The sequence below is a fragment of the Sphingobacterium spiritivorum genome, from assembly GCF_016725325.1.
Taxonomy (GTDB): domain Bacteria; phylum Bacteroidota; class Bacteroidia; order Sphingobacteriales; family Sphingobacteriaceae; genus Sphingobacterium.
In genome coordinates this window covers 288,357-346,027 of record NZ_CP068083.1, presented here as the reverse complement: position 1 = coordinate 346,027, position 57,671 = coordinate 288,357, and the positions used below count along the sequence as shown (strand labels likewise).

Genomic DNA, 57,671 nt, shown 5'->3' with positions numbered 1-57,671 from the left:
GTAAAGATACAACGGTATCCTTTTACGACAGCCGCCATAGCCAAGCCCATTCCGGTATTTCCGGATGTTCCTTCGATGATGGTGCCGCCCGGTTTTAGTAATCCTGCTTTTTCGGCATCCTCTATCATTTTGATTGCCATGCGATCTTTGATAGAGTTGCCTGGATTTGTTGTCTCTATTTTAGCCAGGATTGTACCCTTGAGGTGCTTAGTGACTTTATTCAGTTTAACAAGAGGTGTATTTCCTATTGTTTCCAAAATATTGTTATACCACATACTGTTTTATTTGTTTATGCAAAGGTAGTCTTTTCCGTTGAGGGGATTAGAACTGCAGGTGTTTCACTGTTAAACCATTATTGATCAGCTGTTTCAGAGAATCAATCCCGATCAGAAGATGCGTTTGTACATAATTAGCAGTTACAGATACGTCGCTTTCTTCCGTTTTTACCCCTTCAGGGATCATCGGTTGATCAGATACCAACAATAATGCTCCTGTAGGGATTTTATTGGCAAAGCCTACGCTAAATATAGTTGCAGTCTCCATATCTACACACATTGCGCGTATAGATTTGAGGTATTTCTTAAACGATTTTTCATGTTCCCATACACGTCTGTTGGTGGTATATACTGTCCCAGTCCAGTAGTCACGTGAATGATCCCGTATCGTGGTGGATATTGCCTTCTGTAAAGCAAATGCCGGCAGAGCGGGTACTTCAGGCGGAAAGTAATCGTTTGATGTTCCTTCGCCCCGTATTGCGGCAATAGGGAGTACAAGGTCACCGATCTTATTCTTCTTTTTCAAGCCTCCTGCTTTTCCAAGGAATAATACGGCCTTTGGTGCAATGGCTGACAACAGATCCATTATTGTTGCTGCCATGGGGCTGCCCATTCCGAAATTGATGATCGTTATACCGGCTGCAGTCACCGATTGCATCGGTTTATCTGTGCCGTAGATTGGTGCATTATCATGCATTTCGGAAAAAATATGCAGATATTTTGAAAAATTGGTTAACAAAATATACTCTCCAAATTCATCAAGAGGTCTTCCTGTATAACGAGGAAGCCAGTTGTGTACGATATCTTCTTTTGATTTAAGTCCGGCTTTTACCGGGCTGTTTTCTTCTTTGTTTTTGCTCATAACAATTTTATTAATAGGTGTTATTTTATATATCTGAAAACCGGATACACGCTATCCTGCCGATTGGAGAAGAACGATCAGCAAGTATAAGCATATCCGTTTAACTTTCTGTTAAAGTGCTGTAAAAGAACTTTTGTGTGCGACTGCATCTGCCCGGAATACATCTGTGTCGGATTGTATTCATGAGCAATAGTTATAGCAGATAAGAAACTGTTGGGCTATGACCAATGTAGGCCGGCATTGCGCTGATCTACTGTTGTCAGTATTGTGTAATAAGCGGATTGGAACCGAATATAAACAAGGCTCTCCTCAATGGAGAGCCTTATATCTTTTAGTTACGCGACATGCAGTTTTTTGATGTCTGACTTTTCAAATTTTTGTTTGGCGTAGTCTAGCGTAATGTGCAATGTATTGTCGGTAATGTCTTCTCTTGAAGTCGGAATTTCGAACATCGCATCCAGCATAATTGCTTCGCATATGGCCCTTAATCCTCTGGCTCCTAATTTGAATTCATCTGCTTTGTCCACGATAAACTGATAGACATTTTTATCGAACTCTAACTCGATACCTTCATAGTTAAACAGTTTTTTATACTGTTTGATCAATGCATTTTTTGGTTCCGTCAGGATGCTTAACAACGTTTCCTTGTCCAACGGATTTAAATAGGTCAATACAGGAAGACGGCCGATCAGTTCAGGAATCAAACCAAAGTTTTTCAGATCCTGAGGAGTGATGTACTTATACAGATTGTTTAAGTCAATCTCCTGTTCGTCTTCTCTCATTTTGTAACCTACTGTCTGTGTTCTCAGGCGGTTTGCGATCTTTTTCTGAATACCGTCAAAAGCTCCCCCGCAAATAAACAGGATATTACTGGTATTGACAGCAATCATTTTCTGATCCGGGTGTTTACGTCCTCCCTGAGGCGGTACATTGACCACTGTTCCTTCTAATATTTTTAACAGCGCCTGCTGTACACCTTCACCGGATACATCCCTTGTGATGGACGGATTATCGCTTTTACGTGCTATCTTATCGATTTCATCGATATAAATAATACCACGTTCGGCGGCAGCTACGTCATAGTCTGCTGCCTGTAATAAACGCGTCAGTATACTTTCCACATCTTCACCCACATAGCCAGCTTCTGTCAGTACTGTAGCATCTACGATGCTGAACGGTACATTCAAAATTTTAGCTACTGTCTTTGCCAATAGTGTTTTTCCGGTTCCTGTTTCCCCTACGATGATCAGGTTTGACTTTTCAATCTCAATATCGTCTTTATCTATTTTTTGATTCAGACGTTTATAATGATTGTATACCGCAACCGAAATCACTTTTTTAGCATCATCCTGACCAATAACGTATTGATCAAGATGCTGTTTGATTTCCAGCGGGCGGATTAGTTTTAAAGCAGTCTGTAAAGATTTGCTCTTGCGTTGCTTCAGCTCTTCAGCCAATATTTCATTGGCCTGCATGACACAGCGGTCACAGATGTGAGCGCCGTCTCCGGCAATCAGCATTTGGGCATCATTTTTACTGATGCCACAAAACGAACAGCGAATATCTTTTGTGTTATTTTTGCTCATTTATCTATTTGATTTCTTTTTTGGAAGACAATACTTCGTCTACCATTCCAAATTCTTTTGCTTCTGCAGCTCTCATCCAGTAGTCACGGTCAGAAGATTTTTCTACCCATTCGTACGACTGACCTGAATGCTCTGCAATGATAGTATAAAGCTCTTCTTTCAGCTTAAGCATCTCACGAAGATTGATTTCCATATCTGCAGCAACGCCCTGAGCACCGCCTGATGGCTGGTGGATCATGACACGTGAATGTTTCAACGCTGCGCGCTTACCTTTGGCTCCGGCTACTAATAATACAGCTCCCATTGAAGCGGCCATACCAGTACATATTGTAGCTACGTCCGGAGAGATATATTGCATTGTATCATATATTCCTAATCCGGCATATACACTACCTCCCGGTGAATTGATATAGATCTGTATATCACGTTGCGCATCCGTAGACTGAAGAAATAATAATTGTGCCTGAATAATATTAGCAACCTGATCGGTAACAGCATCTCCCAAAAAGATGATGCGGTCCATCATTAATCTGGAGAATACGTCCATTTGTGCCACATTTAGCTGACGTTCTTCTACAATGTAGGGAGTCAGGTTAGTGGGCATATTTTGTTGAACACGTGAAATGAAGCTGTCCACATGTTGGCTTCCGATACGGTGATGCTTGATAGCATATTTTCTGAATTCGTTTTTATCTATGTTCATAATATTAATTTTCCTTTTATTAAGACGAATATAAAACTATATTTTAAAAGTTGTATATGTTGCACCTTATGTTTTACATCCAGCCAACAATTAAGTCAGATGACGAAATAGTCCGGCAAATCCTTTAAAAATTCGTAAGATTTTGTCTCAAAACTAATTTTACAATAGAAATGATCCAATCCATTACTTACTAACAATAACGGGATTTGATGTACGGTATTGTAATTTGCAATCTGCTCGAACACAGATTGTGTAATCTTTACATGAGGAGCTTTGAATTCAGCCAGTAATATCTTTTCTCCTTTATTGTTGTAAATAAGCAAATCACTTCTCTTCTGGAGGGTATTCAATTTAAGTCCTCCTTCCGTTTTCATCAAGGATTTTGGATATTTCTTTTCCTGATGTAAATAATTGATCCAATGTTGTCTTACCCATTCTTCCGGTGTCAGTACCAGCTTTTTTTTACGTAACTCGTCATAAATGAATATGATGTCGTTTTCCCTCGATAGTTTAGCAGAAAAAGGTGGTAAATTTAAGGGAATGGGTGTAAACATGTGCAAAGATACGAAATCTGTTGTAAATCGTAAATCCTTCAAATTCTTAAAAGTTATAACAAAGGGAAGGGGAATTAATTTGTATTTTTGTTGGGTATGAATGTTAGTCCTATTCTTTCGGATATCAAAAATAAAAAACTCAAACCCGTTTATCTTTTACACGGGGAGGAACCTTACTTTATTGATCTGATCAGCGATACTATTGAAAGTTCGGTGCTGGATGATGCACAGAAAGGATTTGATCAGACGATCCTGTACGGCAAAGACACGGACTTTATCACTATAGTGAATGCGGCAAAGCGTTATCCGATGTTGAGTGATCATCAGGTTATCCTGATCAAAGAAGCTCAGGATCTGAAGTGGAAGCAGGGGGAGGAGCTCTTGCTAAACTATGTGGAGCATCTTACGCCTAGTACCGTGCTGGTATTCAACTATAAATACGGCAAATTTGATAAGCGTAAAAAACTTTATAAGGCTATTGAAAAGACCGGTGAAGTTGTAGAGTCTAACAAGCTTTATGAAGATAAAGTGGCTGGCTGGATTACTTCTTATGTGAAGGATCATGGCTGGTCCATTCATCCGCAGGCTGCAGCAATGATGGCTGAATATTTAGGAACAGATCTTTCCAAGGTATCTAATGAGCTCGATAAACTGATGCTGAATGTGCCAAAGTCTACGGAAATAGGAGCAGGAGATATCGAACGAAATATCGGGATATCCAAAGATTTTAATGTGTTTGAACTGAATACGGCTCTGGCGAAGCGCAATGCGCTGAAAGCGTACCAGATTGTCGATTATTTTGCTGCTAACCCCAAGAATAATCCGTTAGTAGTCGTATTGGGGGCAATGGGCGGTTACTTTACAAAAGTATTAAAGTATCATTATCTTCCGGATAAATCTGCTGCTGCCAAGGAACTGGGGGTTCATCCCTTTTTTATAAAAGAATATGAGATTGCAGCGCGGAATTACAACCGTCGTAAGGCATTCGATATTATAAACCATTTGAAAGAAGCAGATCTCAAATCAAAAGGAATGAATGTAGGCAGTAATACGGGTACGGATGATATTCTGAGAGAGATGATCTTTAATATATTAAATTAATAATGGACTGTGGTGTCAACTGATGCCGGCATAGCTTATTATTAAATGCTTTAATTATACTTTTCAACCTTTATTCAGGGTTTGTTGCTGCCCTCAACGGCAACATAAGTTATTCCTGTGGTCAGGATAGCTCTACTTTACCCGCTTTACCTTTAATATAGTGCTGGTTTCCTACCTGCAAAATTGTAGCTGACAAGCTATCTGATTTTCCATAGCAAACTATTTATGTGATCATAATTAAATGGCAGAAAGATGTTTACGAAATCCTGTGATGTCTTATTTTTCATTTCAATGTCATCTATGCAAAAAATATAATTTAAACATTTGTTTAAATTAAACGTTTGTTTAATTTTGGCCCGTCAAAAATAAATGTCTTATCATGGAGATAAACGAAAAGCAACTGGAAATACTGAATGTCGCCGAGAATCTTTTTTCGATAAAGGGTTTTGACGGGACTTCCGTTCGGGATATTGCCAGCGAAGCCAACGTAAATGTGGCTATGATCAATTATTACTTCGGATCAAAAGAGGGGCTGCTGGATACACTGATCAATGTACGCGTGGAGAATTTTAAAATGAATGGCGAAAGTTTGAAGGATATTTCATCTCCGATGGAAAAAGTAGACAAGATGATTGAGCTGTACGTCAAATCTATGAACTGTAACCGTGGTTTATATCAGGTAATAGCAGTGGAGTCGACGATCAAACGTAAGCTGCTGCTTTCGGAATCATTTCAGGAGCTTAAATACCACAATCTGCGTGTAATTGAAGAAGTTGTTCAGGATGGAGTGGATAAAGGGGTTTTCCAGCCCGGAAATAGTTATATCCATATTCATGCAACACTGATGGGTACATTTATGAATTTTCAAATGAACTATTTATTTCTCAAATCAGCACTGAATATGGATTCGGAAGAAGAGTATTCCAATTACATTGAGACAGAACTGATTCATTATTTACAAAAGAATATTAAAGCACTACTCACATATGAAAATTAAATTATTGGGTTTGGGTGCACTTTTAGTGTTTGCTCATCTGGATGGGTTTTCTCAGGAAAAACGTAAGATGACACTGGCTGAAATTATACAATTGGCCAGTACGCAAAGCACAGAAGCCCACTTATCGGATACCAAAATCGAAAGCCGCAGGTTAGAAGTACAATCTGCAAAAAACAGTCAGTTGCCGGAAGCACAATTAAGTGGTCAGTACATGTTGATGACAACTCCGGATATCAATTTCCATATCCCACTCGGGGGAGAGGGAGGTGCACCTGATATTAAAGCTAATCAGCTTATGCTGGGGAGAGCAACGATCAATATGCCGATCTACACCGGAGGTAAGATTACGGAAAGTATTCACGCTTCAGAAAATGCATTGAAGGCTGAACAATGGTCAGCACAGGCAACAAAGGATCAGCTTTCCAAGCGGGCATTGTCCTTGTATCTGAACTTGTATAAGGCACAGCAGACTAATCTGCTGATTGAAGAAAATATCAAACGTGCCAGACAGCGTGTAGAGGATTTTAAAGCTATGGAAACGAATGGAGTGATTGCCCGTAATGATCTGTTGAAGGCTGAATTACAATTGTCTAATTATCTGGTAGCACAACAGGAAGCTCAGAAAAATGTGAAAGTGATGAACTATCAACTGGCAAATTTTCTGAAACTGGATGAACAGACTGAATTTGCACAGATAGAGCTGGAAACAGGCAATGTTTCAAATCTTCACGCTTCTATGGAAACTGCTGTGGCTCATCGTTCGGATCTTAAAGCTGCAGAAGCACAGCATGATGTAGCCCTGAATCAGGTGAAAATCGCTAAAGCTGCTAACTATCCGACTTTGTTTGCAACAGGTGGCTACACAGCTATGGATGTGAAAAATGTAATTACAGTGAAGAATGCTATGAATGTAGGTGTAGGAGTGTCTTACGATATCAGTTCACTGTATAAAAATAAAAAGAATGTAAATGTTGCCCGCAATAAGGTTCGTGAGGTAGAAGATAATATGAGCTTGCTGAATGATCAGATCAAAGTACAGGTACAGCAGGCTAATGAAAATTATGAGCTGGCAAAAGCGCAGGACAGGGTATACGTACAGGCGGTAGATCAGGCCAATGAAAACTTCAGAATCGTAAAAGATAAATATGATAACGGTGTGGCAGATACGGATGATCTGCTGGAGGCTGACGTACAACAACTGCAAAGCAGAATCAATCTGGCTATCGGAAAAGCAAATACAGTAGAGAAGTATTATGATCTACTATTGACTAATGGAGAAATCAATCAGAAATAATCGTTATGGAAACTAATAATAAAGAAGGTAAAAAATCAAATAAAAAATTTGTCATCATCCTGGTGGTTCTTGTACTGCTGGGAGGTGGATACGGTACATATAAATATTTACACGGCCAGGCTCATGAGACGACAGATGATGCGCAGGTAGACAAAAATATGAGTCCTATTATCCCTCGTGTAGGCGGATATGTGTCAAAAGTGTTTGTTAAAGACAATGACATCGTGAAAAAAGGAGATACATTGTTTACAATTGAACCTCAGGATTACCTGGTGAAAGTACAGGAAGCTCAGGCGGCTTTACTGGCTGCAGAGAGTTCTCTGGAAGTATCCAAAGCAGATGTTTTTGCTTCTTCTGCTAATGTAGCCATCTCTGATGCGAGTATAAAATCTAATGTAGGGAGTGTAGATGCGGCCAAAATACGTGCTGAACAAGCTAATAACGATTACGTACGGTATTCAAATCTGTATAACAATCATTCTATTACCAAACAACAATACGAGCAGGCTTTGACAGCCAAGCTGGAAGCAGAGAAACAGGTTGAGATTCTGCAACAACAACGTAATGCAAGTACATCTCAGCGTAACGCGGTTGTGAGTAAGACCACGGTTGCTTCTAAGCAAACTTCCGTTGCACAGGCGAATATTGAACGTGCAAAAGCGGTTCTTGATGCCGCCAATTTAAGTCTTTCCTATACTACTGTAGTTGCGTCTGTAGATGGTCAGGTATCGAATATCAAAATTCAACCCGGACAGATGATTAATCCGGGACAATCGTTGTTTTATATTGTTGACAACAGTGAAACCTGGGTGGTGGCCAATTTTAAGGAAACGCAGCTGAATAAAATGCGTCCCGGTCAGAAAGTAACTATTAAAATTGATGCTTTTCCGGATACAGAATTTGAAGGTGAAATCAACTCTTTCTCTCCGGCTACAGGATCCCGTTTCTCTTTATTGCCTCCGGATAATGCGACCGGTAACTTTGTGAAGACGGTACAACGTCTTCCTGTCAAGATCAGATTAACCGATAAAAATACAAGTGATAAAATCGCATTATTGCGTCCGGGAATGAATGCGGACGTTGACGTTCATGTAAAATAGATATGGAAACATTACAACAGGATAGTCTGGTTGAATATGGTTTCCGTCGCGTAGTCATTACGATTACAGCTGTATTATGTGCCTTGCTGGAAATTGTGGATACGACTATTGTCAATGTAGCCTTGAATGACATGAAGGGCTCCCTGGGCGCTACGTTGACAGATGTTGCATGGGTGATTACAGCTTATGCTATCGCCAATGTAATTGTAATCCCGATGACCAGCTGGCTTTCGCAACAGTTCGGCCGACGAAACTATTTCGCAGCATCCATTATTATTTTTACGGTTGCTTCCTTTTTATGTGGTAATGCAACCAATATCTGGGAACTTGTTTTCTTCAGGTTTATTCAGGGTATGGGTGGAGGTGCGCTTCTGGTAACTGCACAGACGATTATCACAGAGAGTTATCCTCCGGAGAAAAGAAGTATGGCACAGGCCATCTACGGTATGGGTGTCATTGTGGGACCGACCTTAGGTCCTCCGTTGGGTGGATATATCGTAGATGAATATTCGTGGCCGTATATATTTTATATCAATGTGCCTTTGGGTATTATCGCGACACTTTTAACCTTATCTTTCGTCAGAAGTCCCAAATATGGTAAGAAACAGTCTGCAAGTGAAGTGGATTGGTGGGGTGTGGTCTTTCTGATTATGTTTATTGGATCGCTGCAGTATGTGCTTGAACATGGACAGCAGGACGACTGGTTTGAGAATCGTACGATTGTCACTTTGTCGATCTTATCTTTCTTTGGGTTGTTTTTCTTTATCTGGCGCGAATTGACATACAAGAATCCGATTGTCAATCTTCGGGTACTGAAAGATAAAAATCTACAGGTGGGAACTATTATGAGTTTCATTCTGGGATTTGGTTTGTTCGGGTCCACCTTTATTATCCCTATCTACACGCAGTCTATTCTGGGCTGGTCTGCCACGGATGCTGGATTGTTACTGATCCCGAGTTCGATTATGACCGGTTTGATGATGCCGTTTATAGGAAAAATGATTCAGGCTGGCTTACCACAAAAATATATGGTTGCAGTTGGTTTGTGTATATTTTTCGGGTTCTCATTTTTCATGTATGGTATACTGACGAATGACACAGGATCAGAGCATATGTTCTGGCCGCTGATTATACGGGGAGTAGGTCTGGGATTATTATTTGTACCGGTGATGACTTTATCTCTATCTACTTTACAGGGAAAAGCGATTGGAGAGGGGGCTGCATTTACAGGGATGATGCGTCAGTTGGGCGGATCCTTCGGTATAGCCTTGATCACAACTTTTATATCCAGAGATTCACAAAAACACCGGGTAGATCTGATTTCGCATCTGGACTCCAGCAGTTTTGAAGTGCAGCAGCGTATACAGCAGATGCAGGCTAATTTTATGTCTAAGGGATTCAGTTCCAATGAAGCGTTAGCTAAAGCGCATCAGCTTCTCGATCTTTCAGTCACCAAGCAAGCTGCAGTACTCTCTTATATGGATGTATTTCTGTATCTGGGAATTGTTTTTCTGATTTGTGTACCTTTTGTACTGACAATTAAACAAGGTAAAAATAAAGTGGATATGTCCAATGTTCACTAATAACATAAAGGTCTTTCCCCGGGGAGGGGAAAGCCTTTCTTTGAATAAACCAATTATGAGGAGATCATTAAGTGCTATAAAATATTGTCAAAAGTAATAGCCGTATAATACAAGGCTCCAAGTGTAGGACCTCCGGCATACTGAATGTAGTGCTTGTTAAAGATGTTACTTCCACCTGCTTTTATGGTTGCTTTTCCAACTCTGTAGCTTACCTGTGCATCGATGTTGCTGTAAGCATTTACTCTTGCATTGACGAGCGGACTCTCCCAGTCAAATGCATCCTGCCATTTCCATACAATATTGAATCCGAAATTTGGGAGTATCTCTCTGTTACCAAAAGAAAGATTGGTTGCCCATTTGGGCGTATTAAAGCCGGTGACGAATATGTCTTTCTCTTTATTTTCAGTGATGGCACTGTAATTAATATTTCCGGAAAGGGTATACTTTTCGTAAAAATTGTATGTCAATCCTAATGAACTTCCATAGTTGTTATAGCTGTTTTTTGCATTGGTATATACTCTGTAACGGGTTTGTTTAGCACGATTGGCGGCCAGCATATCGATTACAGAAGCATCTGTAGTGATGCGATCTGTTGACGGTACGGCTACCTCTACCTGTCCTAAGAAACCGTTATATACATTGCTGTAGATATCCCAGTCAATAGCCAGTTTATTATCCAGGATAACGCTTTTGTAGCCGATTTCGAAAGAAGTAATGCGCTCGGGATCAGTGGCTTTCAAGTCGGTGGCGGTCAGAAGTTCTTTATTCTTTAATGCAGCATCATTTGCTGTTAATCCTCCTGCGACATCCTTATTCACTGCTGCATTGAAATTGTTAACGGAGGCCAGAGTATACGAATTGTCCAGGTAGCCCAAGCCCTCATTTATATAAGAAAGACCGCCCACACGACGTACATTTCCGTTGTTGACAAAAGAAAGAGCCTCAAAGAGTGCAGGGAAACGGAAGCCGTTCTGGAAAGAAGCTCTGAAATTGTGTTTTTCTGCAAGTGTGTATACTGCTGCAAAGCGTGGGTTAAATTTAGCTTTGAATTCGGGGTTATAATCTACACGAAGGGAAGCAAAAAGCTTTAACTTTTCTTCCAGCAGAGATTTGGTTACCTGAGTGAATCCGCCGAATTTTTTATAGTATACATTTTCTCCGAAAGAACCATTTTCCAAAGGGATATTACGCTCGGCAACAGGTCTTTTGAAGTCTACGAAGTTATTTCCGTCCGGGATAACTTCATAAATAGTCGCATCTGCACCTAAGAGTATGTCTACCACTTCTACGTGACGGGAAAGATCCCATTGCCCGTTTGCATGATAGGTGCGGCTCATTTGTTTGAGTTTTGCACCTCCGGTACTTGTTCCGGTTGATACTCCTGCATTGGTATGATCCCAGTTGTTGATCCCAATAATTGTGTTTTTGAGTTCATCAAAAGCTTTTGTTCCGGCTTCTACACGTCCCAGATCTGCATCTGCACGTGCTTGACGGGCTGCATCAGCCAAAGCAATTCCGTTGTTAAGCTGTGTTTGGAGAGAGGCTTTGAATTTATCTCTCCAGGCATTGTTGGATAAGTGGGTAAGATCCAGATTATCCGCCAGAGGTTTGATATTGTATGAATCGCCGGTATTCTCCGAAGATATATATGTCCGGATGCTATAATCACTTCCTTTTAACTCCAGTTTATGATTCTGAACTCTTACATTATCAAGCTGAATTTTGTTTCCTCTTTGAAATACACCATCCATACGCCCAAAACGGTAGCTGTAGGATAATTCTGCATTTTCGCTTAGCCGGTAGTGTAATGCAGCATCAAATTTGAGATTCTCTACAGTAGGTTTGGATAAATCCTGTTCTTTGTAGCCGGTTCTTCTGACGATCAGAGACTGATTGGATTTTCCGTTGTATGTTAATCCTGATACCGTCACTGCATTATTATTTTCATCACCATAGATGTTCCATCCATCATATGCTGTATTATTAATGCCATCTAATTCCGGATAGGAAGGATTGGCGGTTACAAGGCTATTCGGATTTTGATCCTGATATGAATTAGATAACCAATCTGTTCCTCTCAAATAACTGAGATTGACTTTGAATGCAAATTTGTTGTTAAATGCTTTAGCGTATCGGATTGCATTTTCAGTTAGATTGCTCAGCTCCCGTCCGGTGCCTCCGGTATGATTAAGTCCGTTTTTGCTGTATACACTGAGTCCCTGATATAAAAAGGGATTTTTTGTGAGCAGATTGGCCATACCGTTAATGGCATTCATGCCATATAGTGCAGATGAAGCTCCGGGAGTGATCTCTATACTGGCAATGTCCAGTTCTGTAGGGCCGATAGCGTTTCCAAGTGGAACACCAAGAGTCGCTGCCTGCATGTCTACTCCATCAGCCAGTTGTACAAAACGAAAATTGTTCGGGATATTAAACCCTCTGGTATTCGGAATTTTAAAAGTGATACTGGAGGTTGTCATCTGAACCCCTTTTACATTTTCCAGAGCATCGTAAAAACTGGGAGCAGGAGACTGACGGATAGCCCGTATATCTAATTTTTCGATAGCTACCGGAGATTTAAGAATATTTTCTTCTACCCGGGATGCAGTGACTACGACTTCTTTTCCCAATATAGTCTGTGTGAGCAGTTCGAGGTTTAAATTGGATTCAGGTCCGGTGATTTCATAGGTCCGCGCTGCGAATCCTACTGCTGAGACTTTAAGTTTGAACGGATATTTTGCTCTTGTAGTCAGTTTGAAATCTCCTTTATCATTGGTCGATGTTCCGTTGACTGTTCCTTCGACGAGTACAGTTACTCCCGAGATAGGTTGTTTTGATTCCTGATCAATAATGTGACCGGATAATTCAATAAGATTATTGCCCTGACTGTATGCGGATTGCACTGTAAAGAGGAATAAAATAAAAAGGATAGGTCGAAGTTTTGTCATTTAATTTTATAAAGTCTATAGAATAAGTAGACAAATATATTTTGATGAATGTTATTTTACAAATTAATTTGTGTTTGTGTATGTAATTGGTTGTTTTTCAGTATTTTATTTTTTTTATAAGATGTGTGGGTTCTCTCTCCTAAATAGAACTTGTTCTGACTCGTCGGAAGAATTAAGGAGTTGTTCTTTGCTCTGTTGGTGAGTGGAGCAGCAAACGTATCTGGTTTTTAACCTCTCTCCCGATACATCGGGATCTCTCCTTGGAAAGGAGAGAGAAGGGGTCGCTAAGGAGCTTCAGTTTGCTTCTAAGGAAGGAGGAGAGATAAGCTCCGTTAAAAAGTTCCCTCTCCTTAAAAAGGAGAGGGTTAGGGAGAGGTTTTTTATACTGCTAATGAAGGTATAAGCAAACGGATTTAGTTTTTAACCTCTCTCCCGATACATCGGGATCTCTCCTTGAAAAGGAGAGAGGAGGGGTTCGCTAAGAGTGTATACAAAAACACCTTACTTAATTAACTTAAGTAAGGTGTCTCGAATAATAAGTATAATATGTATTAACTGTACATCTCTGCTCTTTGTGCCTGAACGGCTTCGCTATTGATGTATTCGTCATAAGTCATCAGCTTATCGATGATTCCTTTAGGAGTCAGCTCTATGATACGATTTGCTACTGTTTCTGTCAATTCGTGGTCACGTGAGGTAAACAGCATAGATCCTTTGAAATCTTTCAAACCGTTGTTTAAAGCGGTAATAGATTCCAGATCCAGGTGATTGGTTGGTTCGTCGAAAATCAAAAAGTTAGCTCCCTGAAGCATCATTCTGGAGAACATACAACGCATTTTTTCACCTCCGGACAAGACTGATGCCTTTTTAAGAACTTCTTCTCCTGAGAATAGCATTTTGCCTAAAAATCCACGAAGGAACTGTTCATCTGCTTCGGGATTAGTCGTGTATTCTCTCAACCAATCGATCAGGTTGTCATTCTTACCATCAAAGAATTCAGCATTCTCTATTGGCATATCTGCCGGGGTAATCGTAATTCCCCATTTGAATTCGCCCTGAAAATCTTTATCACGGCCGGTGATGATATCGTAAAATGCAGAAGTAACAAGTGAATTGCGTCCTAAGACTGCAATCTTATCACCTTTGTTGATCATGAAATTAATGTCTTTGAAGAATACTTCTCCACTGACTGTTTTGCCAAGACCCTCTACTGATAAAGTCTGATCTCCCGGTTCCCGGTTCATCTGATTAAACATGATAGCCGGATATTTACGGTTAGATGGTTTAATCTCTTCTATATTGATTTTATCAAGAGCTTTCTTACGGGAAGTTGCCTGTTTGGATTTAGATGCATTGGCCGAGAAACGACGGATAAATTCCTGTAATTCCTTGACTTTATCTTCCATCTTTTTATTTTGATCCGTACGTTGTTTCAGGACCAGTTGAGAAGACTCATACCAGAATGAATAGTTACCGGTATAGATGGTCATTTTGCTGAAATCAATATCTACGATATGCGTACATACGGCATCCAGAAAGTGACGGTCGTGAGAAACGACTAGTACGATTGCTTCATAAGTTGCCAGAAAATCTTCTAACCATGCAATGGTGTTGATGTCCAGGTCGTTGGTAGGCTCATCCAGAATCAGGATGTCTGGTTTTCCGAATAAAGCCTGTGCCAAAAGCACACGTACTTTCTGATTACCATCCAGTTCTTCTAACAATTTATAATGCAGGTCTTCTGAAATCCCCAGGTTACTCAATAAGGTTGCTGCATTACTTTCGGCATTCCATCCGTCCATTTCCGCAAAAAGACTTTCCAGTTCGCCGGCACGCTCGCCATCTGCATCTGTGAAATCTTCTTTTAAGTAAATGGCATCTTTTTCCTTCATGATTTTGTAGAGCTCCTGATTACCGATCAGGATAGTCTCAATGACGGAAAATTTATCAAACTCATAGTGATTCTGTTTCAATACAGACATTCTTTCACCGGGAGTGAACGCTACAGATCCTGTTGAAGGATCGATCTCTCCGGAGACAATCTTTAAGAAAGTGGATTTTCCGGCACCATTTGCACCGATTATACCGTAGCAGTTTCCAGCAGTAAATTTAAGGTTGACATCTTCGAACAGCACACGTTTGCCGAAACGAAGAGAAAGATTGGACACATTAATCATGGCGCAAAGATACGGTTTATTTCCAGAAAAACGGGTAATAAAAAAGAGGATAAACCGGTGTGGAATATCCTCTTAAACATATGGGGTGTGGCGTTATTTATTCCACCATATTTTATTGGTAATGACGTCGTCTCCCTGAGATTTTAAAGCATCCTGATAGTTTGCTTTATTGGTATTCTGTTCAATGATCGGGTATACCAATCTGTTTGGAATAGCCGTACCTACTTCAGGTGTAAAGTAGTAGGTTTTTGTGACACCTCCTACAAGACCGGTCCATAACAGATCTCCGCTTTTGATCAGGAATAAGGGATATCCTGTCCGGCGTATTTCTGACCAGGATTCTATACCTTGATTGTAAAGGGCCAGATATTTTTGAGTCAGTACATTTTGTTTGTTAGCTGCCGGTAATGCAGAAAGATATGTGGCTGCATCTGTATCATTTACACCCCATTTTGTTAATGAAGCTTTTACTCCGTTAGCATAAGCTGTCTGATCCCAGTTTTTATATTCAGAAATCAGGAACTCAACTTCGGAGTATTCCTGTAATACTTCCGCATAGTTTGCTGCATTAATGATTGTTCCCGGTAATGAGATCGTGTTTTCCGGAAATAGTTGTCCTGCTTCGAGCGGTAGTCCGTAGATTTGTCCGTTATATACACCACTTGCATTTGGATTGGCATATTTAGCCAGTCTCGGATCCGGAGTTGTAAAAGGTCCGCGAATTCCTTTTAGGGCATCGATAATAACATTAGAAACGGCAAAATCCTTTCTGTTTGCAATTACTGTAGCACGGTATAATGGAGCTTCATTTGGGGATGCTGATGAATATTTGAAGGCTGCATTGTCATCATTCGATGTGAATACTCCTTGTGCCAGCGCACTTTCAATATGGGTACGGGATAATGCGGCATCTTTGAGTGCTATACGTGTTGCCAGACGCAGGCGTAAAGAGTTTGCAAATTTATACCATTTTTGATTGCTTCCTTTGTAGATATTATCTGATGTGCCGAATGTGTTGGCAGAGCTGTATTTGAATAAGGTGTCTGCGGCCTGCTTCAGTTCATTGAGAATATCTTTATAGATCTTTTCCTGTGTAGCATATTTGGGAGTCAGATTGTCCGGACTTTGTTGTAAGGCCTGGAAATCAGCATCCTTGTTACCGTAAGATTCGTAGGGAATATCACCGAATACATCCGTCAGCGAATGAAAAAGATAGGACTTCAATACGCGTGCTATAGCGATCTGGTTTGTATTGGTTCCCGCATTATTCGCCGTCACTCCGATACGCGTAGCTTCATCTGTGTTGAGTTTGATAATCTCATTCAGATTATTGAGCGCTTTATACGATTTGATCCAGAAATTATCCGAATAACTTGTCGGTATCTGATAGCGGGAAGGATCGGTATAAATATTCTGACTAAAATACTGTGCAAACAATTGTGCCCCTCTGTAGTTGATCTCTTCACTGCGGATAGCATCCATCGTTTGTTTCTGGGCGGATATCAGCAGACTTGTCGTCGATACTTTAGCCGGAAGATTCGGATTTGTATTTATCTCTGTAAATTTCTCATCTGAGCATGAAGCCAGTATCAATAATGATAGACCTAGTAAACCTGTATATGTGAATTTGAGTAATTTCATGGAAAATTAGAATTTAAGATTAACATTAAAACCATAAGTTACCGGGGTAGGAATGTTTCCTCCTTCTATACCTTGTACATTGCCTCCGCTATTGGTAAATTCAGGATCGATATACTTGCTTTTAGTATAGATATTCCAAAGGTTACGGCCATAGAGAGATACGCCAAGATTTTTCACAAATGTGGTATTCTTAAGCTTGAATGAATAACCAACAGTTACTTCGCGCAACTTGATAAAGGTTCCGTCAAAGATGGAGAACGTAGTCGGTCCGTTGTACTCGTTACGAGCCCACTGCTGAGCTGTAATACGGGTGTCGTTTTCTGAAATATTGGATACCGTGTAAGAACCATCCGGATTAAAAACTACATTGCCTTTGACACCATCTAATATGACGCCTGTTTCACGGATATTATTTTCTGCGGTACGATCTAATATACCTGCATACATACCGACTTTATACGTTTGCGAGAAGAAGCTTCCACCTACACGGCCATCGATTAAAAATCCTAAACTTAGGTTTTTGTAGCGGAACTGGTTTTGAAAGCCAAATATGTAGTCAGGAAGTACAGATCCCAATGGTACGAGTTGTGATGTTCTCATATACGTACCATCTGCCTGCACAACTCTTCTGCCATCATCTGTTTTTACAAAATCATACCCTAACAATTGTCCGTATTGCTCACCTTCTCTGGCAACAAGGCTTACCAGTGAATTGCTCAGTGTATACGTATTGGCATCATCAGATAGCTTGATTACTTTATTTCTGTTGCGGGACCAGTTTAATGTACTGTTCCATTCCAGGTTTTGAGATTTAACAGGCGTACCGTTCAGCGTTATTTCCAAACCTTTGTTATTGATCTTACCGGCATTGATAATTTTGTATTCATATCCGAATGCAGGAGAGACAGGTAATGGAATGATCTGGTTTCTGGAACTGTTATTATAGTAAGTCACATCAATTCCGACTCTGTTTTTAAGAAATTGAAGGTTCAGCCCCGTCTCCCAGGAAGTCGTAATTTCCGGTTTCAGTAACGGGTTGTTCAGTTGATTCTGTAAACTTGTGGAAGGAAGTCCGTCAAACGAGAGATCTACACCATACACTTTGTATAATTGATAAGGATCTGTGTCATTTCCCACTTGCGCCCATCCCAGGCGTAATTTACCGAATGAAAGCCAATCCAGATTTTTAACACCTTCTAACTGACTGAAGATAAAACTTCCTGTGAATGATGGGTAGATAAATGAATTGTCATCGACTGGTAGAGTTGAGGACCAGTCGTTACGTACCGTACCATCAATATATAGTAAATCATTGTATCCTAAAGAGAAGCTACCGTACAGGGAAGATACTCTTTTGTGAAAGCGGTTATTATCAACTTTAACACTGGAAGCATTTTTTAAATTATAGTATTCAGGTACTATCAGCCCGCCCTGTGTAATGGCATAATCTACTTTCCGTTGCTGATCGCGTAAGTTTGCACCTATGTTAGCTACTAAAGAAAATTTATCCCAGTTCTTTTTGGCTGTAGCGAGGAATTCATAGTTGTATTCATTCAGCTTATTACTGGATTCTTCGTATTGCGAAGCAGAGCGGGAGTATACCGCTATGCGATCCTGATAATTAAAGCTGTAAATGTCTCCATGTACTTTTGCTCCTACGGTCAACCAGTTATTGACATCATATTGTAATCCGAAATTACCGTAAAAGCGATCCCGGCTCTCTTCCATATAACTTTCATATGCAGACCAGTACGGGTTGTCAATAAATCTGGTTGCTTCTGCAGCCGGAGTATTTTGCCAGCCTGTACGGTTCCACGCCAGCGGAGTACCATCTGCACGTTTATAGTTTTCTAATATTTTGTAGTCCACCTGTACTGCTCCCCACTGGAAGGCTTCCAGCATAATATTACGGTTAGAAGCTCCGCTCCAGGGTTTACCGAGAGAAGAATTTTTGATATAGTTGAGTGTAGAGGTAATCTTCAGATTGCCTAACTGCGTTCCTCCCGAAAAATTCAGGGTGTTACGGTCAAGACTGGAATTAGGGATTGTCCCGGATACATTCTTGTTGGTATACGAAAATCTGTAGTTTGTACTTCCACTTGTTCCTGCTATAGACAGGTTGTTCGTATTGGAAATACCCGTTTTGAAGAAATAATTTACATCATTCTTAGGGTAGGACCATGGAGTCGGTTTGAGGTAATTTGCTTCATCTTCCGGATTCAGGCTATACCACTGTAATACCGGTGTGCCATCCAGACGAGGTCCCCAGCTTTCATCAGATGCATAATCTACAATTTTGTAATCTGTACCATTGATATTCGCTGTCGGGAAGGTAGTAGCATATCCCTGACCGTATAATTTTTGTCTTTTGGGAAGGCGTACGATATTTTCAAAATCTACACCTGTATTAAGGCTGATATCTACACGTTCACCTTTAGCAGCTCTTTTTGTAGTGATCAGGATGACCCCGTTTGCTGCTCTGGATCCGTAAAGTGCTGCTGCGGAAGGTCCTTTTAATACTGAAATATTCTCAATATCATCCGGATTAAGATCCTGGATCATGTTTCCGACATCTTTTCCCGCACTACCATTTATCGTTGCGCTGCTGTTAAGATCGCTGTTGTCCATAGGTGTACCGTCTACGACATAAAGAGGCTGATTATTTCCGGCAATAGAGTTGATACCTCGCAGCAATACGCGTGTAGATCCACCGATGTTACCGCCTGATGAGACAACCTGTAAGCCTGCTACTTTTCCTGAAATAGCACTGAGTGCATTTGTAGGACGGGTTTGCAGTTCAGTAGATTTGACTTCCTGTACCGCATAACCCAATGCTTTTTTCTCACGGGATATACCGAGTGCAGTTACCACTACTTCTGTAAGTTGTGTATTTTCACTTTTCAGACTAATTGCCAACTGCTGTCCGCTTTTGACTGTAAGTGTCTGCGATTCATATCCGATGAAAGTGATGCGGATTTTTGTTTCTGCAGAGGAAATTTGAAGCGTAAAAGCTCCGTTCTGATCTGTTTGTGTTGTATGTGTACCACCTATTTCAGTGACGGTTACTCCGGATAGCGGAAGATTTTGCTCATCTGTTACTTTTCCGGAAACATTATTATTCTGCGCATGCAGGTAAGACGGAAGTAGTATGCCGACGATAAGAATAAGAAAATGATGAATTTTTAAATTCATGAATGTAAAAGTTTAGTTCATAAAATATTAATATAAAAAAAGGATAGGGGTAGGAAAACAATGATTTGCATTATTTTCCTGAGAGCATTCGAAAGCAGTAGAGTTTGTGTGTTTTGGTATTCATTGCAATTTATTATTTTGCAAATATATAAAATCTATATGAATGGTAGATTATATAGTTTAAAAAAGTTGTTTTATGACAGTAAATCAGTAATAAAGGTTTCGAAGGGTACCCTTATTTCAGGACTTATCTGTAATTATTGGTTTTTGGAAAATTGAATGTAAACGACGAAAGGATACGTAATCAGGCAGATTGTATCAAAGGAAGCTATCTGGTAAGAGAACGCTTATATAGGGGAATATGTTTGAAAGCAGTCATTGCAGGGTTATTACATAACGCTCGAACATGTCGTCGCAAATACCAGTATGAGAGCTACGACCAATAGAATTGCAAAAGTTGTAAATGGAGTTCTTTTCATTTTAGTTCAGTATTGAATAGTTAAATCAGGTACTTGCAAATATCGTACCTAAGATAAATTTACCTTCCTGAACTGTTGCTGGTTTCTTAAAGTTTATCCAATAAAAAGAAGTAAGATTTAAAACCATGATGCATAAATGGATGATTTATGTCATTCGGAAATGAGCTTGTATAGCTGCTATCTGGTTTTAAAACAATGTGTTGGCCTGCACGCATATAATTTGATGAGGGAAAATATTTCGGCTCTACTAAACTAGGATATTTTTTTTTGAGAAAAGTGAAAACTTTATGGCCCAGTAATTTTTCTATATTTTTTTGACTTTTTTCTGTAGGTTTTTTTATCCTATTAAGATAATGTTTTATCACAATCTTTTTGCCGAGGGATTGTTTTTGTATTGCTTTCTGTAATTGCGGAAAAGGATTAATCTCATTAAAATCATCTAATTTCTGTACAGAAAACGGTGTTTCAGGAACCCAATCCATTGTATTGACGACATTGAACGCCCATCCTATCTGCGTATCCGCTTCATATTGATAGGCATAATACAGGTTTCCAACTTTTGGTGCAGCAGAACTGTATGTTTTAAACTGTATATCTTTTGGTAATTGTCCCTGTTGTTGCAGATGGCGAAGATGGGAAGTTAAAAGGTAACTGATGGCTCCGCCCTGACTATGTCCTGTAATATAGATATCTTTTATACCAGCTTTATAACATGAGTCCAGATGAGGTAAAATATCAGCAGAGAGAAAACCTGTGCTGAATGTCCAGCCTACGTGAACTGCTGCTTTAGGGTCGTCCGAAAAGTTATATTCAAAAATCCGGGATTCGTCTAATTGTAACTGCCCTTTAGCAGGTATCATAGCTGCATAGAAATTAGCCATCCAGCTTTCCGAGCTTGATACTGTTCCTCTGATTCCTATTATAGCCTGTTTATGTTGATCGTTTGTCCACAGCCACCAGCGGTTTTCGAGTCCCATAACGGGGGATGTGTATTTCAACGTAAAATCCTGATATACGGGATGATCTTTTACCTGACTCATTAAGGTGAGCATGGTTCTGTATTCCTCTTTCTCAAAGCCTGGTTTGAGGGATTGTGCGAATGTAAGGGATGTATAGAGACTTAAGAAGACTATCAGAAACGGGTATTTCATACAGAAGAGTTAATGTTTTATTGTACTGTTTACAATAATAAGGTCTTTTGATCTGAAATACAATCTGCAGGTTTAAGATTAACATTAAATTAACCCCATTCTGTTTGTTTTCTGTGTTTGTCAGGAACTCATTTTAACAATACTTCCTTTTTCCAAATCCTTGATAACTGTTACGGACATAGGAATACGTTCTTTCAACTCTTCCACATGTGAAATGATACCTACTATTCTGTTTTCCTTATTGAGATATTGTAATGTTTCGAATACGGTATTCATACTTTCTGCATCCTGTGTGCCGAAACCTTCATCAATAAAGAAGAAATTTTTATCGGCCTTATTGAGCGATTGTATATTTTCGGCTAATGCTAATGCCAGACAAAGGGATGCCTGAAAGCCCTGTCCTCCGGAAAGTGTTTTTACAGAACGATGATAGCCGTTGTTGAGATAGTCGATGACCTCGAATTCGTTGGCTTCATTGATAATGAGGCTGAGCTGATTTTTGGTGAGCCGGTGGAAACGCTGATTTGCAATATCGCATAAGCGTTGTAAATGGATGCTCGATACATAATTTACAAATCCCGAACCCTTAAACATATTATCAAGTGTGCGCAGATTATCTTTACGGTGGCTCAACTTTTCAAACTCTGTCAGAAGTTTTCCTTTTTTATCGAATTCCTGTTCCAAACGTTGTAATTCACGTTCTAATGCTCCTGTGTGTGCAATCTGCAATTCCTGTGCAGATTTCTTTTCTTCTAATTCGATTTTTGTACGTTCGAAAAGCTCTTCGTCAAAATCCTGAACCGAACTGTTCTGCATAAGCTCGGTGATTTGATTTTGAAGCGTTTCGTAAGCTACTTTATAGTCTTGTATACGTTTCCGGTTTTCAATGACAGGCAGATTTTTTTGTAATACAAGCTGAATGGCTCTCATACCCGGCAGATGTTGTTGCTCGATGTGAGCGAGTATTTCCTGATTCAGCTTGTCGATCTTTTGTACCGTAGTTTGGTAATTCTCCAGTGCCTCTGTATGTTTTCCTTGTATAGAAGCAATTATTGTGTGGAGTTGATTGATCGCTGTCTGCAGCGTTTTATGCTGTTCTTCAGTAGTTATTATCAGTTCTTCAGCGCTTTGTATTTCTGTTAAGAGATCGTGATCGCTATCATTGTTATAATCTTCAATCTGAATAGCTTGTATCTGAATCTTATGCTGGGTGATCAAGCCTTCTATAACGGCAATTTGTTGAGTGAACTCATTTAACGACCGTTCGAATTTTGCTGCTTTACTCTGTGTCTCTGTCAGCTGTACACGCAGTGATTTTAACAGCAGCTCTGCTTCTTTTATCTGTATTTCACTTTGTCTTAAAGCTGCTTTCTTTTCGTCAAACAGCGTACGGTCGTCCCAGCGGAAATTTTCCCAGCTGAATCGGGAACGGAGTGCTGTGAGTTGCTCATCTGCCTGTTGCAACTCTTTTCCGGCAGCTTCCAGTTGTACTTTTTTATCCTGATAGGTTGTACTCCATCGGGTCGTCTGACTGAGAAGGGATTGCAATTGCTGTTGTCTTTCTGTAATCTCCGTTTGTTTTGCTTTTAAATCCTCTAACTGTATGCTGACATCATGTATCTGCATCGGGTGCGGATGGTCCAAAGATCCGCAAAGGGGGCAGGCTTCTTCATGATGGAGGTTGTCTGCAAAGCGACCGAGTTCTTTTTGTACATGTAAATCAGTTTCCTGTTTAGTTAGCGCTCTGATATCAACGGTAATCTGTTGGAGTTGATTAGTGATTTCAGATTCCCAATTATCTACTGTATAGCCGTTATCTGTAAATAAACCTGTTATTTCTTCCTGCTGTGCCTTTAAAAGATCAATCTTTTCGATTAGGGCAGATTTGTTTTTCAGGAGAAGATCATGACGTTGGTACCAGTTGTCTATTTCTATCAATTCGGAAGTGTCGATCTTGACAGATTTTAGCTGTTCGAGAGTTGTTTCCTGAAGATTTATATCTTCTGTAAAAAGCTGTTCTTCCTTTCGTGTCTGTTCCAGTATAGGTGTTCCTTTAGCTAAACGGCTTTGCAGATTATTTTTTTCAGCCTGTTGTGTTCTTATCTGAATCAGATTTTTAAGATCACTGATTTTTATTCTGAACTCTTCCGTTTTCAGGAAATCTTTTTCAACTTTCTGAAAAGAATGCTCTTTCTCTTTCAGTGTCAGGGATGTTTGCTGTTTCTCCTGTAACAGATTCTGGATTTTTAGTTCCAGCTGATCCTGATCCCGTTGTAAAGAATCGATTCTATCCAGAGGTTCCCGAAACAGGGACACCAGTTTTTCATATTCATCCAATTCTTTTTCCAGATGAATGATTTCAGCTTGTTTTAACTTTAATTGTGCAAACTGTTCTTCTTTTTCCTTCAGATTCTCACGATTGGTTTTCGCTTCAGACAGTATTTTGTAACTGTTTTCTGTTTGTTGATATGCTGATCTTAATGTGTCTAATAATGCTTTAGCTTCGCTTAAAGCAACTTTTTTCAGATCAATTGTTCCTGAGTTTATTTCTTCAAATCCGGATAAGGCACCCTGAAGGTGCTCCATCTTTCTGTTGTTATCAATCTGAAGCACGGATACTTTTGGTCCCAGGTCATATTTATCAAGGTTGAAGATTTCTTTCATCATATCCGAGCGGTCTTTACCTTTTAGGTCAAGAAACTCTTTAAACTGTCCCTGAGGAATGATGATAGTTCTTTTAAAATTCTGATAAGTCAGATTGGTGATATGGGTAGCATCTGCAGATTCCATAGGGACCCAGTTCTGCTGCAGCCATTCATAAGCAACTCGTTCTATCGTGGAGGTCTGATCAAATTTCTTTTTTCTTTTCCAGTGTACGGCAAATCTGAACTTGCGGTTTTCAAAATTGATGAAATCAAAGATGATAGTAGCAGCTGCAGATTTAAGATTGAGCATATTGTAGCTGCGGTTCTCTTTGGAATTGAGACGTTCGGTGTTACCGTACAAGGCAAAACTAATCGCTTCGAGAATGGAGGATTTTCCGGAACCGACATTCCCGAATATACCAAATAATCCCGCTTCAGTAAGCCTGGTGAAATCTATTTCCTGTTTTTCCTGATAAGAATATAAGCCTTCTATACTTAAATATATGGGTAGCATCTGTTAGTCTTCTGTATCGTTGGTACTGTTCAAAACTTCGTTAAATAAAGAGATCAGTTCATCATTAACCTCTTGTCCGTATCTGGATTTAAAATAATCTTTGAAGAGATCCTGTATATCCTGCTCAAGATTGATATGCGCTGCAGCAGACAGTTGTTGTTCCTGTTGTCTTACGATCGGTATAATATGGATGATTCCGTCATGTGCTGCATGAATACGTTTCAGATCCTGTGAGGTTGCAAATGTTTCACTTACCAGTGTGAGTTCTACCAATGCATTTGGATGTGTCTGCAGCCACGATACAGCTTCGTCCGTATTATCGAAGCGTTTGCGATAAAGCCTGCGTCCGGATTGCAGATTGCGTGTCTTTATCTGTACCTGTCTGTTTGCTTCGGCTTCAATAATGACTACTTTCTTTTCCTGTCCGGCTTCGGAAAATGAATAGGCAAGCGGACTACCGCTGTAGACTACAGGTGCAAGATGTCCACCTATATTCTGATAGCGATGGAGATGCCCCAAAGCGGTATATTGTATTTGTAAAGGTATTCCGTCTGAATACACGATATCTGCATTTCCTATTTTGATGGGTTTTTCTCCATCCGGTTCCTCGAGTATTTCGCCTCCTCGCTTTAGCATATAGAGGTGAGTGACCAGAATGTTTACACCATATTTATCTGCATAGCTATCTGCAAGTGTGCGCCAAGTATTTTTGAGCACCTCATTGAGATTTTCTCCTTTGTCAGTAATCCCCAGATACTGTTTGAGACGAATTTCGTTTGCAAAGGGAGTGGACAGTATGCGTAACGGAGAAGAATGCTTTGGCAGCTGCAGTTCTATAAAGCCAAGATCGGATCGTGTAATCGTAAATCCGTTTTCTATCTGAATAGGCTTGATGGCTGTGTCAGGGTATCCCATAAATATAATTCCGCATTCACGGGCCAGAGCGTCAGGCGCATTTATACGGTCGGGACTATCGTGATTTCCAGCAATTGCAAGTACTGGGCGTGCTCCATTGTTAGCAAGCCTCTTGAGGGTCTTATATAATAAATCTACGGCTTCAACCGGAGGATTGAACGTGTCAAAGAGATCTCCTGCTACAATAACTGCATCTACCTGTTCTTCTTCTGCAATATTACATATTTCTTCAAGTACGACACGTTGTTCTTCTATTCTTGTGAAGAAGTCCAGTTTTTTTCCCAGATGCCAATCGCCCGTATGCAGTATCTTCATGCTTTTTAATTGTTATGCTAATATACCTTTAATCTGTAAAAGGTCGAAATACCTTTTAGGTTATCATGTGCTTACAGCATCAATGTACCATTGCTGACAGGAGTTGTTGTTGTACCTATGCGTCTGATTTTCTGTCAGAATGCCCCAGATCTTTATCTCTGGCAACGATATCACGAACTAATTGTTTTAATTCTTTTATTTCAGGAAAGCGTCCCATGCGTTTGCGGTCAAAAATTTCCGTTTCATCAACAGTAATCAGGTAGCGTCCGCTTATTTCGCTGGGTTTCAGGGTTACAGCATGGAGTTCTTCTGTAAAGGTAGTCAGGAGCTCCTGTGCCATATATGCTGCACGTAACATCCAGCCGCATTTGGGGCAGTATTCTATTGTAATGGTTGGCTTCATCGCAAAAACTATGTCATTATTCTTGACTAATTTATGGATTTGTACACGCAATCCGGGTATATTTTGCTATTTTAGATATCTCATTTCTTTATAAAACTCCATTTACTATGAAACACTCTACACTTCTTGCTGTTTTTCTTTTGCTCTTTCAGGGTATACTTTTAGCACAATATGATCTAAAGAAAGATGTTGCTTATTATCCGGAGGCAAAGGGTAAAACGGTTGAATATGAAAGATGTAAACTTGATTTTTATTACCCCGTCGATAAGAAAGATTTTGCTACCATACTGTGGTTTCACGGAGGAGGATTGACCGGTGGTCAGAAGGAAATTCCGGAATATCTGAAAAACCGCGGAATGGCAGTAGTAGGAGTAGGGTATCGTCTTTCACCTCAGGCCAATGTCGAAGGTATTATTGAAGATGCTGCTGCGGCTATTGCATGGGTATTTAATCATATTGAAGAGTATGGTGGTTCCAGACGACTTGTTTTTGTATCGGGACATTCGGCAGGCGGATATCTGGGAATGATGACGATATTAGATAAACATTATCTGCAAAAGTATACCATAGATGCAGATCAGATAGCCGGACTAATCCCCTTCAGCGGACAGGCGATAACACATTTTACGAGTCGTCAGGAGCACGGTATAGCAGAGAAGCAACCGACTATAGATCGTTTTGCGCCCTTGTTTCATGTTCGTCAGGATGCTCCTCCGATCTTGTTAATAACAGGTGACAGAGAGCTTGAGATGTTGGGCCGGTATGAAGAGAATGCTTATCTGGCGCGTATGTTAAAAATAACAGGTCATCAAGATGTCCGTTTACTGGAACTTCAGGGATTCGGACATAATATGCAGTATCCTGCCTATCCGTTATTAATAAAGGAAGTGGAGGAAAGGACAAAAAAGATTTTACAGAAATAAGCGGAAAGATTCAGGAGTCTGAGTCACAGCCAAAGAAAAGCGGTTTTAAAACAAAAAAGGAGCACCAGCTCCTTTTTTTTATCTTTTTTTATAAGGATACTACTTCCGGATGTTTTTTACCGTTATGACAAGTCATGCAACTTATCTGAGCTATTGTTCCGGATTTTTCGTCTTTATGTGTGAAATATTTTTTATTGATTTTCTGAGTCATCTTCATCATACTTCTTGCAATTTCTTTATGTGGGTTTTCATCGCTTGCAAAGTCCATTTTCTGAGGGTCAGTGGTACTTTTGGCATGGCAGAAATTACATTTTACGCCTAATGCAACTTTAAAGTCGTCCATAACTTTGTCCAGCTCTTCATTACTTATATTTTTAGGAAGTACTTTCAGATTTTTTGCTTTTTTTTCCTGCGCAGGCTGGGGAGCCGGAATAAACGCACTCAAAGCGATAATGGCAGAGAAAATAACAGTTACAATGGCGATTTTTTGAAGTCTCATAATGTAATGTGTTTATATGGATTGTCGTGTTAATGTAAAATTAAGATATAAAGATCACATATGGTTATACAATAATCTATTTAGAATTTGTATCAATAATCCGTCAAGAGTTTGTATTTTAGTGACCCGAATATTAAATTTTTGACCCTATGTATATGTATATCAAGTCTGTAGTAAGTTTTTTAATATTTTTAACTTTCTTTATTCAGGCAACAGTTGCACAACCAAGTCCGGTGAAGGGAGAGACTGCATACCCTTTTATGATCCAGTTACCTAAAGCTGAAATTCTTGAGAATAAGCCTCCTATATTAGTGTTTCTTCATGGCAGAAGTTTATCAGGCACTAATCTGAATCGGGTAACCCGTTATGGAGTACTCTATGCGATGGCCAAGGGTCAGGAAGTACCAGCCATTGTTATAGCTCCGCAATCCAGAGGAGGATGGGATCCAGATAAAGTAATGGAAGTAGTTGATTACACAATTAAGAAATATAATGCGGACAGTTCCAGAATATATGTTGCCGGCATGAGTATGGGTGGATATGGCACTATGGATGTAGCCGGAAAATATCCTGACAGAATAGCTGCAGCAGTAGCTATTTGCGGAGGAGGCACATTGAGTTATGCACAAAATCTGGCTAAAGTACCTCTTTGGGTACAACATGGAAATAAAGATTATATCGTACCGATGTCCGAATCTAAAAAGATTGTCAATGCTATAAAAAAAGCAGATGCAGATGCAGATGTTACGCTAACTATTATTCCGGGAGGGAATCACGGTAGTGTAGAGCGTCTTTTTCATCAGGATGATATTTATGACTGGATGTTCAAGCATGTAAAAAATTAAATGATCCATAATCAAAAATGCTAATATTTTTAGTATTTTTGATTATGGAAGAGACGAATTACTTTAAGGGAAGAGGCGCACAGGTCAATCCAAATAATAAATTTTTTACCTCTCAATATGTACAGGAGCATATTGAAGGTTTAGATGAACCCTTTCTGGAGCATGTGCCTACGCAATTGATTCCCACTCATCCTAAGAAAATTATTTCCGTTTCGGATAGTCCGGATCTCCATTTTACACAATCTATTAATCCTTACCAGGGATGTGAGCATGGTTGTATTTATTGCTATGCCCGCAATGCTCATGAATATTGGGGATTCAGTGCGGGATTGGATTTCGAACGCAAGATACTGGTGAAGTATGATGCTGCCCGTCTCCTGGAAAAGCAATTTAATAATATAAACTATCAGCCTTCTACAATTATGCTTTCCGGTAATACAGATTGCTATCAACCTATTGAACGCAAACTAAAGATTACAAGGTCTATTCTGGAGGTCATGTTGAAGTACAGACATCCGGTATCTATCATTAGTAAGAATACATTGATGTTGCGAGATCTCGATATAATTGAGGAGCTTGCTTCATTGCAGTTGATCTCTGTAGCTGTTACTATCAATTCTCTGAGTGAAGAGGTAAGGCAGAAGATGGAACCCCGTACAGTAACTGCTTCAGCAAGATTGAAGCTGATTGAAAAGCTGGCGGGTAAAGGAGTGCCGGTAATGCTTATGGTGGCGCCGATAGTACCCGGAATCAACAGCGATGAGATGCCGTTACTGATCAAAAGAGCAGCAGAGGCAGGAGCGCGGTCGGCCAGCTATACTGTTGTCAGGCTAAATGGTGCTATAGCTGGCATCTTTAAGGATTGGTTATATAAAAATTATCCGGACCGTGCGGACAAAGTGTTGCACGGCATAGAGGATTGCCACAACGGAAAACTGAATGACAGTGAATTTGGAAGAAGGATAAGAGGAGAAGGAATTCTGGCGGAAAGTATACGAGATCTGTTTCGCTTATCTGTAAAACAACACATGGGTAAAAATGATCTTCCAACACAAAGAACTGATCTTTTTCAGGTTCCTAACCGAGGGCGACAACTGGGACTTTTTTGATAATTGCTTTAGATATAATTGAAAAGCTCAGAAATAATTGTTTCTGAGCTTTGTTATTATGGAGCGAGTAGCGTTGTTGTTTGTTTTAAGTTGTTTTATATGCATAAGGCTTTGTTTTTTATTTTTTAGGGTACGAAGTAACGACCTGACTTACTTTCCATATTTCTCCATCGCTGCACACAGTTACATATTCTACTTTTGTAAAGTTCTTGTAGGTCAATGTTATTTTAGCAATTGCACAGTTGTCGTTGCGTTCGATAATGGTATGACTTGTCTGGCAGTTCTGCACATAGCCTTTCTGGCTTTTTACATAGTCTATAAATGGTTTTTTTGAATGAGTTATCACTTTTGAAGGAGTGGAAACTGTCTGAAAGAAATTGTCTGTAAACAAATTTTCTACATTGGCAGGGTTTCCCATAGTCGTCGTTTCGATATAATTGCTGATTACAGCATCTGCTGAATAATTTTTGCCAGGATTATAGATTCCGGAAGCAAAAGAGCTTGTTGTTATTGCAATGAATAATAAGAAAGCTACAGTTTTGATTAGATTTTTCATGATGTTTTTTGGTTGTTTTTAATTTTTTTTATGGTTCTTGTTAATTGTTTGATCCAAAGGTATAAGCAATAACAAACCCTGGCCATAGCTAATTGGTGAGTCCAGTCAAAAAATCGGTAAACAAGGTAAACTGATCGGTGAAAAAGTTGCAGCAGATCTGCTTTTCGGTGAAAATTCCGGTGTAAAACCAGAGAAGTCTGTTTTTTAGGTTTTACATTCTTCTCTGGATAGTTCGTATAGCAGGTTAATCGAATTGTTTTAGAATATCTTTTATACGGTCTGTATACTTTTCATAGGTAGATTTAGCTGAATATTCTGCAATGGTAAAGAGGAATACAAGTGTGCTGATAGTGAGTGCTATGTATGCTGTTGTTCCGGGTATTAGGGATTCCACCTTATACGCAAGGGCTCCGAAGTCGAATTTTGTAATATACAAGCAGGTAATCCCGTAAGCAAGGGCTGTGATGATCATGATAAAATTGAAATTGGTATAGATGTTTACATTTAATTTCAATTCATGGTAGAACCAGGTCAGATCTTTTGAGTTTTCCAGATCAACTGATAGCGTTGACTTGTAAAAGGTATAAAATTTATATATATAATATCCCGAGAATGATAAAGTTAAGGCATAAAACAGCATGTAAACTGAAGTCATTGCCTGATTGAAATTGAAGTAATAGGGTACAAATAACAGTGCGACCAGAGCTATGATCTGTGTAAAGAATTCAATTCTCATTTGTTTCCTTACCGGCTCTGCAATAGTTGTGTTTAAATTTTTAGTTTCCATAATTTCTGAATATTAGATTTTACAGAGTTAGTACAACTGTTTAGAGAAACGTTACATGATTTGTGAAAAATTATTAAGTTTTTTTGAGGTCGCTGAAAAGTGTTTAAGCGCTATTTAAAGAAGTTCATTTTCTTTATTTATGGAAACGCAAAAAAGGCCTTACAGATCTGTCTGTAAGGCCTTTTCGCATTTAAAGATTTGATTATACCAAAGGAGCCGGAGCTTCTTCGTCAAATATTGGTAACTCTTTAATAATGTTATACCAGGAGATAATTTTCTTGATATCTGAAGTATATACACGGGACTCATCATGTCCAGGTGCTACTTCACGGAAAAAATCACGTAATGTATCTCCGCTAGCTTTCACATCAGGTGTTTCCAGTCCTTTTGTTTTGATCGTTTCGAATACGTCCAGTAATTTGATTTCTTCTTCCTCTCCATAGATAGTGATATCTTCCAGAGTCGCCATCTTTGTAGTAGACAGATTTACTACTGATTTTATCTTGGCTTGATCTAATGTTTCCAGGATAAAGCCACCTTTGTTTTGTCCGATCAGTTTAAATAATCCCGGTTTGCCGGTTACGGATACTAATGCTCTTAAATTCATTTTAATAGTTTTCGGTAGAGGGATTAATCTTCGATTACTTCAATAGTCAGGATACGGTCACCCTGACGGATATCATCCACTACATCTACATTTTCAACAACTTTACCAAAACAGGTATGGTTGCGGTCAAGGTGAGCTGTATTGTTGCGGCTATGGCAGATAAAAAACTGAGAACCTCCGGTATTACGACCGGCATGTGCCATAGAAAGTACTCCACGGTCATGGTACTGGTTTTCTCCTGTCAGTTCACAATCTATTTTGTAACCCGGACCACCTGTTCCCGGTACGCCTGCTGCACCTTCTTTAGAATTAGGGCAACCTCCTTGAATAACGAAATCAGGGATAACACGGTGAAATGCTAATCCGTCATAATATCCTGATTTAGCCAGTTTGATAAAGTTATCTACGGTATTTGGAGCATCAGCTGTGTAAAATTCCACAGTCATGTCGCCTTTTTCTGTTTTAATAATCGCTTTGCTCATATCAATATTTTTTTGGATTACAAAGATAAGATTTACAACTGACTTGGGAAAACGTAAAAGTGGATGATTTTCTTTACTTAATGAAGTAAATATTTTGAGAAATAACTTTTCTTTGAGCGATATTGTTATCTTTAGAGTGAATTATATAATTTTTAATTATGAGTAAGTTAGCGATAAATAAATGGGCAGAAAATGACCGGCCACGAGAAAAGCTGGAAAGACGTGGAAGAAGGGTTCTGAGTAATGCAGAGTTACTGGCTATTCTTATCGGTTCAGGTTCCTTTGGGGAAGATGCTGTCGGACTGGCGCGCCGTATTCTTTCAGATCATCAGCACAATCTTGATTTCTTGTCTCAGCTGGATGTGGATGATCTAAAGGTATATAGAGGCATAGGCAGCGCTAAGGCTATTACTATTATAGCTGCTTTGGAATTGGGCCGAAGACGAAAAGAGAGTACGGAGAAGGAAGCTGTGGTCCTTAATTGCAGTCAGAAAGTATTTGAGTACTTTAAATTCCAATTACAGGATCTTCAGCATGAAGAGTTCTGGGTATTATACCTTAACCGTGCATCTGTGGTTCAGAGTCAGCAACTCATAGGGAGGGGAGGGAATGATTTTACTCCTGTAGATGTCCGTATTATCCTCAGACAAGCACTGAATTGTCATGCCAGTTCTATGATCCTCGTTCACAACCATCCTTCAGGTTCCCTGAAGCCAAGTAATCAGGACCTTCAGCTGACAAAAAAAATTGTAGATGCTTCAAAAATAATGGATATTAGAGTAATGGATCATGTCATATTTACAAACAGCAAATATTTTAGTTTTCAGGACGAGGGATTGATGGATTAATCTGATCGATTCATGCCATTAAAAAAACCATTTACAAATGAAAAAGAACGTTGACAGATTTACAGACCGGGTGGTTGATTATGAAAAATACAGACCCAGTTACCCGAATCAGATTCTTTTCCTACTAACTCAGGAAATCGGATTTAATAAAGATTGGCTGATCGCTGATATTGGTAGCGGGACAGGTATATCGACCAAACTGTTTGTGGATAACGGTAATAATACCTTTGGTGTGGAGCCAAATCAGGCGATGCGAGAAGCCTGTATTCATCATTTCAAGAAGAATAGAAATTTTATAGCGGTAAATGCTACAGCAGAAGATACCAAAATTGATGATCATTGCGTTGATCTGATATTTGCAGGACAGTCTTTTCACTGGTTTGATAAAGTAAAGACAAAGGCTGAATTTCAACGGATCTTAAAGCCGGAAGGGCATATCGTGCTGGTATGGAATCAACGCAGTCCTGAAGATGAGTTTCAGCGTGCTTACGAAGAATTTCTGGTCAGACATATTCCGGAATATCAGACAGTCACTCAGAAGAATATCACAGATGAACATATTCATGACTTCTTTGCACCTAAATCCATCCGTAAGTTCTCTCTGCCAAACCAGCAAACTTTTGACCTGAAAGCATTTTTCGGACGGGTAAAATCTTCATCTTACTTTCCAAATGAGGAAACCGAAAGTAAGAGCCTGTATGAAGGACTTCGGGAACTTTTCGATGAATATGCTATTGATAAGCGTTTAGTATTTAATTATCAGACAGATATTTATATCGCTTAGAGATGAGGATAATATACTACTATAAAGTAAAGAAGGAAGATCGTATTGATAATAAATACAGAGGAAACTAAATTTTAAAAACAAAGGCCTTTCCTATCGGAAAGACCTTTGTTATAGAATAGAGTAGTGTTAATTTTGTAATTCAAATTTAGAAGTTAATACATCTTTGGAATTTGTTCCGACATATACTTCAAATTCGCCTGGCTCAGCGACAAATTCTAAATTTTCATTATAGAATTTTAAATCTTCTTCTGTCAAATCGAATTCAATTGTTTTTGTTTCGCCAGCTTTGAAAGCTATTTTCTGAAATCCTTTCAACTCTTTCACAGGACGGGTTACAGAGCCGACCATATCACGGATATACAATTGTACGACTTCTTCACCATCATATTTTCCAGCGTTCTTTACTTCGACAGTAACCTTAATTTTGCCTTGTTTCTCTAATTTAGAAGTACTTAGGCGAAGATTGTTATACTGGAAAGCAGTATAGCTCAATCCGTATCCGAACGGATAAAGCGGATCGTTGTCTACATCCAGATAGTTAGATCTGAATTTTTGGAACCATTTGCCCTGCTCCAAAGGTCTTCCTGTAGTTTTTGCATTATAGTATAATGGAATCTGGCCTACATTCTTAGGAAAAGTAGCCGGTAATTTTCCTGAAGGATTTACATCTCCGAATAATACATCTGCTACTGCTTTACCTGTTTCAGTACCTCCAAACCATACATTCAGGATCGCCGGTACATGTTCATTTTCCCAGGTCAGTGTTAATGGTCTGCCGGTAAAGAGCACAAGTATTACCGGTTTTCCGGTTTTTAAGAGTGCCTGTAACAGACGTTGCTGATTTGCAGGTATTCCTATTTCTGTGCGACTGGAGCTTTCCCCGCTCATTTCAGAGCTTTCTCCCAATGCTGCTACAATCGCATCTGCACCTTCCGATGCTTTGATTGCTTCTGCTATCAGTTCCTGTTCGCTGCGGTTATCACGAGGAATTGTACGGCCAAACATGGTAGCACGTTCCTGATAAACAGGATCTTCTAACAGATTTGTACCTAAGGCATACTGAATAGTTACCTTGTTACCCAATGCATCCTTCATTCCCTGTAAGAGTGATGGCGTGTGTTCCAGATCAGCGCTTACACTCCATGTACCCGGCATATTCGCACCTGTATTAGCAAGGGGACCTACCAGAGCAATTTTTCCTTTTTTTGTAAAGGGAAGAGTTTGCTTATCATTTTTTAATAATACAAATGATTTCGCAGCTACTTCACGGGACTTTGCAAGATGCGCTTTAGTGAGTATGTTATTTTTAGCACGGTTTACATCGCAGTATTTGTATGGATCGTCAAATAGTCCGAGTTTATATTTAGCTTCTAAGACTAATCTGCACGCTCTGTCGATATCAGCTTGTGTGACTTTGCCTTCCTGCAATGATTTTTTTAATGTTCCGAGGTAACCTTCACCTACCATATCCATATCTACTCCGGCTTTCAGAGAAAGTGCAGATACCTGTTGCAGGTCTCCCAGTCCGTGATCAATCAGTTCGTTTATGGCGGTGTAATCGGTCACAACCATACCCTGAAATCCCCATTGCTGACGTAGCAGATCAGTCATAAGCCATTTGTTGGCTGTAGCTGGTACACCGTTAATATCATTGAATGAAGTCATGATACTGCCAGCTCCTGCATCAATAGCAGCTTTGTAGGGCGGAAGATACTCGTTGTACATTCTGTGCAAACTCATGTCCGTGGTGTTGTAGTCTCTTCCGGCTTCTGCTGCTCCATACAGCGCAAAATGCTTGACACATGCCATCAGTGTATTATGGGCAGCAAGGTCATTGCCCTGATAACCTTTAACCATTTCGATAGCGATTTTGGAACTGAGATAAGGATCTTCTCCGTTTCCTTCTGAAAATCTGCCCCAGCGCGGATCACGCGAGATATCTACCATCGGTGAGAATGTCCAGTTGATACCATCTGCGGTAGCTTCTGTTGCTGCAATCTGAGCAGTCTGTCTTACCAGATTCATATCCCAGGAAGAAGCTAGTCCGATAGGAATAGGAAAAATCGTTTTGTATCCGTGAATAACATCCATACCAAAGATAAGAGGTATGCCCAAACGGGACTGTTTGACGGCCAGATCCTGAGCTGCACGTATGCGTTGTGGTGTACTCATACTAAATATACCTCCGATAGCCCCGGATTTGATTTTTCCTTCTACGCCCGTACTGACTGTACTTCCTGTCGTTGCTTCTCCTCCCGTCACCAGATTAAGCTGTCCTATTTTTTCCTCCAATGTCATTTTAGACATCAGCGTATTAATAAAACTGTCCATCTTTTGGTTGTTCTGCTGTGCTGTAACAGTGCTGGTCACGTACAAAGTACATATGGACAGCACTAATCGACTGTATCTGCTTATATTCATATCTATTGTCTTTTAAAAAATTATTACTGAACGTACTAAAAGTGCGGGCTTGTAAAACCAAGGCCTTTCAATCCTTTCTGTACATCAGGTGCGCCCATAAAGAGTTTCCAGAATAATCCTGTTCTATAGTTCTCAATCATGACTACGATAGGCCCCTGATCTATGGCAAGGTATCGCTGCGGAAACCAATTGTCTGTCTCGCTGTATGCATCATAGAAACCATATTGCCCCCAGACTTTGTTACCCAGATGCTGATTCAGGTATCGGGCAAACGCAATACTTTCCTTTGGTGTATAAGGCATTGATGAGAGGGCTGCTGTAGGACTGATGACACCATGATCATTATCTGGATGATGTGCATCGTAACCTTTCACGGAATAACTGGCTGTCAGTCCCCAACCTTTGTCTGCTCCGTATCCTTTATATTGTTTGGGGTTTTGTTCGGCGTGTGCAATATTGATTTTGCTGTGATTGACGACGACATCCCAGTAATTAGCATATTGATCTTTCAGACCTTTTGGGTCTAATCCCAGATAGGAGTAATGTTCCCAAAAAAGCGGACCTACACCGCCATTGGGTGCATTATGTTTGAGAATCATCGGGATATCGTATTTTTTAGCATCGGTTACGATTGCTCCGTCTCTTGCCCATCCCTTGTGGTAGGTAGATGCGGGTATAGGATGTGTAGGGGAGGAGGCTGCCAGTATATACGTGATCAGACATTCATCATATCCTTGTATGGCATGGTTCATACCCCATCCGTATGTTGGGCTCCAGTGCCAGAAAAGAACATCTTTTCCGTTTCTGAAGAAGTTCCATTCAATTCCTTTCCATAATGCATCTGCTTTGTTTGCAATTGCTTTTTCGGTTTCCGAACCGTTTTTATAATATTCTCTTACAACAATAAGAGCTTCTGCCATAAAAGCCGTTTCTACAATGTCAGCGCCATCATCTTGTTGACTAAACGATTTAGCTTTTCCGGTTTCTCCGAAATACCAATGTGACCAGGCACCTTTGAACCGGTCTATGCGACCCAGGTAATCCATGATATGATCTAATCGCTGAGCTCCTTCTTCTTTGGAAATAAACTGACGCTCGATACCTGTAATAATGGCCATGATGCCAAATCCGCTACCACCAATGGTAATAACATTCTGATCATTTTCCGGATAAGCACCATCTATATGTATGCGTTCGCGGGCCATGCCGGAAGTCGGTTCTGCGCCCTCCCAGAAATATTGGAAAGTTTGTTTTTGTATAAGTGTGAGAAGAGAGTCAGTAGACAGACTGTCTTTTGAGTCAATTTGTGTGTCCGTGCTCTTTTGCTCCTGATTTGAAAAACAAGATTGTAATATGAGGAGCGGAATAAAAAAAGTGTAAATAAGTGCTTTCAAAGCGGAGAGGTGTTAATTATTAATAATACAATATTGTGAAAGAAGAGCACAGACGGCTGTCTATGCTCTTCTTACCCGCACTAGTAGTTTGGATTCTGGATCAGAACACCACCTGAGCGGTCTATTTCATTTTGAGGAATAGGAAGGTATCTGTTTCTAAGCTGGTAATTTGTTTTACCGGCATCTTTGAAAGTTTCTGCATCGATATTCCAACGTATCAAATCGAAAAAACGTTCATTTTCCATACCTAATTCCACTTGTCTTTCATGTCTGATTGCAAGTCTCAATTCCTGTTGGTTTGTAGTTGTAACTTTCGGAAGGATAGCATTGTTGCCAGCTCTTGCCCGAACTCTTATCTGCTCTAAATAAGCCAGCGCTGCTTCCTGTTCGCCAACTTCATTTGCAGCTTCAGCGGCCATCAGGACAACATCTGCATATCTGATTACGCGGAAATTGAACCATTCTCCAGCCTGACTTCCTGTTGTTGTACGGATTTTAGGATCGGTATATACTTTTTTGTTCCAATATGCTCTTGGTACTGTTGCAGTTGCAGCAGGAATAAGTTCTCCGTAAGGAGTATTTACCTGGCCTGCATACAAAAGAGTTTCATCTTTCCGTGGATCTCCCACCTCGAATGCTTTTGCAAGTCTTTCATTCGGCACGTTCCAGCCCCATCCCAGGTTCATAGCACCGGATCCTCGTACTCCTTGTCTTCCTGCGTAGGTAATACCCAGATTTGTCTGTCCCTGTGCATAGTATGCTTGTATCTCAAATACAGATTCCTTACTGTTTTCAGAACTTTCTCTAAAAATCTGATTGTAAGCTACACTCAGATTATACTGGCCTGAATTGATGACCATACGGCTCGCTGCAAGAGCTTTACTATACTGTTGTCTGGCCAGGAATGTTTTAGCCTGTACGGCAAATGCTGCTCCTTGTGTAATACGGCCTATAAATCTGGATTCCCAGTTTAGCGGGAGATGCTGTGTCGCATATTCCAGATCGGCATCTATTAATGCGTAGATATCTGCAACAGGAGATTTTGGAAGAATACTTTCCTTCTGATCACGAACACGGAAATCAATTTTTGGCACTTCGCCAAATGCACGTACTAAGTTGAAGTAAGCCCATGCTCTGAAAAATTTAGCTTCTGCTAATCCTCTGGCAACTTCCGGACTCTGGCCGCCCAGAGAGTCAGCTGTTTCAATTGCTGTATTCGTCAATGCAATCAGCTTATAATGGTCTGTCCAGTAATTTCCCCATAACCAAAAGTTGGTCGTATATTGGAAATCATCCGTATTAGGAGCGGATCCGGCTTCATCACCTACGCTCGATCCGATTTCGGCATCATCCGAACGCATATTGTGTACACCTACATAGGGAAGACCACTCGTTCCTTCACTTCTTAACCCAGCATAGATAGCCAATACCTGACCTTCTAAGGATCCTGCAGGTAAATCTTCTTCTGTCAATTGTCCTAACGGCTTGCGATCCAGAAAATCTTTGGAACAACTGCTCAGCACCAAAAGTGCCACAAGAGCTGCCGATATATATGTTGAAATATTTGTTTTCATCACTTTCTAATTTTTAAAAATTAACATTCACACCTACAGTATAGATAGCCGGGATTGGATATGTTCCGTTGTCTACACCCACAGCGATTGCACTTCCTCCGATTTCAGGTGTATACCCTGTGTTTTTAGAGAAGGTGAATGGATTCTGTGCATTCAGGAATAATCTTAATGACTTAAGTTTTATTTTTTCCAGCGCTTCTCTCTTGAAGTTGTATCCTAACTGGATGTTACGAACACGGAAGAAACTGCCATCTTCGATAAAGTAAGAAGAGAATTCTCTGTTGTTGGTTCTTTTGGAATCCATAATAGGCTCGAAGTTAGATGTTCCTTCGCCTGTCCATCTTCCCAATCTGTCTTCCAGAAAGTTGAATGTGGAATACTGATTTCTGTTCCAGGTACGGATCAGCTCGTTTCCGGATACACCCATAAATTCAGTTCCGAAATCAAAATTCTTATAGCTTAGATTGACAGAGAAACCATAGATAAAGTCAGGAGTAGGATTTCCGATGATGGTTCTGTCCTGCGTGTTGATTGTTCCGTCGTTGTTGATATCTACATATTTGATATCTCCCGGTTTGAAAGCAGCACCTAGACCTGATTTCGGTCCTGCATCTACTTCAGCCTGATTTTGGTATACTCCATCAGTTCTCAAACCGTAAAAATAACCTACTGGTTGTCCGGACATAGTACGTGATACACCATTACCGGCAAGTATAGCGAAATCATCATTTACCAGATTAAGAACTTTGTTTTTGAGTGTTGTCAAGTTTGCATTTACACCCAGTTTCAGATCATCAGTAAGTTGTTGGTTCCATCCTGCAGAAAATTCAAATCCTTTATTTTGAATTTCTCCGGCATTTCTTAATATCGGTAAGAATCCGTTTACTCCCGGTACTTCTACCAATATATCTTTAGTTTTCTTGTCGTAATAAACAGCTTCCAGACTTAATCTGTTTTTCAGCATCTTAGCTTCAAAACCTGCTTCCCATGAATGTACGGATTCCCAACGTAAGTTAGGGTCAGGAGAATAAGCAGGAGATAATGCCGGATAGATATTATCTCCAAATGAAGTCGAACTACCTGAAACCAGTGTCGGATATACCGGATAGCGGTAGCCATCACCTGTGTTTTCATTTCCTAAGACACCCCATGAACCTTTGATCTTTAAGTTGTCAAAAAGTTGCTGATCCTGCATAAATGATTCTTCAGATACAACCCATCCTGCACCGATAGCACCAGAATTCTGCCATCTGTTTGATCCAAGGAATGCAGAAGAACCGTCTCTTCTGAAGGATCCGTTCAATAAGTATTTGCCTTTATAGTTGTATAAACCTCTTACGAGATATGATAATGTAGCACGTTCCCATTGTGATCCGCCAATAGATCTGGTTGTCTGATCACCCATGGTTGTGTAAAAGAAGCGCGGATCATTAGGAATAGGATCGCCGCTGCCCTGGCCTACATTGGTGATGATACCTTCATATCCTCTGTAGTAGGTTGTAAATCCGGCAGTAGCGGTCAGACTGTGGTCTCCCCAATTGTTCTTGTATGTCAGGAGCCAGTCACTCTGTGCCTTTTTGTAGGTGTTCTGTTCTTGTGATACACCGGTTGTGCGGACAAGTGTACTTGTTTTATCCGTACCCTGTATATTAGGGTCATATACGTTTACAATAGGTGTATAGCTTCTGATTCCGTTAAAGCCATAGTCATACAGGAATGAGGCTTTGGCAGTGAAATGCTCCAGGAAAGTAAGTTCTGCAAACACACTTCCTACCGCTCTGTATTCATCACTGATACGTGTATTTTTTCTGAGTTCCAGCCCAACCATCGGTGAGTAGATCTGTGGAGTCTGGAAAGGAGGTGTATTATGATAAAGACCGTATTCATCATTAAAAACAGGAGTTACCGGAGAGGCGATAATCGCTGTATTGATAAGGCCGCTCTGAATCTGTGGTAAACTTGCTTTATAACCGCTGAAGTTCATTCCTACTTTAAAATTGTCAGTAATTTTCAGCTCATCGTTGATGTTCAACGTTAGTTTTTTGTACTCTTCATGTTTGACTACCCCTTCTTCGGTGGTATAACCCAGACCCATATAGAATTTATTCTTGTCTGTAGCTCCGCTTACACTCAGGTTGTTGTAGTTTAAAATACCTCTTTGGAAGATCTGATCCTGCCAATCCGTATTTGCATTCCAGTTGGTATAGTCGAAAGGAGTTGCGCCTTCATTTTTCAGCTGCTCATTATACAGGGTTTTAAATCCTTCCGCATCCGTCATTTTCATACGGTGATTGACATCTTTAAAGCCTAGAGTAGAGTTGAAATTGAAATTAAGATCACCTTGTTTTGCGGATTTGGTGGAGATAATAATCACCCCGTTGGCACCACGTACCCCGAAGATCGCAAGGGAGGAAGGGTCTTTTAATATCTCCATGGATTCAATATCCGATGGGTTTAAGAAGTTAATATTATCATTCAGGATTCCGTCAACAACATAAAGAGGGGAGGCTCCGTTAATGGAGTTTGTACCTCTAATTTTTACGTTAGGAGCTCCTCCGGGTTCACCGCTGTTGGTGATTTGAACACCGGCTACTTTTCCCTGAATAGAGGCAATCGGATTTGGCGAAGGTTTGTCTGCCACATCTTTTCCGCTAACAGATGCAATCGAACCTGTCAGATCGCGTTTTGCGGCAGTACCGTAACCAATAACAACGACCTCTTCCAAAGCTTCGCTGTCGGAAATAAGAGAGATGTTAAGATTTGTCTGATTGTTTACAGGGACATCCTGTGTAACATAACCGATGTACCGTAACTGAAGTACATCCGTAGGTTTTGCCTCAATGGTGAAGAGACCTTCGTCATTACTTTGAACAGCGGTCGTTCCCCCTTTGATCGCAATTGTCACCCCGGCAATTCCGATTCCTGTCCCGCTGTCTTTGACAGTTCCGCTTATTGATATTTGCTGTCCGAACAGGGGGGTGGACAGAGATAAACTAAATACCAGTAAGAAATAAGTAAAAAAGTTCCTCATTTTTTGTTTAGTTAAATAATGAATTGTTTTAAAATGTTTAGTTAGTCCGCTAACCTGATTAAGTTATGATTTCGAATTTTCCTCTTTATAACTGGTTGTTATATTATTCGGGGATGTAATAAACACTTCACAAATATGTGATGTATAGCCTGTAAAAGCAAAGATGCCTACCTCAACATTATTACATCGTCAGAAAATGAAATCATTTAATTTGTTTTTCATTTTATTTAACTTATTAACAATTAAGAAGTTGCTTTTGTTTTAGTGTGAAGTTTTTCGGTGTTGTAAGTGTATTTTTTACACACAGAGGTGTGTGTGGTAATGATGTAGTCATTTAACACAATTTCACATCATATGAGAGGTGTCAGATGTTCGGTTTTTAGACCTCCAACAGGAATTCTGAAAGATTTTTTTCAGTCGGAATATTCAGTTTTTTGCGCAATCTGTATCTTCTGATTTCTACTCCTCTGGTCGTAATATTAAGCAGTGAAGCAATCTCTTTACTGTTCATATTCATCCTCAGATATGCACAAAGTTTGAGGTCATTCGGGACGAGCGCAGGATAATCTTTCTTTAGTTTTTTGAAAAAGTTTTCGTGTGCTTCATTAAAACTTTTTTCAAACAGATTCCAGTCCCGTTCATCATTATAAGCTTCGTTGATAATTTTGCTGATCTTCTTAACATGTTCGTTGGAAAGCTTTTTGCCGTCATTATCTTTCAGGCTGATCAGCTCTTCATGAATGGTGTTGAGCAGTTCATTTTTATAAACAATGTTCATAGCTGAATTTGCCAGTTCTCTGTTTTTGCCAGCCAGTTCCTGTTCCAATTGTTCATTTTTCAATTGAACCATCTGACGCTCTTTTACTTCCATTTCTTTTTTCAGCGTTTCTTCCTGCTGTCTGCTGAGTTTTTCCCTGAGTATTTTCCGATGTTTCTCAAGTTTATGTTCGTACCATTTTCTACCATAATGTACGCAAATGGCAAATAATAAGAAGTAGATCAGCAGTGCCCACCAGGTGAGGTACCAGGGTGGATTCACAGTAAATTCCAGACTGGTGACGTCTGTTATTGTGCCATCCGGCAGTTGTGCCCGGACTTTGAATGTATAAGTTCTGTTTCTGAGATTGGTGAAGTCCTTTTGATATTCTTCGGACCAGTCAGACCATTCCTGCGAATATCCTTCTAAAAAATATTGAAAGCGGACGGCTCTGGAGCTGTACCATGGAATTGCAAACCGGATACGGATATTGTTGGAACTGTAAGGAATGTTTAATTCCTCATCACTGTCTGTAAAAGCTTTGATTTCTTTGGTAATATTATATACACCCTGAATGATGGGTTTGGGTTTATATGATGACGCTTCAAGCTTAGTTTTGGGATTATAAAGCGCAAACCCATTGTCTATACTGATGAGAAACAGATTGGGACTTATCTGATTGATATTCTCATAATATTTCATCATTTGATTTTTCAATGTAGCAAATCTGGAGGAATCTATCTGAAGCTCTCCCTTAGGCATGAAGGTAGCATAGGCGATATGTCCTTTATTAATAAACCAGAATTGATTGGCCTGCGCCTGAATTATTTTGTTGGAATAGGCAAAAGAACCCAGTTTTTCATTTAAATAACGATATGGTGTAAACTTATCGGAGATATCGTCATATCTGTAAAAGCCAGAGTCGGTAGAAAAAATAATGCTTCCGTTGAGATTTGTAGGATGATTGCCTGTGCGGGCCGGCAATCCTTCTTTTGTACCGAATGCTTTTGTCTGTATAATATTTCTGTATGCAGAATCTGTAGTGATCAGGTTAAGCCCCTGAGCATTACTTACCCAAAACTGATTTTCGGATTTTTGCTCTATAGCACTGACAGGAAGATTCCGATTATTAATTTTGGTATCGAGTGTCCATCCATTATTTCCTTTCCGGAAGAGTGCCATTCCTGTATAATTTCCCTGCAGGAGGAGATTGCGATGTCCTTTTATTTGTTTTATCACCCAACCACCAGTCATATTCGATATTTTGGTAAACTGTTGTCCGGATACTTTAAATGTTCCGTCATTATGACCGCATATCAGTTCTCCGTCAATCACAGAAAGATCCCATACCTGTCCCTGGGATTGTGGAACTAAATTAAATTTCATTGGGGTTTGGGCGGTATTTGAAGACCATGCGCTATAGAACAAACCCTGATTGGTACCCAGATAGAGATAACCGTTAAATATTTTTGCACTATATACTGTACCTATACTTCCACTGTTGTCTGCATAGAAATATAGGGGGGATTGTATATCGATACGGGCTATACCATTGTCCAGTCCTGCCCAGATTTGCTTCTGTAGATCGGTTGTCAGCGATAATACGGTGTTGTTCTGTAAACCATTTTGTTTATTTATGTGCTGAATGAGCTGACCGTCTTTATTAATAATATATATCCCGTTCAGAATCGTTCCGTAAGCGTAGTAATCTTTAAATACCTGTATACCGTTATTGAGCTGTGCATTTTTGAGCTGCTCGTTGATTTCATTATTCCATGGACGGATACCGGACTGATCGTCATAGCTGTATAGTCCGTTTTTAGCTGTACCTATTAATAAAGACTGATCAGATAAAGGGAGAATGGAAAGGATAAGCTGATTTCGTAATACCTCATTGTCTTTCAGGGGCAGGAGTGACTTGTTTTTTAGTTCAAAAAGTCCACCTGGTAAATTTTCTATAAAAATGCGGTTATTCGCTTTGAATGCAAATAAGAATGGCTGGTTGTTTCCGCTTACCAAATCTATTTTGCCGTTTTCATAACAGTAGAGATTGGCAAATGACTGAAAGATAATTCGTTTCCCGTCAATGATGATTTTCCATATCTCGTCTTTCAGTATTGTTTCTTTACTGACCAGTTTACTTATACTGTGATAGGTAAGTTTTCCTGTTCTTGACTTCTCCCAATATCCAAATTCACCCATACCTCCGGTATAGATGCGCTGTTGCGGTCCCACAGTTACTGCTCTGACTGTAGATTTGTTAGGTAGCGTATGCAATGACCAGACCTGACCATCAAACTGCAGCAGTCCGTCGCCGTTTCCTACATAGATCACTCCGCTTGAGTCCGTCGCAACGGACCAGTTCTGATTTCCGGCATTATAATTGAATTTGGTATATTGTTGTACCCAGGGATGCCCGATCTTTGGGATCTCCTGCCCCAAAAGACTTTGGATACAAAATAACGTAGCAAAAAATACTAATATATTTGATTTGAAGAATGTCGACATATTACGTAATCGTTGCTCAAAGATACTGAATTAGAAGAAGGGGTTAAAATATTCAATTTCCCGGACTTCGGTGAATAGTTTTCGGGGGTCAGTAAAATAAATGGATTAAATAATAGATTTGTAGTAAATTATTAAGCATGTATGAATAGATATATTGCCTGTCTTGTTTGCCTTTTTGTCGTCACATCCTGTGGTATTACACATAATGTACCCTTAAATCAATCTCCAAATTCCTTTGAAAAGCCCAATATCAGCAATTCCTTTGTTGATCAGAATGGTAATTTTTACCCGGATAATTGGAAAAAATCATATGGAGCGCCTCCGGAGAATGGAAAGAAAAATGACTATTCTTTAATGAAGATTGCTACAGAACGGGGAGAGGGTGATAAGTTGCGCAGTTACGAAACGCAGCAACTGAAGCAGGTTGCTAAAAGACTGGCCAATAAGAAGCGTGTGTTTATTTTTGTACATGGATTTAATTCAGATGTACGGTCCAGTAATCAGAGTTATGATTATATCCGCAAGCAGCTGAATGTCAACTCCAGTCAGGACGAGGTTATACGATTTTACTGGGACGGACTGCTTACTAACAACCCTTTCAGCGGTGCAAAAATATGGTTTGCGGCTACTTCTTTTAGCCAGATGGCAGGTGAGTTCGGACTTCGACGGTTACTGAATACCATGCATAATAAGAATATCTATATTATCTCCCATAGCAGAGGTGCATCTGTCGTATTAAGTGCATTGAGTACACCAGTGTTTAAAGAGAAATTTGTGGAAGAGGTAAAGGATATCCATCATGTCGATATTGATGACGCAAGTAGTTTAAAGGAAAATAAGAATAATATTACCTGCATTATGTTAGCTCCGGCAGTGGGGCTGGCAGATTTCAGGCCTAAAGATTACCGGGAAGGAGACAGCACGTACTGTATATTCAGCGAGCAGGTAAAAAAGATTCATATTACCACCAACAATACCGATAAAATGCTCAAAAAAGTATTTGGATTTTTATCGGATAAACTGGAACCTACAGATCTTGGATATAAAGAGGATGTATATAATGTACTGTGCAAACACTACCCGTTTTTTGAAATGACGGATTTTTCCGGAATGGAAAGTCATGAATTCAAAAGATATATCCGCAATCCTAAGTTTAAAACTATGTTAAAAGAGCATAAAATAGGTAAAAATTAAATATTCTACCTACAGATAAAATCTTCCGAGCCGGTTGAGTTTTTCTGATGCTGCCATACCGTTAGGATTACAACCTGGTTTTCCTTCGGGAACTTCCAGGTTTTGCTTTTTGTAAAAAGCTTTCCAGAAGTCATCCGTTTTTCCTGTTTCGGGATCGATAAAGGTCATAGGTGCTAAACTGAATATCTGATTCTTTTCAAAAGCGCGGTATATAAAATCAGAACAGTAATAATAACTATCGTTCATGATATAGCTGCGGTTATAGGGTTTTCCAAGCATAGTTCCGGCTGTTTTCAGTGCAGCGGGAATACTAGAAATAAAAGGATCTTTTAGTCTGTACAGGATAAGAGCATTGCCTCCATCCTGTTGCTCTTCATAGAATTGATGAATTTCCTGACGTACAGATCCTTTTGTGCTGCTGGCATGCAGTACAAAAACGGAGTCTTTTGTCATTTCTATTATGCCGATATGATCAAAGAAAGCTGACTCACTTTTCTGGGTAACACGGTTAATGGCTCCCGAAAGATCCTGTTGTTGAGCACCCACAAAAATCAAATCTCCGCTTTTGATATCTCTTAAAGTTACTTCAGTGTCTTTTTTTTGCGCAAAGGATAATGTCAGCGTCAGGAATAAGCAGAATGTAGTCAAAAGTTTTTTCATGCAACAAAGATAAGTAGCCATACAGAACTAGTAAAGCTTATTTCTATTTATCCCGTTTTAACGTATTGAATAATCAGGCATTTTCCAATGCTGCTATATCAATTTTTTTCATACCCATCATCGCCTGTACGGCACGCTCCGCATTTGGAGATTTGAAAAGTAGTTTTTCGATGTTTTCAGGGATAATCTGCCATGAAAATCCGTATTTGTCTTTACACCAGCCACACATGCTTTCTTCGCCTTCTTTGGTGATGGCTTCCCAATACTGATCTATCTCATCCTGAGAAGTACATTCGATCACCAATGAAGAAGCTTGATTTGGCTCAAAATCCGGCCTGCCATTGAGAGCCATAAATTTCTGGCCTTTTATTTCTAAAAAAGTAACAAGCGGATTAGCGGACAGGATCCGGCTATCTTTGAAAACCGAGATGTAAAAATCTACAGCTTCTGTTGCGTTGCCTTCAAACCATAGGCAAGGGTACATCATTTGTTTCATACCATAAGGATTTATAAGTTCATTGACTTTGGAGGATAATATCAGATTGGTGATAAAAAAAGACATAGTCTAATGAGATTCTTTTAAAATAAATACGTTTCCGATTGGATCCTTGATCCAGTGCATGTGTGCAGGAATCTGTTCCAGATCGTCTTCAAATGCAATATTTGCGCGTTGTAAATGTGCTTCGGTTTCTGCGAGATGGTCAGTCAGCAATTCAAACCAGGCCTCTGTACGTGAGACTTGTTCTGTAGCATCCAGCCACAAAGTATTATCTCCGAAGACTACTTTTGTACTTTTCTTTACAGTAGGGTGGTCAGGGGTAAGTATTTCTGATGCCTGCAGTCCCAGTGTAAGGGTGTAAAAATCTACTGTTTCCTGATATTTTGAAACAGGGACTTTGATTGCAATGTTTTTTCCTCCTGTTATTTTCATAGGGATGTAATTTGTTTTAAGGGTTATCCGCCAGTTCGTGGATCTGAATTAAACAGTGCTGTAAGCGTTAGTCTTTCTTAAGACATTCCCGCACTTTTATTTACTTCAAAAATGCCAAATACATTGTTGTCAATGTCCAGAAAATATCCTTGCCAGCAACGACCGGGAATGGCAAATTTTGGCATTGCCACCTGTCCTCCGTTTTGTATGATCAGCGCAGCTATATTATCAAAATCATTCACTTCCATAGAACAGGTAAATGCATTTGTTCCGCAATTGAGCGGAGGGGTGTCTGCAGGTCGTTGAAATAATCCGCCATGTATTCCTGTGGTCTCTATTCTGTAATAAGTAATAGGAAGACTGTCTTCTTTTATAAACTTCCATCCAAAAATCTGCTCATAGAAATGAGCAGATTTTTCCGGATTCTCAGCTTGTATTTCAAAGTATACAACGCTGTTCATCAGGACATTTTTTTATTTCCTTCGAAATGGATCATCCAGGAAATTCCGTATTTGTCCTGAAATGAAGAATATAACTCAGCCCAAAATTGCTCACCTAAAGGCATTTCAATGGACTGCGCATCCACACTCAGTTTGGAATACAATTGTTTAGCCTCTTCAGCTGTCTGTGTATCCAGCATCAGGTAAGCATTTGTTCCTGCTGTTGCGCTGTGTCCAAAGTTTTGGATACAGTCTGATCCCATCAGCATGACAGATTCGTTAATCTTAATTGCCGTATGCATGATTTTGTTTTTGTCTTCATCCTGAATAGGGTATTCCGGATCAGCAGGCATATCGCCAAAACGGTAAACTCCTAAAGATTCCGAACCGAAAACGCCTTTGTAGAATTCAAAAGCTTCTTCACAATTTCCGTTAAAATTTAAATACGCGTGTAATAGTGCCATATCTTTTAGTTTTTAATGATTTATAATTCAAAATTAAAAGTCGTATTGACAGCTGTTTGTCAGCAGTCAATTATTATTTATTCATCTGATAAGAAATCAGCTTTTTTATTTTCAATCCGTCGAATTCAAAGACATCACAGAATACCGCATCGAGCAAATCTCCGGTTTTGAATTTACCCTGAACAGCCCCTTCGGCGATGACTACAGCACCCTCTTCTATCATCCTAAATACCTGAATGGTGGGAGAGCCTGTAAACAGGTCGTTTTCGATTTCCTTATCAAAAGCTTCTTTACCCTGCAGCTGAAAATAACCGGGCATATGCCAAATGACATCTTCAGTCAGGCATTCCAACACCTTCTCGTGGTTGCTTTCCCGAAATCCCTGCATATACTGCTCTACAACTTGTTTTGCTTTACTCATTGGTTATACTTAGTTTATACCGCTTTTTATCCGTTCGAAGCGGAATATTATCCCAACCTGCATATATGGATAATGCTTATTCAAATTTAAGGATGTCATGAAAAAAAGAACTTGTCATAGGACAAGTTCTTGTATTTTATTGTACGGCTTCTTTTCGGATACGGCTAAGGGAAGTATCTGTCACTCCCAGGTAAGATGCAATATGTTTGAGCGGTGCGAATTGAAAGATCTGGGGCTTACTTACTATTAATTGATTGTATCGCTGCAGAGCGGATAAGGATACCATTTCAATAGACCGCTTTTTCATAATATGTAAAGCGTACGTCATCCATGCACGGCCCCATTCACTGAATGCAGGTATGGTGTGATACAGCATCTGGAAAGTGTCATAGTCCAGTTTCCAGGCTTTGCAGTCTGTCAGACATTGTATATTTTCCTGAGATGGAATCTTTAGAAAAAGAGATGTCACCTCAATCACAATTTCATTGTCTCCAAAAAAATCTGTAGTAATCTCATTGCCCTCGTAATCGTGAACGTATGACCGTACCAGACCGCTTTCCAACAGATAATATTCATGTGTCAGTTTTCCTTCTCTTAAGATCATATCCCCTTTAGAGAAGTGAACCAATTCATGTTTGGAAGAGATGTTCTCCAGATCTTTAGCCTCGATGGCCGAATTCCGGTATACGTTAAACGGGTCTGATGTCATAGTGGTTTACTTTACTATGAAGTTAGAAAAATCCGGATAAATAAACAGTAATTATTATAAAGATTTTGGAGAATAAAGCGGTTCTTAAAAGATCCGGTAATCAGACGATTACTGTCTGATTGTAGCTTGCAGAACCTATCGAATTACTTTTATCTACGCAAAATAAATATTCCCATTATGTTCAGGAAGTACTGTCGCTTCATTCGCTTTGTAACCTGGCATCTCGGGGGAGACTGCAAATTTTCTTTATGATCTTTGTTGAATTGATTTAATTTGTGTTTTACTGCCTTTTTGTTGATTGTTTTTCATTTAAATATTTATAATGTTGATATATTTTTAATAAAAATTGAAAAATATTATGAAATTTGTTTTTTAATCCTTTACTTTGTGACACAGTATAAAATTAGATAGCAACTAAATCAAATAAGCATATGTGCGGAATTATTGGAGCATTCGACTTAAAAGATTCATCTGAGAAGCTAAGACCTCAGATTTTAGAAATGTCAAAACGTATTCGTCACCGTGGACCGGACTGGTCCGGTATTTTTACGTCCGGCAAAGCCATTCTTGCGCATGAGCGTCTGGCTATTGTGGATCCCAAATCAGGTAGTCAGCCTCTTTACAGTCCTGACGGTCAGATAGTGCTGGCGGTAAACGGTGAGATTTATAACCATAAAGAACTGAGAGCAACCTTGCCGGATTATGAATTTTCGACAAACAGCGATTCAGAAGTCGTATTGGCCTTGTATCAGGCTAAAGGACCTTCTTTTATAGAGGATTTAAACGGTATTTTTGCCTTTGCACTTTACGATGCCGGTAAAGATGTCTTTCTGGTAGCTCGTGATCATATGGGGATTATCCCCTTGTACTACGGTACGGATGAGCAGGGACAGTTTTTTGTGTCCTCTGAATTAAAGTCACTGGAAGGATTCTGTACACAGATGGACCAGTTTCCTCCTGGACATTATGTGTATAGTGCAGATGGATTAACACCACAGCGATGGTATCAACGGGATTGGGATGCTTATGAAACAGTTCAAGATGCAGATACGGATATTGATAAATTGCGTACGGCTCTGGAAGATGCGGTACACCGTCAGCTGATGTCTGATGTGCCTTATGGTGTTCTGCTTTCAGGAGGACTGGATTCTTCCGTTATTGCAGCTGTCACTAAAAAATTCGCGTCCAGACGTATTGAATCAGGTGATCAGGAAGAAGCATGGTATCCGCAGTTACATTCTTTTGCAGTAGGTCTTAAAGGTGCACCTGATCTTATTGCGGCGCAAAAAGCAGCAGATCATATTGGTACGATTCATCACGAAATTAATTTTACGATTCAGGAAGGTCTTGATGCAATCAGAGATGTTATCTATCATCTGGAAACATATGATGTGACGACTATCCGGGCTTCTACACCTATGTATCTCCTGGCTAGAGTTATTAAATCTATGGGTATCAAAATGGTGTTGTCCGGAGAAGGCTCGGATGAATTATTCGGAGGATACCTGTACTTTCATAAAGCGCCGAATGCACAGGAATTTCATGAAGAAACGGTTCGTAAACTAAAAAAACTATACCTGTACGATTGTTTGCGTGCTAATAAATCATTAGCTGCATGGGGTGTGGAAGGCCGTGTGCCATTTTTAGATAAAGAGTTTATAGATGTCGCCATGACGATTAATCCTAAAGATAAAATGATTAAAGATGGTCGTATGGAAAAATGGGTGGTACGTAAGGCATTTGAAGACTATCTTCCGGAGAGTATTGCCTGGAGACAAAAAGAGCAGTTCTCAGATGGGGTAGGCTATAGTTGGATCGATACGCTTAAGGCGCAGGCAGAAGAAAAAGTCTCCGATGCTGAATTTGCTACTGCTGCGGATCGTTTTCCGGTCAATACACCCAAAAACAAAGAAGAATTCCTGTACCGCACTATTTTTGAATCACATTTTCCGTCGGAAGCTGCTTCAAAAACAGTTCCTTCAGTCAAATCTGTCGCTTGCAGTACGCCTGAAGCTCTGGCATGGGATGCCTCTTTCCAGAATCTGAATGACCCTTCCGGCAGAGCTGTTGCCGCTGTACATAACGAAAGTTATGAAAAGGCCAAGTCGGAAGTAGCTGTGTAGCTAATCAACCTTTATATCTGTTAAAGCCAGAAACGAATGTTTCTGGCTTTTCTTTGTTTATGGTCCCTTCCTTCCGGGTGCCGGAATACGTATAAAATACGTCCTGTATTCTGGTCTTTTGTAAATTTTTGCTAACTTCCGTATATTTTAAAACACTTAACATTTCTTATGAAATTAACCTCTTATTCTACCTGGCTTTCTCCTGTTGCGGTCGCTTTAGCTATGTTTGCCGGTACCGGTGTGTTCGGTCAGGACAAAAAGCAAATGGTCAATGCTATTGTTCAGGAAGCAAATACAAATTCCAAACTGGAGGACTATGCTTTTGAACTTATCGATATGATCGGGCCGCGACTGGTCGGTAGTCCGCAAATGCAAAAGGCGCACGATTGGGTTGTCCGGAAATATACAGAGATGGGTGCTTTGGCACGTAATGAGCCTTACGGAGAGTGGCGTTCATGGGAGCGGGGACTTTCCAGTATTACCATGACGTATCCGAGGATCAAAGCTTTGGAAGGAACACAACTTTCGTTCAGTCCGTCAACAAAGGGGAAGGGGATTGAAGCGGAGGTGATTGTGCTTCCGGTTTTTAAATCACGTACAGAATTTACAAACTGGTTGCCTTCTGTGAAAGGAAAAATCGTAATGATAGCTATGAATCAGCCTACAGGGCGTTCGGATGCAAACTGGAAAGAATCAGCTACAGCAGCAGCTTATGATAAAATGCAAGCTCTTAAGAAAGAGCAATCGAATCAATGGGCTGCAAGTCTGGAGGCTACAGGCAGTACACGAAGGACGCTGGCTATTGCTCTGGAAGAAGCAGGGGCATTGGCTGTAGTGGATTCATACTGGACAGAATTGCCTGGTGTAACGCGCATTTTTGATGCTAAAACCAAGAAAATACCGGTTGTGGATATTGCGCAGGAAGATTACGGACTGCTATACCGGATGGTGACAAGAGGAGTGAAGCCCAGGATATTAATTCAGGCAGAGGCAAAAGAGCTTGGGGTCGCAAAAACATATAATAGTATAGCGGAGATAAAAGGTAAAGAAAAGCCAGAAGAATATGTGGTGCTGTCTGCACATCTGGATTCATGGGACGGTGCTTCAGGTGCAACAGATAATGGTACGGGTATCATCACGATGATGGAGGCAGTGCGTATATTAAAAAAAGTGTATCCCGATAATAAGAGAACGATTCTGGTGGGCAACTGGGGGAGTGAGGAACAGGGGTTAAATGGTTCTTCAGCGTTTGTAGAAGATCATCCTGAATTGCATGATAAGATACAGGTGGTCTGGAATCAGGATAACGGTACGGGCAGAATTGCCCGGATTTCCGGCAATGGATTTGCACAGTCCTATGCGTACATCGGCCGGTGGTTGCAGTATTTACCTGAGGCTTTCCGTAATGAAATCCAAACAACATTTCCGGGCCTGCCGGGAAGTGGCGGATCAGATCATGCTTCCTTTGTCAAGAAGGGAATTCCTGCTTTTATGTTAGGTTCTACTTCATGGGATTATGGTAAGCTTACCTGGCATACCAATAGGGATACGTATGATAAGATTGTATTTGATGAAGTTCGTCAGAATGCCGTTATAGTTGCTATACTGACTTATCTGGCATGTGAAGAACCGGAATTGGTATCCCGCGAGAAAATGATTATGCCTACAGATACAGATGGAAAGCAGATGCAATGGCCGACCTTATTAAATCCTAAACGGACGAGTGGAAATTAGATTTTACCCGGATGTAAATCCTTAACCAACTGTTGATATATGAAGAGTTTAAAATTATGGCTGGTATGTCTGATCTTTATTTTTTTATCACAGAAAGGGGAGGGCCAGACCTTTGACAGTAGCCGTAATTATAAGGTTGACTGGGCGTTGTTGGAAAAAAAGGGTAGTCAGCTTATAGGCATACGTAGTTTTACAGCTAATAACAAAACCTATTTGTTAGCTGTCGATCCTCTTACAATGCAGACACGTGTGGTTCTGTCTGATGAATATAAACGAACCCGTTCAACATTTGGAGATATCTCCGCACAATTTAATAAAATGCCCTATATCAGGAGTTTTGATCTCGTGCGGCGAACGGAACAGAATCTCCAGAATGCCGGATTGGATTTTCGTATGCCTAATGAGCATGGAATCAATCTTACTATTGATCTCTGTCCTTCGCATAAGCCATTTGACAGAATAATCTTTCAATCTTTATTCTCGGCCTTTAAAGGTAAATCCAGACGTCTTCCAGTCGCTATATCTGTTTCAGGAAAATGGATGCTGAAACATCAGGAGGATCTGAACTGGCTGAAAAACCTGGATAAAGAGGGGGCTTTGCAGATCACATGGGTTAATCATAGTTATTCTCATGTGTTTAGCAATCAACCGCTAACATCCAATTTCCTGTTGACTAAGGGTGCAAATATGGATGTGGAAGTTCTGGAAAATGAAAAGCTTATGCTTCGGAACGGGATACTTCCGTCTGTATTTTTCAGATGTCCGGGATTGGTTTCGGATAAGGCTGTGATAGATACATTATTGAGCTATGGTCTTATTGCGGTAGGTTCAGATGCATGGCTGGCCAAGGGACAGCATCCCGTAGCTGGCAGTATTGTGCTGATACATGGTAATGGTAATGAAGAGCTTGGTGTCAAAGATTTTATTAAGTTACTGCAACAGGAAAATCCAGCTATCCGTTCCGGACACTGGACTTTGTATAATCTTAGCGAAGGTCTGGAGCATGAATAGTGATAAATCATATAAAAATGGGGTTATCCAACCTTGTTGGACAGCCTCAATTCTATTGTAGTGGCATTGTTATAACTTCTCTCTCCTTTAGAAGGAGAGATGCCCGAAGGGCAGAGAGGTTAATTATAAAACTGCAAAACCTCACCCTAACCCTCTCCTTAAAAATGAGAGGGAATTGGTTTGTCAAATAATAAAAATAGGGTGTCTAAAAAGTTAGGTCAAATCCTTTGAGAATTGGATATCTGAAATGATGCTGTAGGGAGGTGCTTATAAATCGCATAAAAATGGGGTTATCCAACCTTGTTGGACAGCCTCAATTCTATTGTAGTGGCATTGTTATAACTTCTCTCTCCTTTAGAAGGAGAGATGCCCGAAGGGCAGAGAGGTTAATTATAAAACTGCAAAACCTCACCCTAACCCTCTCCTTAAAAATGAGAGGGAATTGGTTTGTGGAATAATAAAAATAGGGTGTCTAAAAAGTTAGGTCAAATCCTTTGAGAATTGCATATCTGAAATGATGCTGTAGGGAGGTGCTTATAAATCGCATAAAAATGGGGTTATCCAACCTTGTTGGACAGCCTCAATTCTATTGTAGTGGCATTGTTATAACTTCTCTCTCCTTCTAAAGGAGAGATGCCCGAAGGGCAGAGAGGTTAATTATAAAACTGCAAAACCTCACCCTAACCCTCTCCTTAAAAATGAGAGGGAATTGGTTTGTCAAATAATAAAAATAGGGTGTCTAAAAAGTTAGGTCAAATCCTTTGAGAATTGCATATCTGAAATGATGCTGTAGAGGGTTACGTACAAAATCGCATAAAAAAGGGACTATCCAATCATTTTGGACAGTCCCTTCCTTTTTATCAGTAAGACTGCGTTCTATTTTTTAAGATGCAGATCAAAGTACCGGGCAATTTTTTCGTACATATGGATACGGTCCTTGCCGGAAACATTGTGTTCATGAGTAGGGTAAAGGAAATAATCAACCTGCTTCCCTGCTTTAATACATGCTTCTATAAACTGCATACTGTTTTGCTGTACAACTACAGGGTCCTGTGCGCCATGAATAATCAGCAGATCACCTTTTAGCTGGTCTGCTTTGTTAAGCAAAGACGTTAATTTGTAACCTTCCGGGTTTTCCTGAGGAGTATCCATGTAACGCTCGCCGTACATAACCTCATAATATTTCCAGTCTATTACCGGTCCTCCGGCAACAGCGGCTTTGAAGATATCATTGTGATGCAGCATAAACGAAGTGGTCATAAAACCACCGAAACTCCATCCGAAAATACCCATACGTTCCTGATCTACGAAAGGTTTTGATTTTAAAAATTCGATACCTTTCATCTGATCAGCCATCTCTGCCTGTCCCAGTTGACGGTGTGTTGCTGTGGAAAATGCCCGTCCCCGCGCATCAGTTCCGCGGTTATCCATCGTAAATACGATGTAGCCCTGTTGTGCCATGTACATATCAAAATACCCGGCACCGCCTAACCATTTGTTACTGACCAGCTGTGAGTGCGAGCCTCCGTATAAATAGTACATTACAGGGTATTTTTTAGCTGGATCAAAATTCTCAGGATAAATAATACGACCTGTCAGCGGAGTGTTTCCATCTGCAGTGGTGAGTTGCACAAACTCGATTTTTGGATTATTAATTTTACCTGTAAACGGATTTTCAGCCTTAATCAGATTGCTGTTTTTTCCTGATTTTACTTCTTTGATCTGAATGATATTAGGGGTAGTCAGGTTGCTGTACTGATCAAGGACGTAGCTGCTGTTACTGTTTGCTGAAGCTGTATGCGTACCTGACTCACTGGTGAGTTGTATTGTTTTTCCGGATTTAAGTTCTACTTCGAAGAGCTGTCTGTCCAGTCCGTTATTTGTAACGCCGGTATACGTTACCTTATCTGCTTTTGCAGAAAAAGTAAGTAAATCTTTTACGATAATATCTTTGTATCCCAGTTTGCGAACCAGTTTACCTTCTGTATCGTACAGGTAAAGTTGATTGTATCCTTCTTTATCTGTCTGGTAAAGAAATAATTTAGGGTTGTTGGGGACAAAAGTCAGAGGTGTCTGTGGTTCTACCCATGTAGTTGCGGTCTCTTCAAAGAGTGTTTTGACAAATGCTCCGGATTTTGCATTGTACTTATTAAATTTTAAATGATTTTGTTCGCGGTTTAATACTCCGACATATACGTATTCATTGCCGGGATCCCATGTCACCGCAGTGAGGTACTGTTCTTTAGGCTCGCCTGTTTGTAAGTTGGTTTTCGTACCAGTAGCGCTATTATAAATAATCAGCGTTACTTCCTCAGACTTCATACCAGCCATCGGATAGCGTATTTCTTTAGCTTCAGCTACGCGTGGACTCCATTGTACAAGCGGATACTTGCTGACCATTGTCTCATCTTTCCGATAATA

46 protein-coding genes (2 of these 46 cut by a window edge) are annotated in these 57,671 nt (G+C 40.0%); 15 read left to right on the top strand and 31 right to left on the bottom strand.

What is annotated here, in order from left to right; all coding sequences use genetic code 11:
* The 5 genes from I6J02_RS01230 to I6J02_RS01210 form a co-directional block, all read right to left on the bottom strand.
* Positions 1–275: the start of a pyridoxal-phosphate dependent enzyme gene (locus tag I6J02_RS01230; RefSeq protein WP_201680039.1), read on the bottom strand. Its footprint begins 1,090 nt before the window's first position; the window shows 275 of its 1,365 coding nt (coding positions 1–275); its start codon is at positions 273–275; the stop codon falls past the left edge of the window.
* Positions 276–321: 46 nt separating this feature from the next.
* The gene (locus tag I6J02_RS01225; RefSeq protein ID WP_002993736.1) at positions 322–1,137 is read right to left on the bottom strand and encodes an AMP nucleosidase; all 816 of its coding nucleotides are present in this window, start codon (positions 1,135–1,137) and stop codon (positions 322–324) included.
* A 335-nt stretch (positions 1,138–1,472) separates the two neighbouring features.
* A complete protein-coding gene (clpX, locus tag I6J02_RS01220) occupies positions 1,473–2,723 on the bottom strand; it encodes an ATP-dependent Clp protease ATP-binding subunit ClpX (protein ID WP_201680038.1) in 1,251 nt (416 codons plus the stop codon).
* A gap of 4 nt (positions 2,724–2,727) precedes the next feature.
* Positions 2,728–3,426, bottom strand: a complete 699-nt coding sequence (clpP, locus tag I6J02_RS01215; RefSeq protein ID WP_002993743.1) for an ATP-dependent Clp endopeptidase proteolytic subunit ClpP — start codon at positions 3,424–3,426, stop codon at positions 2,728–2,730.
* A gap of 95 nt (positions 3,427–3,521) precedes the next feature.
* On the bottom strand, positions 3,522–3,980 hold the full coding sequence (locus I6J02_RS01210; protein WP_003010671.1) for a type I restriction enzyme HsdR N-terminal domain-containing protein: 459 nt from the start codon (positions 3,978–3,980) through the stop codon (positions 3,522–3,524).
* Positions 3,981–4,076: 96 nt separating this feature from the next.
* Here I6J02_RS01210 and holA point away from each other — a divergent pair, with 96 nt between their 5' ends.
* The 5 genes from holA (at position 4,077) to I6J02_RS01185 (ending at position 10,055) form a co-directional block, all read left to right on the top strand.
* On the top strand, positions 4,077–5,081 hold the full coding sequence (gene holA / locus I6J02_RS01205) for a DNA polymerase III subunit delta (protein ID WP_201680037.1): 1,005 nt from the start codon (positions 4,077–4,079) through the stop codon (positions 5,079–5,081).
* 379 nt (positions 5,082–5,460) lie between these two features.
* Positions 5,461–6,078, top strand: a complete 618-nt coding sequence (locus I6J02_RS01200; protein ID WP_201680036.1) for a TetR family transcriptional regulator — start codon at positions 5,461–5,463, stop codon at positions 6,076–6,078.
* A complete protein-coding gene (locus tag I6J02_RS01195) occupies positions 6,068–7,372 on the top strand; it encodes a TolC family protein (RefSeq protein ID WP_201680035.1) in 1,305 nt (434 codons plus the stop codon). The genes I6J02_RS01200 and I6J02_RS01195 overlap by 11 nt, the downstream gene beginning before the upstream one ends.
* Before the next feature lie 5 nt (positions 7,373–7,377).
* Positions 7,378–8,472 (top strand): HlyD family secretion protein, encoded by a 1,095-nt coding sequence (locus I6J02_RS01190; RefSeq protein WP_201680034.1) that lies wholly within the window; start codon positions 7,378–7,380, stop codon positions 8,470–8,472.
* A gap of 2 nt (positions 8,473–8,474) precedes the next feature.
* Positions 8,475–10,055, top strand: a complete 1,581-nt coding sequence (locus tag I6J02_RS01185) for an MDR family MFS transporter (RefSeq protein WP_201680033.1) — start codon at positions 8,475–8,477, stop codon at positions 10,053–10,055.
* A gap of 74 nt (positions 10,056–10,129) precedes the next feature.
* On the opposite strand, the gene I6J02_RS01180 is transcribed toward I6J02_RS01185, so the two are convergent.
* Positions 10,130–13,003, bottom strand: coding sequence for a TonB-dependent receptor (locus I6J02_RS01180; RefSeq protein ID WP_201680032.1), 2,874 nt, complete (start codon positions 13,001–13,003; stop codon positions 10,130–10,132).
* A 202-nt stretch (positions 13,004–13,205) separates the two neighbouring features.
* On the opposite strand from I6J02_RS01180, the gene I6J02_RS01175 reads away from it, so the two are divergent.
* Positions 13,206–13,406 (top strand): hypothetical protein, encoded by a 201-nt coding sequence (locus I6J02_RS01175; protein ID WP_201680031.1) that lies wholly within the window; start codon positions 13,206–13,208, stop codon positions 13,404–13,406.
* Positions 13,407–13,554: 148 nt separating this feature from the next.
* Here I6J02_RS01175 and I6J02_RS01170 read toward each other — a convergent pair whose 3' ends face one another.
* The 7 genes from I6J02_RS01170 to I6J02_RS01140 form a co-directional block, all read right to left on the bottom strand.
* A complete protein-coding gene (locus I6J02_RS01170; protein ID WP_201680030.1) occupies positions 13,555–15,180 on the bottom strand; it encodes an ABC-F family ATP-binding cassette domain-containing protein in 1,626 nt (541 codons plus the stop codon).
* 93 nt (positions 15,181–15,273) lie between these two features.
* Positions 15,274–16,821 (bottom strand): SusD/RagB family nutrient-binding outer membrane lipoprotein, encoded by a 1,548-nt coding sequence (locus tag I6J02_RS01165; RefSeq protein ID WP_201680029.1) that lies wholly within the window; start codon positions 16,819–16,821, stop codon positions 15,274–15,276.
* 6 nt (positions 16,822–16,827) lie between these two features.
* Complete coding sequence (locus tag I6J02_RS01160; protein ID WP_201680028.1) at positions 16,828–20,013, bottom strand: SusC/RagA family TonB-linked outer membrane protein; 3,186 nt, start codon at positions 20,011–20,013, stop codon at positions 16,828–16,830.
* Between the two features lie 565 nt (positions 20,014–20,578).
* Positions 20,579–21,643, bottom strand: a complete 1,065-nt coding sequence (locus I6J02_RS01155; protein WP_201680027.1) for a lipase family protein — start codon at positions 21,641–21,643, stop codon at positions 20,579–20,581.
* Positions 21,644–21,763: 120 nt separating this feature from the next.
* Positions 21,764–24,802 (bottom strand): AAA family ATPase, encoded by a 3,039-nt coding sequence (locus tag I6J02_RS01150; RefSeq protein WP_201680026.1) that lies wholly within the window; start codon positions 24,800–24,802, stop codon positions 21,764–21,766.
* 3 nt (positions 24,803–24,805) lie between these two features.
* A complete protein-coding gene (locus tag I6J02_RS01145) occupies positions 24,806–26,032 on the bottom strand; it encodes an exonuclease SbcCD subunit D (RefSeq protein WP_201680025.1) in 1,227 nt (408 codons plus the stop codon).
* A 115-nt stretch (positions 26,033–26,147) separates the two neighbouring features.
* Positions 26,148–26,435 carry a SelT/SelW/SelH family protein gene (locus I6J02_RS01140; RefSeq protein ID WP_201680024.1) on the bottom strand — a complete coding sequence of 96 codons (288 nt, stop codon included), beginning with the start codon at positions 26,433–26,435 and terminating at the stop codon, positions 26,148–26,150.
* A gap of 107 nt (positions 26,436–26,542) precedes the next feature.
* Between I6J02_RS01140 and I6J02_RS01135 the strand changes: the two genes are divergently transcribed.
* Positions 26,543–27,358, top strand: a complete 816-nt coding sequence (locus tag I6J02_RS01135) for an alpha/beta hydrolase (protein WP_201680023.1) — start codon at positions 26,543–26,545, stop codon at positions 27,356–27,358.
* Between the two features lie 88 nt (positions 27,359–27,446).
* Here I6J02_RS01135 and I6J02_RS01130 read toward each other — a convergent pair whose 3' ends face one another.
* Positions 27,447–27,857: a c-type cytochrome gene (locus I6J02_RS01130; RefSeq protein WP_201680022.1), complete on the bottom strand. Its 411-nt coding sequence runs from the start codon at positions 27,855–27,857 to the stop codon at positions 27,447–27,449.
* Between the two features lie 155 nt (positions 27,858–28,012).
* Here I6J02_RS01130 and I6J02_RS01125 point away from each other — a divergent pair, with 155 nt between their 5' ends.
* Together I6J02_RS01125 and I6J02_RS01120 are read left to right on the top strand one after the other, a co-directional pair.
* Positions 28,013–28,702: a prolyl oligopeptidase family serine peptidase gene (locus tag I6J02_RS01125; RefSeq protein WP_201680021.1), complete on the top strand. Its 690-nt coding sequence runs from the start codon at positions 28,013–28,015 to the stop codon at positions 28,700–28,702.
* A 17-nt stretch (positions 28,703–28,719) separates the two neighbouring features.
* Positions 28,720–29,811: a PA0069 family radical SAM protein gene (locus I6J02_RS01120; protein ID WP_201680020.1), complete on the top strand. Its 1,092-nt coding sequence runs from the start codon at positions 28,720–28,722 to the stop codon at positions 29,809–29,811.
* Positions 29,812–29,929: 118 nt separating this feature from the next.
* Here I6J02_RS01120 and I6J02_RS01115 read toward each other — a convergent pair whose 3' ends face one another.
* The 4 genes from I6J02_RS01115 to I6J02_RS01100 form a co-directional block, all read right to left on the bottom strand.
* Positions 29,930–30,367 (bottom strand): nuclear transport factor 2 family protein, encoded by a 438-nt coding sequence (locus tag I6J02_RS01115; RefSeq protein WP_201680019.1) that lies wholly within the window; start codon positions 30,365–30,367, stop codon positions 29,930–29,932.
* Positions 30,368–30,611: 244 nt separating this feature from the next.
* A complete protein-coding gene (locus tag I6J02_RS01110; RefSeq protein WP_201680018.1) occupies positions 30,612–31,154 on the bottom strand; it encodes a hypothetical protein in 543 nt (180 codons plus the stop codon).
* Between the two features lie 202 nt (positions 31,155–31,356).
* Positions 31,357–31,761 carry a DUF5606 domain-containing protein gene (locus I6J02_RS01105; protein ID WP_201680017.1) on the bottom strand — a complete coding sequence of 135 codons (405 nt, stop codon included), beginning with the start codon at positions 31,759–31,761 and terminating at the stop codon, positions 31,357–31,359.
* A 23-nt stretch (positions 31,762–31,784) separates the two neighbouring features.
* Positions 31,785–32,243 carry a peptidylprolyl isomerase gene (locus I6J02_RS01100; protein WP_002993785.1) on the bottom strand — a complete coding sequence of 153 codons (459 nt, stop codon included), beginning with the start codon at positions 32,241–32,243 and terminating at the stop codon, positions 31,785–31,787.
* A gap of 158 nt (positions 32,244–32,401) precedes the next feature.
* On the opposite strand from I6J02_RS01100, the gene radC reads away from it, so the two are divergent.
* Both radC and I6J02_RS01090 read left to right on the top strand, forming a co-directional pair.
* Positions 32,402–33,091 (top strand): RadC family protein, encoded by a 690-nt coding sequence (gene radC, locus I6J02_RS01095; protein WP_201680016.1) that lies wholly within the window; start codon positions 32,402–32,404, stop codon positions 33,089–33,091.
* Between the two features lie 37 nt (positions 33,092–33,128).
* On the top strand, positions 33,129–33,875 hold the full coding sequence (locus I6J02_RS01090) for a class I SAM-dependent methyltransferase (RefSeq protein ID WP_201680015.1): 747 nt from the start codon (positions 33,129–33,131) through the stop codon (positions 33,873–33,875).
* Between the two features lie 129 nt (positions 33,876–34,004).
* Here I6J02_RS01090 and bglX read toward each other — a convergent pair whose 3' ends face one another.
* From bglX to I6J02_RS01065, 5 genes are all read right to left on the bottom strand, one after another.
* Positions 34,005–36,299 (bottom strand): beta-glucosidase BglX, encoded by a 2,295-nt coding sequence (bglX, locus tag I6J02_RS01085; protein WP_317191826.1) that lies wholly within the window; start codon positions 36,297–36,299, stop codon positions 34,005–34,007.
* A 35-nt stretch (positions 36,300–36,334) separates the two neighbouring features.
* On the bottom strand, positions 36,335–37,693 hold the full coding sequence (locus tag I6J02_RS01080; protein WP_201680014.1) for a glucoamylase family protein: 1,359 nt from the start codon (positions 37,691–37,693) through the stop codon (positions 36,335–36,337).
* An 80-nt stretch (positions 37,694–37,773) separates the two neighbouring features.
* A complete protein-coding gene (locus I6J02_RS01075) occupies positions 37,774–39,267 on the bottom strand; it encodes a RagB/SusD family nutrient uptake outer membrane protein (protein ID WP_236582244.1) in 1,494 nt (497 codons plus the stop codon).
* A 13-nt stretch (positions 39,268–39,280) separates the two neighbouring features.
* Positions 39,281–42,298, bottom strand: coding sequence for a SusC/RagA family TonB-linked outer membrane protein (locus I6J02_RS01070; RefSeq protein ID WP_201680013.1), 3,018 nt, complete (start codon positions 42,296–42,298; stop codon positions 39,281–39,283).
* A 379-nt stretch (positions 42,299–42,677) separates the two neighbouring features.
* On the bottom strand, positions 42,678–45,563 hold the full coding sequence (locus I6J02_RS01065; protein ID WP_201680012.1) for a transcriptional regulator: 2,886 nt from the start codon (positions 45,561–45,563) through the stop codon (positions 42,678–42,680).
* A 141-nt stretch (positions 45,564–45,704) separates the two neighbouring features.
* Here I6J02_RS01065 and I6J02_RS01060 point away from each other — a divergent pair, with 141 nt between their 5' ends.
* Complete coding sequence (locus tag I6J02_RS01060) at positions 45,705–46,757, top strand: alpha/beta hydrolase (RefSeq protein ID WP_201680011.1); 1,053 nt, start codon at positions 45,705–45,707, stop codon at positions 46,755–46,757.
* 9 nt (positions 46,758–46,766) lie between these two features.
* On the opposite strand, the gene I6J02_RS01055 is transcribed toward I6J02_RS01060, so the two are convergent.
* The 7 genes from I6J02_RS01055 to I6J02_RS01025 form a co-directional block, all read right to left on the bottom strand.
* A complete protein-coding gene (locus tag I6J02_RS01055; RefSeq protein ID WP_201680010.1) occupies positions 46,767–47,417 on the bottom strand; it encodes a YiiX/YebB-like N1pC/P60 family cysteine hydrolase in 651 nt (216 codons plus the stop codon).
* Positions 47,418–47,490: 73 nt separating this feature from the next.
* The gene (locus I6J02_RS01050; RefSeq protein WP_201680009.1) at positions 47,491–47,979 is read right to left on the bottom strand and encodes a VOC family protein; all 489 of its coding nucleotides are present in this window, start codon (positions 47,977–47,979) and stop codon (positions 47,491–47,493) included.
* A gap of 3 nt (positions 47,980–47,982) precedes the next feature.
* Positions 47,983–48,348 carry a VOC family protein gene (locus I6J02_RS01045; protein WP_201680008.1) on the bottom strand — a complete coding sequence of 122 codons (366 nt, stop codon included), beginning with the start codon at positions 48,346–48,348 and terminating at the stop codon, positions 47,983–47,985.
* Positions 48,349–48,425: 77 nt separating this feature from the next.
* The gene (locus tag I6J02_RS01040; RefSeq protein ID WP_201680007.1) at positions 48,426–48,809 is read right to left on the bottom strand and encodes a VOC family protein; all 384 of its coding nucleotides are present in this window, start codon (positions 48,807–48,809) and stop codon (positions 48,426–48,428) included.
* Entirely contained in the window at positions 48,809–49,252 is a 444-nt protein-coding gene (locus tag I6J02_RS01035; protein WP_201680006.1) for a VOC family protein, read from the bottom strand. Before I6J02_RS01035 ends, I6J02_RS01040 begins: the two co-directional genes overlap by 1 nt.
* A gap of 73 nt (positions 49,253–49,325) precedes the next feature.
* Positions 49,326–49,673: a nuclear transport factor 2 family protein gene (locus tag I6J02_RS01030; RefSeq protein ID WP_201680005.1), complete on the bottom strand. Its 348-nt coding sequence runs from the start codon at positions 49,671–49,673 to the stop codon at positions 49,326–49,328.
* Between the two features lie 136 nt (positions 49,674–49,809).
* Entirely contained in the window at positions 49,810–50,382 is a 573-nt protein-coding gene (locus I6J02_RS01025; RefSeq protein WP_201680004.1) for a Crp/Fnr family transcriptional regulator, read from the bottom strand.
* A gap of 431 nt (positions 50,383–50,813) precedes the next feature.
* Between I6J02_RS01025 and asnB the strand changes: the two genes are divergently transcribed.
* From asnB to I6J02_RS01010, 3 genes are all read left to right on the top strand, one after another.
* The gene (asnB, locus tag I6J02_RS01020; protein ID WP_201680003.1) at positions 50,814–52,505 is read left to right on the top strand and encodes an asparagine synthase B; all 1,692 of its coding nucleotides are present in this window, start codon (positions 50,814–50,816) and stop codon (positions 52,503–52,505) included.
* Between the two features lie 168 nt (positions 52,506–52,673).
* On the top strand, positions 52,674–54,239 hold the full coding sequence (locus I6J02_RS01015) for a M20/M25/M40 family metallo-hydrolase (RefSeq protein ID WP_201680002.1): 1,566 nt from the start codon (positions 52,674–52,676) through the stop codon (positions 54,237–54,239).
* 39 nt (positions 54,240–54,278) lie between these two features.
* Entirely contained in the window at positions 54,279–55,250 is a 972-nt protein-coding gene (locus tag I6J02_RS01010; protein ID WP_201680001.1) for a polysaccharide deacetylase family protein, read from the top strand.
* Positions 55,251–56,126: 876 nt separating this feature from the next.
* On the opposite strand, the gene I6J02_RS01005 is transcribed toward I6J02_RS01010, so the two are convergent.
* Positions 56,127–57,671, bottom strand: partial view of a S9 family peptidase gene (locus I6J02_RS01005; protein WP_201680000.1) — the 3' portion only. 633 nt of this gene lie beyond the right edge of the window; only the last 1,545 of its 2,178 coding nucleotides appear in the window; its start codon lies off the right edge, out of view — the gene reads right to left on this strand; the stop codon is at positions 56,127–56,129.

Bases quoted from the DNA above. Each gene is read 5' to 3' on its own strand.
- I6J02_RS01225 (WP_002993736.1), bottom strand. From the start codon at position 1,137: ATGAGCAAAAACAAAGAAGAAAACAGCCCGGTAAAAGCCGGACTTAAA.
- clpX (WP_201680038.1), bottom strand. From the start codon at position 2,723: ATGAGCAAAAATAACACAAAAGATATTCGCTGTTCGTTTTGTGGCATC.
- clpP (WP_002993743.1), bottom strand. From the start codon at position 3,426: ATGAACATAGATAAAAACGAATTCAGAAAATATGCTATCAAGCATCAC.
- I6J02_RS01210 (WP_003010671.1), bottom strand. From the start codon at position 3,980: ATGTTTACACCCATTCCCTTAAATTTACCACCTTTTTCTGCTAAACTA.
- holA (WP_201680037.1), top strand. From the start codon at position 4,077: ATGAATGTTAGTCCTATTCTTTCGGATATCAAAAATAAAAAACTCAAA.
- I6J02_RS01200 (WP_201680036.1), top strand. From the start codon at position 5,461: ATGGAGATAAACGAAAAGCAACTGGAAATACTGAATGTCGCCGAGAAT.
- I6J02_RS01195 (WP_201680035.1), top strand. From the start codon at position 6,068: ATGAAAATTAAATTATTGGGTTTGGGTGCACTTTTAGTGTTTGCTCAT.
- I6J02_RS01190 (WP_201680034.1), top strand. From the start codon at position 7,378: ATGGAAACTAATAATAAAGAAGGTAAAAAATCAAATAAAAAATTTGTC.
- I6J02_RS01185 (WP_201680033.1), top strand. From the start codon at position 8,475: ATGGAAACATTACAACAGGATAGTCTGGTTGAATATGGTTTCCGTCGC.
- I6J02_RS01180 (WP_201680032.1), bottom strand. From the start codon at position 13,003: ATGACAAAACTTCGACCTATCCTTTTTATTTTATTCCTCTTTACAGTG.
- I6J02_RS01170 (WP_201680030.1), bottom strand. From the start codon at position 15,180: ATGATTAATGTGTCCAATCTTTCTCTTCGTTTCGGCAAACGTGTGCTG.
- I6J02_RS01165 (WP_201680029.1), bottom strand. From the start codon at position 16,821: ATGAAATTACTCAAATTCACATATACAGGTTTACTAGGTCTATCATTA.
- I6J02_RS01160 (WP_201680028.1), bottom strand. From the start codon at position 20,013: ATGAATTTAAAAATTCATCATTTTCTTATTCTTATCGTCGGCATACTA.
- I6J02_RS01155 (WP_201680027.1), bottom strand. From the start codon at position 21,643: ATGAAATACCCGTTTCTGATAGTCTTCTTAAGTCTCTATACATCCCTT.
- I6J02_RS01150 (WP_201680026.1), bottom strand. From the start codon at position 24,802: ATGCTACCCATATATTTAAGTATAGAAGGCTTATATTCTTATCAGGAA.
- I6J02_RS01145 (WP_201680025.1), bottom strand. From the start codon at position 26,032: ATGAAGATACTGCATACGGGCGATTGGCATCTGGGAAAAAAACTGGAC.
- I6J02_RS01140 (WP_201680024.1), bottom strand. From the start codon at position 26,435: ATGAAGCCAACCATTACAATAGAATACTGCCCCAAATGCGGCTGGATG.
- I6J02_RS01135 (WP_201680023.1), top strand. From the start codon at position 26,543: ATGAAACACTCTACACTTCTTGCTGTTTTTCTTTTGCTCTTTCAGGGT.
- I6J02_RS01130 (WP_201680022.1), bottom strand. From the start codon at position 27,857: ATGAGACTTCAAAAAATCGCCATTGTAACTGTTATTTTCTCTGCCATT.
- I6J02_RS01125 (WP_201680021.1), top strand. From the start codon at position 28,013: ATGTATATCAAGTCTGTAGTAAGTTTTTTAATATTTTTAACTTTCTTT.
- I6J02_RS01120 (WP_201680020.1), top strand. From the start codon at position 28,720: ATGCTAATATTTTTAGTATTTTTGATTATGGAAGAGACGAATTACTTT.
- I6J02_RS01115 (WP_201680019.1), bottom strand. From the start codon at position 30,367: ATGAAAAATCTAATCAAAACTGTAGCTTTCTTATTATTCATTGCAATA.
- I6J02_RS01110 (WP_201680018.1), bottom strand. From the start codon at position 31,154: ATGGAAACTAAAAATTTAAACACAACTATTGCAGAGCCGGTAAGGAAA.
- I6J02_RS01105 (WP_201680017.1), bottom strand. From the start codon at position 31,761: ATGAATTTAAGAGCATTAGTATCCGTAACCGGCAAACCGGGATTATTT.
- I6J02_RS01100 (WP_002993785.1), bottom strand. From the start codon at position 32,243: ATGAGCAAAGCGATTATTAAAACAGAAAAAGGCGACATGACTGTGGAA.
- radC (WP_201680016.1), top strand. From the start codon at position 32,402: ATGAGTAAGTTAGCGATAAATAAATGGGCAGAAAATGACCGGCCACGA.
- I6J02_RS01090 (WP_201680015.1), top strand. From the start codon at position 33,129: ATGAAAAAGAACGTTGACAGATTTACAGACCGGGTGGTTGATTATGAA.
- bglX (WP_317191826.1), bottom strand. From the start codon at position 36,299: ATGAATATAAGCAGATACAGTCGATTAGTGCTGTCCATATGTACTTTG.
- I6J02_RS01075 (WP_236582244.1), bottom strand. From the start codon at position 39,267: ATGAAAACAAATATTTCAACATATATATCGGCAGCTCTTGTGGCACTT.
- I6J02_RS01070 (WP_201680013.1), bottom strand. From the start codon at position 42,298: ATGAGGAACTTTTTTACTTATTTCTTACTGGTATTTAGTTTATCTCTG.
- I6J02_RS01065 (WP_201680012.1), bottom strand. From the start codon at position 45,563: ATGTCGACATTCTTCAAATCAAATATATTAGTATTTTTTGCTACGTTA.
- I6J02_RS01060 (WP_201680011.1), top strand. From the start codon at position 45,705: ATGAATAGATATATTGCCTGTCTTGTTTGCCTTTTTGTCGTCACATCC.
- I6J02_RS01055 (WP_201680010.1), bottom strand. From the start codon at position 47,417: ATGAAAAAACTTTTGACTACATTCTGCTTATTCCTGACGCTGACATTA.
- I6J02_RS01050 (WP_201680009.1), bottom strand. From the start codon at position 47,979: ATGTCTTTTTTTATCACCAATCTGATATTATCCTCCAAAGTCAATGAA.
- I6J02_RS01045 (WP_201680008.1), bottom strand. From the start codon at position 48,348: ATGAAAATAACAGGAGGAAAAAACATTGCAATCAAAGTCCCTGTTTCA.
- I6J02_RS01040 (WP_201680007.1), bottom strand. From the start codon at position 48,809: ATGAACAGCGTTGTATACTTTGAAATACAAGCTGAGAATCCGGAAAAA.
- I6J02_RS01035 (WP_201680006.1), bottom strand. From the start codon at position 49,252: ATGGCACTATTACACGCGTATTTAAATTTTAACGGAAATTGTGAAGAA.
- I6J02_RS01030 (WP_201680005.1), bottom strand. From the start codon at position 49,673: ATGAGTAAAGCAAAACAAGTTGTAGAGCAGTATATGCAGGGATTTCGG.
- I6J02_RS01025 (WP_201680004.1), bottom strand. From the start codon at position 50,382: ATGACATCAGACCCGTTTAACGTATACCGGAATTCGGCCATCGAGGCT.
- asnB (WP_201680003.1), top strand. From the start codon at position 50,814: ATGTGCGGAATTATTGGAGCATTCGACTTAAAAGATTCATCTGAGAAG.
- I6J02_RS01015 (WP_201680002.1), top strand. From the start codon at position 52,674: ATGAAATTAACCTCTTATTCTACCTGGCTTTCTCCTGTTGCGGTCGCT.
- I6J02_RS01010 (WP_201680001.1), top strand. From the start codon at position 54,279: ATGAAGAGTTTAAAATTATGGCTGGTATGTCTGATCTTTATTTTTTTA.